General features: G+C 44.2%; 55 protein-coding genes (1 of these 55 running past the window's edge). 29 read left to right on the top strand and 26 right to left on the bottom strand.

What is annotated here, in order from left to right:
* Positions 1-281: 281 nt before the first annotated feature.
* Positions 282-1070, bottom strand: coding sequence for a dioxygenase family protein (locus tag PN466_RS06475; RefSeq protein ID WP_271937910.1), 789 nt, complete (start codon positions 1068-1070; stop codon positions 282-284).
* 73 nt (positions 1071-1143) lie between these two features.
* On the opposite strand from PN466_RS06475, the gene PN466_RS06480 reads away from it, so the two are divergent.
* From PN466_RS06480 to PN466_RS06490, 3 genes are all read left to right on the top strand, one after another.
* A complete protein-coding gene (locus tag PN466_RS06480) occupies positions 1144-1956 on the top strand; it encodes a Uma2 family endonuclease (protein WP_271937913.1) in 813 nt (270 codons plus the stop codon).
* A 167-nt stretch (positions 1957-2123) separates the two neighbouring features.
* The gene (locus tag PN466_RS06485) at positions 2124-2291 is read left to right on the top strand and encodes a hypothetical protein (RefSeq protein WP_271937915.1); all 168 of its coding nucleotides are present in this window, start codon (positions 2124-2126) and stop codon (positions 2289-2291) included.
* Positions 2292-2397: 106 nt separating this feature from the next.
* Positions 2398-2592 carry a hypothetical protein gene (locus PN466_RS06490; protein WP_271937916.1) on the top strand — a complete coding sequence of 65 codons (195 nt, stop codon included), beginning with the start codon at positions 2398-2400 and terminating at the stop codon, positions 2590-2592.
* Positions 2593-2741: 149 nt separating this feature from the next.
* Here PN466_RS06490 and argC read toward each other — a convergent pair whose 3' ends face one another.
* Positions 2742-3803: an N-acetyl-gamma-glutamyl-phosphate reductase gene (gene argC / locus PN466_RS06495; RefSeq protein ID WP_271937918.1), complete on the bottom strand. Its 1062-nt coding sequence runs from the start codon at positions 3801-3803 to the stop codon at positions 2742-2744.
* Between the two features lie 409 nt (positions 3804-4212).
* On the bottom strand, positions 4213-5583 hold the full coding sequence (gene rlmD, locus PN466_RS06500) for a 23S rRNA (uracil(1939)-C(5))-methyltransferase RlmD (RefSeq protein WP_271937921.1): 1371 nt from the start codon (positions 5581-5583) through the stop codon (positions 4213-4215).
* A 91-nt stretch (positions 5584-5674) separates the two neighbouring features.
* Between rlmD and apcD the strand changes: the two genes are divergently transcribed.
* The gene (apcD, locus tag PN466_RS06505) at positions 5675-6160 is read left to right on the top strand and encodes an allophycocyanin subunit alpha-B (RefSeq protein ID WP_271937923.1); all 486 of its coding nucleotides are present in this window, start codon (positions 5675-5677) and stop codon (positions 6158-6160) included.
* A 71-nt stretch (positions 6161-6231) separates the two neighbouring features.
* On the opposite strand, the gene PN466_RS06510 is transcribed toward apcD, so the two are convergent.
* The 3 genes from PN466_RS06510 to PN466_RS06520 form a co-directional block, all read right to left on the bottom strand.
* Entirely contained in the window at positions 6232-6618 is a 387-nt protein-coding gene (locus PN466_RS06510; protein WP_271937926.1) for a histidine kinase, read from the bottom strand.
* Positions 6619-6671: 53 nt separating this feature from the next.
* Positions 6672-7097 carry a thiol-disulfide oxidoreductase DCC family protein gene (locus tag PN466_RS06515; protein ID WP_271937928.1) on the bottom strand — a complete coding sequence of 142 codons (426 nt, stop codon included), beginning with the start codon at positions 7095-7097 and terminating at the stop codon, positions 6672-6674.
* Between the two features lie 384 nt (positions 7098-7481).
* Entirely contained in the window at positions 7482-8198 is a 717-nt protein-coding gene (locus PN466_RS06520) for a Crp/Fnr family transcriptional regulator (RefSeq protein ID WP_271937931.1), read from the bottom strand.
* 193 nt (positions 8199-8391) lie between these two features.
* Here PN466_RS06520 and PN466_RS06525 point away from each other — a divergent pair, with 193 nt between their 5' ends.
* From PN466_RS06525 to leuB, 3 genes are all read left to right on the top strand, one after another.
* A complete protein-coding gene (locus tag PN466_RS06525; RefSeq protein ID WP_278003008.1) occupies positions 8392-9108 on the top strand; it encodes an NnrU family protein in 717 nt (238 codons plus the stop codon).
* A gap of 175 nt (positions 9109-9283) precedes the next feature.
* Entirely contained in the window at positions 9284-9646 is a 363-nt protein-coding gene (locus tag PN466_RS06530) for a thioredoxin family protein (RefSeq protein ID WP_271937934.1), read from the top strand.
* 161 nt (positions 9647-9807) lie between these two features.
* The gene (gene leuB / locus PN466_RS06535) at positions 9808-10890 is read left to right on the top strand and encodes a 3-isopropylmalate dehydrogenase (protein ID WP_271937937.1); all 1083 of its coding nucleotides are present in this window, start codon (positions 9808-9810) and stop codon (positions 10888-10890) included.
* 216 nt (positions 10891-11106) lie between these two features.
* On the opposite strand, the gene PN466_RS06540 is transcribed toward leuB, so the two are convergent.
* Positions 11107-11379 (bottom strand): hypothetical protein, encoded by a 273-nt coding sequence (locus PN466_RS06540; RefSeq protein WP_271937940.1) that lies wholly within the window; start codon positions 11377-11379, stop codon positions 11107-11109.
* Between the two features lie 141 nt (positions 11380-11520).
* On the opposite strand from PN466_RS06540, the gene PN466_RS06545 reads away from it, so the two are divergent.
* The 6 genes from PN466_RS06545 (at position 11521) to PN466_RS06570 (ending at position 23041) form a co-directional block, all read left to right on the top strand.
* Complete coding sequence (locus PN466_RS06545) at positions 11521-12912, top strand: P-loop NTPase fold protein (RefSeq protein ID WP_271937943.1); 1392 nt, start codon at positions 11521-11523, stop codon at positions 12910-12912.
* Positions 12913-13006: 94 nt separating this feature from the next.
* Positions 13007-17695, top strand: a complete 4689-nt coding sequence (locus PN466_RS06550) for a WD40 domain-containing protein (RefSeq protein ID WP_271937946.1) — start codon at positions 13007-13009, stop codon at positions 17693-17695.
* Between the two features lie 158 nt (positions 17696-17853).
* On the top strand, positions 17854-18624 hold the full coding sequence (locus PN466_RS06555; RefSeq protein WP_271937949.1) for a Uma2 family endonuclease: 771 nt from the start codon (positions 17854-17856) through the stop codon (positions 18622-18624).
* 20 nt (positions 18625-18644) lie between these two features.
* Positions 18645-20417: an N-acetylmuramoyl-L-alanine amidase gene (locus PN466_RS06560; protein WP_271937952.1), complete on the top strand. Its 1773-nt coding sequence runs from the start codon at positions 18645-18647 to the stop codon at positions 20415-20417.
* Positions 20418-20538: 121 nt separating this feature from the next.
* A complete protein-coding gene (locus PN466_RS06565; protein WP_271937954.1) occupies positions 20539-21693 on the top strand; it encodes a UDP-sulfoquinovose synthase in 1155 nt (384 codons plus the stop codon).
* 217 nt (positions 21694-21910) lie between these two features.
* Positions 21911-23041: a glycosyltransferase gene (locus PN466_RS06570; protein ID WP_271937955.1), complete on the top strand. Its 1131-nt coding sequence runs from the start codon at positions 21911-21913 to the stop codon at positions 23039-23041.
* A 257-nt stretch (positions 23042-23298) separates the two neighbouring features.
* Here the strand turns inward: PN466_RS06570 and PN466_RS26220 are convergent, their stop codons facing one another.
* Positions 23299-23574: a tetratricopeptide repeat protein gene (locus PN466_RS26220; protein ID WP_390889976.1), complete on the bottom strand. Its 276-nt coding sequence runs from the start codon at positions 23572-23574 to the stop codon at positions 23299-23301.
* 733 nt (positions 23575-24307) lie between these two features.
* On the opposite strand from PN466_RS26220, the gene PN466_RS06580 reads away from it, so the two are divergent.
* Complete coding sequence (locus PN466_RS06580; RefSeq protein ID WP_271937956.1) at positions 24308-25396, top strand: helix-turn-helix domain-containing protein; 1089 nt, start codon at positions 24308-24310, stop codon at positions 25394-25396.
* Between the two features lie 113 nt (positions 25397-25509).
* Here the strand turns inward: PN466_RS06580 and murJ are convergent, their stop codons facing one another.
* From murJ to PN466_RS06610, 6 genes are all read right to left on the bottom strand, one after another.
* Entirely contained in the window at positions 25510-27123 is a 1614-nt protein-coding gene (gene murJ, locus PN466_RS06585) for a murein biosynthesis integral membrane protein MurJ (RefSeq protein ID WP_271937957.1), read from the bottom strand.
* A 106-nt stretch (positions 27124-27229) separates the two neighbouring features.
* Positions 27230-28201: a hypothetical protein gene (locus tag PN466_RS06590; RefSeq protein ID WP_271937958.1), complete on the bottom strand. Its 972-nt coding sequence runs from the start codon at positions 28199-28201 to the stop codon at positions 27230-27232.
* A gap of 86 nt (positions 28202-28287) precedes the next feature.
* Entirely contained in the window at positions 28288-28455 is a 168-nt protein-coding gene (locus tag PN466_RS06595; RefSeq protein ID WP_271937961.1) for a hypothetical protein, read from the bottom strand.
* The gene (locus PN466_RS06600) at positions 28452-32510 is read right to left on the bottom strand and encodes a pentapeptide repeat-containing protein (protein ID WP_271937963.1); all 4059 of its coding nucleotides are present in this window, start codon (positions 32508-32510) and stop codon (positions 28452-28454) included. The genes PN466_RS06595 and PN466_RS06600 overlap by 4 nt, the downstream gene beginning before the upstream one ends.
* 192 nt (positions 32511-32702) lie before the next feature.
* Positions 32703-33251: an FKBP-type peptidyl-prolyl cis-trans isomerase gene (locus tag PN466_RS06605; RefSeq protein WP_271937965.1), complete on the bottom strand. Its 549-nt coding sequence runs from the start codon at positions 33249-33251 to the stop codon at positions 32703-32705.
* A 40-nt stretch (positions 33252-33291) separates the two neighbouring features.
* Complete coding sequence (locus PN466_RS06610) at positions 33292-33615, bottom strand: phasin family protein (RefSeq protein ID WP_271937968.1); 324 nt, start codon at positions 33613-33615, stop codon at positions 33292-33294.
* 175 nt (positions 33616-33790) lie between these two features.
* On the opposite strand from PN466_RS06610, the gene PN466_RS06615 reads away from it, so the two are divergent.
* Complete coding sequence (locus tag PN466_RS06615; protein WP_271937970.1) at positions 33791-34297, top strand: GNAT family N-acetyltransferase; 507 nt, start codon at positions 33791-33793, stop codon at positions 34295-34297.
* Here the strand turns inward: PN466_RS06615 and PN466_RS06620 are convergent.
* Positions 34181-35743, bottom strand: coding sequence for a TM0106 family RecB-like putative nuclease (locus PN466_RS06620; protein WP_271937971.1), 1563 nt, complete (start codon positions 35741-35743; stop codon positions 34181-34183). The two genes, PN466_RS06615 and PN466_RS06620, sit on opposite strands and share 117 nt — an antisense overlap.
* Before the next feature lie 153 nt (positions 35744-35896).
* Here PN466_RS06620 and PN466_RS06625 point away from each other — a divergent pair, with 153 nt between their 5' ends.
* The 6 genes from PN466_RS06625 (at position 35897) to PN466_RS06650 (ending at position 45977) form a co-directional block, all read left to right on the top strand.
* Positions 35897-38746: an ATP-binding protein gene (locus PN466_RS06625; protein ID WP_271937972.1), complete on the top strand. Its 2850-nt coding sequence runs from the start codon at positions 35897-35899 to the stop codon at positions 38744-38746.
* Between the two features lie 16 nt (positions 38747-38762).
* The gene (locus tag PN466_RS06630) at positions 38763-40406 is read left to right on the top strand and encodes a class I SAM-dependent methyltransferase (protein WP_271937974.1); all 1644 of its coding nucleotides are present in this window, start codon (positions 38763-38765) and stop codon (positions 40404-40406) included.
* A 26-nt stretch (positions 40407-40432) separates the two neighbouring features.
* Positions 40433-41599: an aminotransferase class V-fold PLP-dependent enzyme gene (locus tag PN466_RS06635; RefSeq protein ID WP_271937977.1), complete on the top strand. Its 1167-nt coding sequence runs from the start codon at positions 40433-40435 to the stop codon at positions 41597-41599.
* Between the two features lie 8 nt (positions 41600-41607).
* A complete protein-coding gene (locus tag PN466_RS06640; RefSeq protein WP_271937980.1) occupies positions 41608-42774 on the top strand; it encodes a glycosyltransferase family 4 protein in 1167 nt (388 codons plus the stop codon).
* A gap of 16 nt (positions 42775-42790) precedes the next feature.
* Positions 42791-43708, top strand: a complete 918-nt coding sequence (locus tag PN466_RS06645) for a glycosyltransferase (RefSeq protein ID WP_271937982.1) — start codon at positions 42791-42793, stop codon at positions 43706-43708.
* 214 nt (positions 43709-43922) lie between these two features.
* Positions 43923-45977 carry a DUF2264 domain-containing protein gene (locus PN466_RS06650; RefSeq protein WP_271937983.1) on the top strand — a complete coding sequence of 685 codons (2055 nt, stop codon included), beginning with the start codon at positions 43923-43925 and terminating at the stop codon, positions 45975-45977.
* Here PN466_RS06650 and PN466_RS06655 read toward each other — a convergent pair.
* Both PN466_RS06655 and PN466_RS06660 read right to left on the bottom strand, forming a co-directional pair.
* Positions 45974-46882: a sulfotransferase family protein gene (locus PN466_RS06655; RefSeq protein WP_271937985.1), complete on the bottom strand. Its 909-nt coding sequence runs from the start codon at positions 46880-46882 to the stop codon at positions 45974-45976. The genes PN466_RS06650 and PN466_RS06655 overlap by 4 nt on opposite strands.
* A gap of 52 nt (positions 46883-46934) precedes the next feature.
* Positions 46935-47132 (bottom strand): hypothetical protein, encoded by a 198-nt coding sequence (locus PN466_RS06660; protein ID WP_271937986.1) that lies wholly within the window; start codon positions 47130-47132, stop codon positions 46935-46937.
* 319 nt (positions 47133-47451) lie between these two features.
* Between PN466_RS06660 and PN466_RS06665 the strand changes: the two genes are divergently transcribed.
* From PN466_RS06665 to PN466_RS06700, 8 genes are all read left to right on the top strand, one after another.
* Positions 47452-47661, top strand: a complete 210-nt coding sequence (locus PN466_RS06665) for a DUF3285 domain-containing protein (protein WP_271937988.1) — start codon at positions 47452-47454, stop codon at positions 47659-47661.
* 25 nt (positions 47662-47686) lie between these two features.
* The gene (ybeY, locus tag PN466_RS06670) at positions 47687-48187 is read left to right on the top strand and encodes an rRNA maturation RNase YbeY (RefSeq protein WP_271937990.1); all 501 of its coding nucleotides are present in this window, start codon (positions 47687-47689) and stop codon (positions 48185-48187) included.
* 124 nt (positions 48188-48311) lie between these two features.
* Positions 48312-48755: a diacylglycerol kinase family protein gene (locus tag PN466_RS06675; protein ID WP_271937992.1), complete on the top strand. Its 444-nt coding sequence runs from the start codon at positions 48312-48314 to the stop codon at positions 48753-48755.
* An 8-nt stretch (positions 48756-48763) separates the two neighbouring features.
* Entirely contained in the window at positions 48764-49357 is a 594-nt protein-coding gene (locus PN466_RS06680) for an anthranilate synthase component II (RefSeq protein ID WP_271937995.1), read from the top strand.
* A gap of 53 nt (positions 49358-49410) precedes the next feature.
* Positions 49411-50175 (top strand): MBL fold metallo-hydrolase, encoded by a 765-nt coding sequence (locus tag PN466_RS06685; RefSeq protein WP_271937998.1) that lies wholly within the window; start codon positions 49411-49413, stop codon positions 50173-50175.
* Between the two features lie 26 nt (positions 50176-50201).
* Positions 50202-50525, top strand: coding sequence for a hypothetical protein (locus PN466_RS06690; protein ID WP_271938000.1), 324 nt, complete (start codon positions 50202-50204; stop codon positions 50523-50525).
* Positions 50510-50743 carry a DUF2283 domain-containing protein gene (locus PN466_RS06695; protein ID WP_271938002.1) on the top strand — a complete coding sequence of 78 codons (234 nt, stop codon included), beginning with the start codon at positions 50510-50512 and terminating at the stop codon, positions 50741-50743. Before PN466_RS06690 ends, PN466_RS06695 begins: the two co-directional genes overlap by 16 nt.
* A gap of 184 nt (positions 50744-50927) precedes the next feature.
* The gene (locus PN466_RS06700; RefSeq protein WP_278003011.1) at positions 50928-52241 is read left to right on the top strand and encodes an aminopeptidase P N-terminal domain-containing protein; all 1314 of its coding nucleotides are present in this window, start codon (positions 50928-50930) and stop codon (positions 52239-52241) included.
* Between the two features lie 279 nt (positions 52242-52520).
* Here PN466_RS06700 and PN466_RS06705 read toward each other — a convergent pair whose 3' ends face one another.
* From PN466_RS06705 to ahcY, 9 genes are all read right to left on the bottom strand, one after another.
* On the bottom strand, positions 52521-53057 hold the full coding sequence (locus PN466_RS06705; protein WP_271938006.1) for a diheme cytochrome C: 537 nt from the start codon (positions 53055-53057) through the stop codon (positions 52521-52523).
* 60 nt (positions 53058-53117) lie between these two features.
* A complete protein-coding gene (locus PN466_RS06710; protein ID WP_271938009.1) occupies positions 53118-53465 on the bottom strand; it encodes a HepT-like ribonuclease domain-containing protein in 348 nt (115 codons plus the stop codon).
* On the bottom strand, positions 53462-53755 hold the full coding sequence (locus PN466_RS06715; RefSeq protein WP_271938012.1) for a nucleotidyltransferase family protein: 294 nt from the start codon (positions 53753-53755) through the stop codon (positions 53462-53464). Before PN466_RS06715 ends, PN466_RS06710 begins: the two co-directional genes overlap by 4 nt.
* A 13-nt stretch (positions 53756-53768) precedes the next feature.
* The gene (locus tag PN466_RS06720; protein WP_271938014.1) at positions 53769-53981 is read right to left on the bottom strand and encodes a HepT-like ribonuclease domain-containing protein; all 213 of its coding nucleotides are present in this window, start codon (positions 53979-53981) and stop codon (positions 53769-53771) included.
* On the bottom strand, positions 53978-54271 hold the full coding sequence (locus tag PN466_RS06725) for a nucleotidyltransferase family protein (protein ID WP_271938016.1): 294 nt from the start codon (positions 54269-54271) through the stop codon (positions 53978-53980). The genes PN466_RS06720 and PN466_RS06725 overlap by 4 nt, the downstream gene beginning before the upstream one ends.
* Positions 54272-54322: 51 nt before the next feature.
* On the bottom strand, positions 54323-56032 hold the full coding sequence (gene ureC, locus PN466_RS06730) for an urease subunit alpha (RefSeq protein ID WP_271938020.1): 1710 nt from the start codon (positions 56030-56032) through the stop codon (positions 54323-54325).
* A gap of 94 nt (positions 56033-56126) precedes the next feature.
* On the bottom strand, positions 56127-56771 hold the full coding sequence (locus PN466_RS06735) for a hypothetical protein (protein ID WP_271938021.1): 645 nt from the start codon (positions 56769-56771) through the stop codon (positions 56127-56129).
* A 117-nt stretch (positions 56772-56888) separates the two neighbouring features.
* Positions 56889-57497: an exopolysaccharide biosynthesis protein gene (locus tag PN466_RS06740; protein WP_271938058.1), complete on the bottom strand. Its 609-nt coding sequence runs from the start codon at positions 57495-57497 to the stop codon at positions 56889-56891.
* A gap of 168 nt (positions 57498-57665) precedes the next feature.
* Positions 57666-57671 carry the 3' portion of an adenosylhomocysteinase gene (gene ahcY / locus PN466_RS06745; RefSeq protein WP_271938023.1) on the bottom strand. Its footprint extends 1272 nt past the window's final position, so the window shows 6 of its 1278 coding nt (coding positions 1273-1278); its start codon lies beyond the right edge, outside the window — the gene reads right to left on this strand; the stop codon is at positions 57666-57668.

The following is a 57671-nucleotide window of genomic DNA, read 5'->3' on the forward strand; positions in this document are numbered from 1 at the left end:
CCTATGTTTTTTGAAAGTGGCTATTGTGAAATAGCTTAAAGTCCTATAAATTCGTTAAAGTTGCATTGGGAGCTTCCGAGTTGATGATGGGATAAAAACCTTATGCTCAAAGGTTTTAATGGTTTTAGGAGATGTCTATTAGTGATTTGCATTTTAGCCGAACGGACTGAATTTGCTCTAATACCGATCGGCAATCGCACTTTATCAAACAAAACTCTTAACTGAGACTTCAGAAGAAAACCTAAAACCAGGAAATAGACGCGCACTTGAAGCCAAAGCGATTAACTCTGAGCCTCAGAAAAACCACAGGCAGCCATACTCAAAATACCATAGGTAAAACTAGAGTGTAAGGATTTAGCTCTCAGGGGTTCACCGGCTGCTCCTAGGGCGACAAATAGGGGCAGTAAATGTTCGTCAGTGGGATGATTTTCAACGGCATAGGGAGCCAGTTGACGATAATGAATTAAGCGCTCTAAATCTCCTTCTTGAAGTGTCTTTTCCATCCACCGATCGAAGTCTTGTACCCATAGGGGAGGTTCAGCATCGAGAGGATATTGGCTAAAATAGCTTAAATTATGAGTCATGGAGCCACTAGCGATGATCAGAATGCCTTGAGATCTTAAAGAAGAGAGCGATCGCCCAATCGCCAGATGATAAGCTGGATCTCGGTGGGGTTGAATCGAGAGTTGGGTAACCGGAATCTGAGCCTCTGGAACTATGCAGGATAAGGGAACCCAAGCTCCATGATCTAATCCTCTATGCTCGCTAACCTGACAAGCGATACCGTCTTTATGCAAATTCTGTACAATCTGATGGGCTAGTTTAGGTGCGCCTGGAACAGGATAAACTATTTCGGATAAAGAGGGCGGAAATCCACGAAAATCGTATATCGTTTCCGGATGGGGTACAGCACTAACCACTGGTTCGGAGGTAGTCCAGTGGGCAGAAACCACTAAAATGGCTTTAGGAGTGGAAATCTGCGCAGAGAGAGAGCGCCAAAACTCTACAACTGGTAGCTGATGTAACAGTACATCGGGAGCGCCATGGGAAATAAATAAACTTTTTATCATGATTCAATCCTTATATCAAACTCCGCTAGAATTAGTATAATAAACGGATAGAAAAGCTTGAGGCTCTCATGAAATGGTACACAAAAAAGAAACCCCATTCATTGAAGAAGATTCCCTCTATCCAGAAAGTGACGGTCAGCCAGTCGGTGAAAATACAATACAATTTCGTTTAATTATGATGCTCCAAGGGGGTTTGGATGCTCTATTTAAAGACATCCCCGATGTGTTTGTAGCTGGAGATTTATTTTGGTATCCCGTGCAACTCTCATCAGAGGAAATAGAGAATCAGGAAGAACCCTCCAGACAAGCGCCAGATGTGATGGTGGTATTTGGAGTCGAAAAAAAAGACCGTCCATCTTATATGCAGTGGGAAGAGAACAACATTGCCCCTCAAGTAGTATTTGAGATCGTATCCCCGAGTAATAGCAAGGAAGCGATGACTAAAAAGTTTGAGTTTTATCAAACTCATGGAGTAGAAGAGTATTATGCTTACAACCCCAAAGGAAATAGACTAGAAGGGTGGTTAAGAAGAGGGGAAGTATTGGAGAAAATTACGCCAATGGAGGGCTGGAAAAGTCCAAGGTTAGGCGTGAGTTTTACCACCGTTTCGGGAGAGTTGCGGTTATTAACAGCTAATGGGGAGCGCTTAGGAACCTATCTGGATGTGGTGAAAGATCGGGATCTCCAACGTTTGGAAACAGAACGCCAACGGTTGGAAACAGAACGGGAGCGACTCGATAAGGAACTTGAACGCCAAAGAGCGAATGATGCTGAATTAGAGTGCGATCGCCAACAACAACGAGCGAATGACGCTGAAGAGGTAATTGAACACTTACGCGAGCGCTTACAGCAGTTAGGAATTGATCCCGATGAGTTGAGATCTTGAAAAATTGTTAGTTTTCCCTGATATCAGTCCTGCAATCTCGTAAACCTATTTTACAAGTTTGGTCATTGACAGCCCCAATCAGTCAGACTAAATAGATAGGCAGGTTTTCAACGAAGAAGTCTCATTCGTTCAAAATACCCCTATAACATAAGACTTCAGGATCAATCATGGCTCGCAGAATATCGAATCATACCCAACCGAAACTGAACCCCTCTTCTTCCCTATGGCAAAGAACCAGTCGCAGACAGGAAGGGGGGCGATCGCAGGAATTTATTTTAGACCGTAATTACATCATAGATTTGGTCAATTCCTTAGAAAGTATATCAGAAAGATAACGGATAGTGCTACCCCCAAGTCATGAGTGCGGGTGGAAATTTGTAAATTTTGGTAAACAACACGCTAAAATCCCAATAGCACCATACAGCCCATTCTTCTTGAACCATGTTTGATCAATTCACGCCGATTTTTCAGGAACTCACCCAACAACCGGCAGCCTTTTTTGGCGGATTCTGTTCGGGTCTGTTACAGCTCAACCTATCTGAAGATCCCATTAAAACCTGGCTCGATCAACAAATCAGTACTCCAGAAACTGAGACCAATACCACTTCTGGCCCTCAATCGATTGAAATTGATTAATATAGCAGCGAGGTTAAATTATTGTTTGAGGCACTCTAGCAATAGATCCTCTAGCCATTGTGGATCAGGCTCCCTCAAACCATTACCCGTTGCTCAACAAGGGGCCCCCAGCCCCTTGCCTGGTCTTACCTCTCAAGAAGAAATTGGCATTAGGGATAAAAGGTTAATTTTGGTAAACCCAAGGTTTCCTGCCAACCCTTGATCAGATTCAGACATTGAATGGCTTGTCCTGCTTGACCCTTAATCAGATTATCAATTGCTGACATGACAATCACCCGATTCGTCCGGGCATCGACTTCTAAGCCGAGATAACAAAGATTGGTATCACAAGCCCACTTCGTTTGTGGATAAGTTCCATTGGGCAGAACCCGCACCCAAGGGGAATTTTGATAGAACACACTGTAAATCGTACGTATATCTTCTCGGACTAAACCAGGGTCGCGGAGGGTAGCGTAAACTGTGGCTAAAATTCCTCGTACCATCGGAATCAGGTGGGGGGTAAATTGCAGCTTAACCTCATGGCCGGCTAAATCACTACACACTTGTTCGAGTTCTGGGGTATGTCGGTGACGGGTCACCCCATAAGCGGCTAGAGAACTATCTGCTTCTGCTAAAAGGAGATTAATTTTACCTTGTCTTCCCCCTCCGGATGTTCCCGACTTGGCATCAACAATGAGGGTATCGGGTTCAATTAATCCTTGTTTGAGTAGGGGAGCGATCGCCAGTAAACTACTGGTTGTATAGCATCCTGGACAAGCTATCAGATTCGTATGGGGGATGCGATCGCGGTAGATTTCCGGTAAACCATACACCGCCTTCGATAATACCTCATAATCAGCCCGGTCTTCACTCCCATACCAAGTCTTATAGACCTCCATATCCGTTAACCGATAATCGGCGGATAAATCGAGAACTAAACACCCTCTCTCCAGCAGTTGGGGCGCTATTTTGCACGCTAACCCATTGGGCAATCCTAAAAATACCACCTCACAGCGCGAGGCGATCGTATCAATATTAACGGGTTCCACCGTCAGATTAACTCGATGAGCCAAATGAGGGTAAATATCGCCATAGGATTTACCCGCACTACTATCGCCTCCTAAATAAACCAAATCCACGTTTGGATGTTCGCACAACATCCGCACCAATTGCACACCTCCATAACCGGAAGCACCAACTATACCAACCGTTGTTCGCCCATTATCTCCCATGATGTGACCCTTACTTGAATGTTGAGTTTACGTGATTGAGTGTAGATCCTAATTTATGGTTCTAGGTGAGGCAACCATAAATGTTTAAAGGTTGGCTGCATTGTAGTACCAAAGCGGAGATTCAATTAAAAATTAAAAATTAAAAATTAAAAATTAAGGTTTTATACACAGATATAGCGCTTTGCGCTAGGGAATAGGGAATAGGTAATAGGAACAGGTTCAGAAAGGTGATCGGTGCGCAGTGTAGATTTCGGTGAACTCGCCTCTATACTCAATAGCAGCACAAAGCACTATTATTGAGTATAGGTTAACTGTCTCGTGTATTAATCAATGATTTAACTTGCACTTCCTGTTTCCCAGAACAATAGGCTTGAATCTACCTTATAAAAGAGGAAACTGCTGTATTCAATTATTCATTATTCACTAAAAATGCTACCGCTTCCACATGAGCCGTTTGCGGGAAAAAATCAACCGGTTGTACTCGTGTCAGGCGATAGCTTCCAGACTCACAAAGAATTTGAAGATCTCGCGCTAAAGTTGCTGGTTTGCAACTCACATAAACCAGACGAGCCGGACGGAGGTTTAATAAGGTTTGCAACACTTCAGGTTTGCAGCCTTGACGGGGCGGATCGAGTAAGACAATATCGGGTTTATGGTCTAATTGGGGTAAAATATCCTCGACTTTGCCCACCTGAAACGCTACATTCTCAATCTGATTTAACTGAGCATTTTCCCTGGCTCGTTGAATCGCTTCGGGTTGGACTTCTAGACCTAAAACCTGTTGCACTTGACGAGCAATAGGTAAGGTTAGTGTGCCAATGCCACAATAGGCATCAACGACTTGTTCTGTACCTTGCAAATTCAAATGCTCGAGAATCATCTCTAGCAAGGCTTCAGCAGCTTCTGTATTGACCTGAAAAAAGGTATCTGCCCCCAAATGGAAGGTTAAACCAGCAAATTGCTCGCGCACATAGGGTTGTCCGGCAATAGAGAAGGTTTGGTCTCCAAAAATGCGATTGGTTTTATGAGGATTCACATTTAGACAAACCCCAACCACCCCAGGAAATTGAGTTAACCAGTTCTGGCTATGAATCGCTAAACCGGGTAACCGGCGTTTTGTGGCTACTAGAGTAATTAGAATTTCTCCCGTACGTTGACCGATGCGAAGACATAAATGGCGCAGGAGTCCTTGGTGATTCTCCTCATCATAGGCTGACCAGTGAGCTAGATCGAAGTTTTCTTTGAGCGTTGCCAATAGGGGATTCAAACGCTCATCCTGTACGGGACATTGATTAAGGTTAATGAGTTTATGGGTTCCTTGTTGGTAATATCCGGCTTTGAAGATGCCGATGTCCGAGAGTTCGAGAGGATAGGAGACTTTATTACGATAGCCAAAGGATTGAGGAGAGCCGATAATGGGGGTAACGGGAGGATCGGCAAATTTGCCAATCCGGGTTAAAGCTTCTCTGACTAGGGTTTGTTTGGCTTGTTGTTGAAAGTCGTAGCGAATATGTTGCCATTGACATCCTCCGCATTTATCCGCAACGATACAAGCGGGACGAAGGCCATGGGGTGAAGGTTCAAGGAGTTCTTCGATCGCTCCTTTGGCAAATTGAGGTTTAACATAGAGTAACCGAACATTCAGGCGATCGCCTGGAACCGTATTTGGCACAAACACCACCCGGTTGTCTACCCGTCCCACTCCATCGCCTGTATCGCTCAAGGAAGCAATCTCTATTTCTACGACTTGGCCTTGTTTCCAGTTAAATTCTGTTTTCATCTTGTTAGGGGTCTCTTCCCTTGTGTCCCACCCAATAGTTAAACTAACAGGATATTGATATTCCGTTTACGATAGGGACTCAAACATAATCATGAGCGTCGTTACTCAAATCATTCTCAATGCAGACGAAGAACTGCGCTATCCCAGCGCAGGCGAACTGCAAAATATTCAAGCCTTCTTAACTACCGGAGAAACACGCACTCGGATTGCGTCTACTCTCACGGAAAACGAAAAGAAGATCGTAGATAAAGCCACTCAAGAGTTATGGCGCAGACGACCCGATTTCATCGCTCCTGGTGGAAATGCTGCGGGTCAACGGGAACGAAGCCAGTGTATCCGTGATTATGGCTGGTATTTGCGTCTAGTGACCTATGGAGTTCTTGATGGTAGCACCGAGACCATTGACCAGATTGGTGTGTTAGGGGCGCGGGAAATGTATAATTCTCTCGGCGTACCGTTGGCAGGTATGGCAGAAGCCATGCGCTGTTTGAAGGAAGCGTCTTTAGCTCTGTTGAGTATAGATGAAGCTCAGGAAACCGCTCCTTATTTTGATTTTCTGATTCAAGCCATGTCTTAATCGGATTAGCTCAATCGCTCAACCCCTGTTTTCTCCCAGGAGAAGGCAGGGGTGAGTTTTAAAGAAAACCTTTAATGGGCCAACCCGGTTTCTTCTGTCAAAACTTGACAGCCTTCTAACCCTAAACCCGGTTGTTTGCGATAAGCGTCTAATGGTTCCAGGACGGTGACCTTAAAATTAGTCCCGACTTTATACAGATAATCCACATCTGGATCGTACTTTAAACCCACTCGCAAATTAGAAAAATCATCTTCACACAATTCAAAACCAAAGCGAACAATAATTTGGGCGACGAGGCATTCAGGAGTATGAACTGTTTCCCCCATGGTAGCGCGCTCTTGCCCAAAGGTATCTAAAAATCGTTGCAATTTGGGTAAAACTTTCTTCGGATTGCCGTTGCGACTAGCGTAGACAATTACCGGGTTACCTTCAACAATGAAGTGACAGGAGACAGCCATAGATTTACAGTGATCTAGTGTTTAAGTCCGATCCGATCATATGCTGGTCTGGGTCATTTTGCTTGACCCAATTCTGAACGGCTACTTGAACATCCTTGATTGCCACTACACAAATATAGGGTTTCTCGCTGACCAAACCACTGATAACGATGGTCGCGTATTTGTTCGTAAAGGAGATCTCCCATTACCTTAACCCCTGGTATCCCCCGATAAACTCCGATCAGCGCCTCACCTCCAGGAAGTAAACGGCTAATTTCTTCGGCAGCTTCGCTCCCTTGCCATCGACGCTCGGGATTTTCTGTATCAATTAAAATCATTCCTAATTCACAGTCTTGGGAACTAATACCCCATTTGACTAAGGCTTCTTCATCTTGCATCGGGCTATAGGTCAATCGTTGTCCTTGGTCAAACTGCGCCAGCACTTGAACTAGGGATGAGCATAAATTACAGTTGCCATCGTAAATAACTTGATATTGCATAATCGCTTTTTCGGTGACTATCCGGGTTATCTGACTTCAAGATGGGTGGCTCAAGCTTAAGCCAATAGATGATGAACCCAAACTAGAACCCTTACTCAACTTTACCGTAGAAGAAAGTGACGCGGAGATCGCTCTATTGGGTTGTGATTGTATTAAATTGATAAATTCCCTGTGCTAAATGAGAGGTCACTCTATTAGCATAAAAGTGTTTTTTGTGACTCAAAACCCCGATTAAACCCTGTAACCAGCTCCTGGATTAATCCTGCATCCTCAAAAGCCAACCTCAATCCAAACGATTTCCTAACCCGGAGGTGGCAAGTTGTAAAAGAGTAGAACAGGGGTTAGGAAATTCTAGATCGAGTTAGAGCGTCTGGCCCTAATCTTCTAACTATCGGGGTTAGAAGGCGGAAGACAAATCAAATTATCATCCAACGTAATAATCAGACCTTTCGAGCGCAACTTACCCATTAAGCGAGTAACGGTTACCCTTGTAGAACCAATGGCACTACCAATTTGGGCATGAGTGAGCGTCCAAGGCAAATAATATCCCTGTTCGCAAACTTCACCATACTCCTCAATTAATAAGGTCAAAAAGCCCAACAGCCGATCAATTGTGCGACGTTGACCCATGGTTCCCAGCCACAACAGTTTACGCTGATTTTGATCGCGGAACGCTTCCATCACTTCACGACGGAAATAGGGCCAATTATCCAAATCATGCCAATACATCCACAAAACCGTGGTTTTATCCACATGGGCATAACTGGAAATTGTAAAGGGAGATTGGGAGACAATTTCAAACGGTTGACCTGCTCCCACGAACCCTAAAAAGGATTCATCTGGACTGAGATTATCGGGATCGTTATTGGCACTCAACCGAGCGACTAAACTGGGTGTTTTAGTGGATGCACTAATCTGGGCACTGACCAGGCGAACAGAACCGCGCTGTACCAGATAGAGCAAACCGGGACGGACAGGAATTTTATCATCCTTGTTAAAGGTGCGGGTGCGATAGTGATCTTGCGCCCAATCAATAATTCGCTGCCAGATAAGAAATGGACGAGAGGTTGAAGATTCGGATTCTGGAGACACTGAAAACATAGGTTAGAAATTGTGAAAGAATAACAAAGACAACCAGTGAATTGTTGCTAGATTCCAGGATACCCTGTTTCTAGTAAAAATGGTCACGCTTTAGCCAGAGGCTATGGTTTCTGTTATTGGCTATCTAGTGTATCATAAAGGTAGCAAAAACTACTTTTTTATGATCAAAACCTTATCGATGTAAGAAAAATGTATGGTAATGATTGATAATTGGCCATCAAGCCACTGGGTAATGGTAGGATTACTGATCGGATTTGCGATCGCCCATAGCGGACTCGCCAGCCTTAGACCTTGGGGAGAACAGAAAATTGGTGCAAGGCTGTACCGGGTAGGCTTTGCCCTAGTGAGCATCCCCTTCGCAGTGGTGTTGATTATTTACTTTTTCAATCATCGCTATGATGGAATACAACTGTGGCAAGTGCAGGGCGTGCCAGGAGTGAGATCGCTCGTTTGGACGTTGTCAGCCATTTCTTTTCTATTTTTATATCCAGCCACATTTAATTTACTGGAAATTGCGGCGATCGCCAAACCGGAAGTTCATCTCTACGAAACCGGAATTATCCGCATCACCCGACATCCCCAAATGGTTGGTCAAGTAATTTGGTGTATTGCCCATACCCTCTGGTTAGGCACAAGCTTTACCCTCATCACCTCCCTAGGTTTAATTCTCCATCATCTCTTTGCTGTCTGGAATGGGGATCGCCGTCTGTACAACCGCTATGGGAAAGCCTTCCTAGAAGCCAAAGAGCGTACTTCTGTGATGCCATTTGTGGCGATTATCCAAGGTCGTCAAACCTTAGAACTCCAAGAATTTCTCCGTCCTTCCTACTTCGGCGTACTGCTCTTTATTGGCCTCCTCTGGTGGGCCCATCCTTGGCTCATGCAAGCCACCCTTAAGGTTCCCATTTGATCGGGGGATCGGGGGGATTTGCCTCTTGCCTATTCCCCATTCCCTATTCCCCATTCCCTATTCCCCATTCCCTATTCCCCATTCCCCAAACTGTCTTGCTCAATCCAACCCAAATCGGTGTAGCATGATCCCAAGAGCAAGTATAAGAAATCCAGATACTAAGAACGGCATAATTATGGTGGTACAAATCAGTGAACGCGCCTTTAGTCACGAAGTCCTCGATGCTCAAACCCCGGTATTAGTCAACTTTTGGGCCCCCTGGTGTGGAATTTGCCGACTGCTAAACCCAGTTTTAAATCGATTCCAAACCGAATGGGGACAAACCATTAAAGTGGTTTCCATTAATGCCGATCAAAGCCTTAAACTCGCCAATGCCTACCGACTGCGAACATTACCTACGGTAATTTTGTTCAATCAGGGTCGAGTGCAAAACCGTATTGAAGGCTTCCATAGTGCAGAAGACTTATACCGACAACTGGAAGTCAGCTTATCTGGAACCAGAGTGGCTGATGCCATTGATCTTGAAACCAGTCGCTAGCTCCTTTTCTGGAGTAGAGATCGAGTGGATTCGTTTTAAAATGAGATATTACTGTAGGGGCAAACAACTGTTTGCCCCTACATTCCGTGTTTTTACCCTTTTGTAAATAAACGAGCGCTATACTGGAAGGTTACAAGTATTAAGCAACGAAAAACCCATTTATGACTGAGTATTACCGGATTACGTTACTTCCAGGGGATGGCATTGGCAGCGAAATTATCGCTGTGATGGTGGATGTCTTAAAGACGATCGCCCCTAAGTTTGATTTAGAGTTTAACTTTCAAGAAGCACTCATCGGTGGTGCGGCGATTGATGCTACGGGTAGTCCCCTTCCAGAAGAAACGCTCAACACTTGTCGTCAAAGTGATGCCGTGTTGCTGGCAGCTATTGGAGGATATAAATGGGATAATTTGCCCCGTTCTCAACGACCGGAAACCGGGCTATTGGCTCTGCGATCGGGTTTAGGGTTGTTTGCGAATCTGCGGCCGGCAACTATTCTACCCCAACTGATTGATGCTTCCACCCTGAAACGAGAAGTTGTGGAAGGGGTCGATATTATGGTGGTGCGTGAATTAACCGGTGGAGTCTATTTTGGCGAACCCAAAGGCCTTTTTGAGACTGAAACGGGACAAAAACGGGGCGTAAATACCATGGCCTATACTGAAGGGGAAATCGATCGCATTGCGAAAGTGGCATTTGAAATTGCCCAAAAACGGAAGAGTCAACTCTGTTCTGTCGATAAAGCCAATGTCCTAGAAGTGTCCCAACTCTGGCGAGATCGCGTGACCGCTATGGCTTCTGACTATCCCGATGTCCAACTCTCTCACCTTTATGTAGATAACGCAGCGATGCAACTGGTGAGAGCGCCGAAACAATTTGATACTATCGTTACGGGTAATTTATTTGGGGATATTCTCTCCGATGCCGCTGCCATGTTAACCGGTAGTATTGGCATGTTACCCTCAGCCAGTTTAGGCGCATCGGGTCCTGGAGTATTTGAACCCGTTCATGGATCGGCTCCCGATATTGCTGGACAAGATAAGGCTAATCCCCTAGCTCAAGTGCTGAGTGGAGCGATGATGTTACGCTATGCGTTTAACCAACCCCAAGCAGCAGAGGCGATCGAAGACGCGGTACAAACCGTTCTCAATCAAGGCTATCGTACGGGCGACATCATGTCTGAAGGACAAAAATTAGTTGGATGTCGGGAAATGGGAGAAGCCTTGCTCAGAGCGCTATCCTGAGATGGGATGGGGGGAATGGAGGCATAAAAACCCAACAAGAAAACAATTCTGTTTCTCCCTATCTTCCCTATCCACACACTAGATTTCCCCCGACCTGTGTTACTCAATCCAATAAGTTTAGATAAGTAAAAACTCACTATTTCCTTGACACTCCTTTAGGTTTTAAGTGAGCCTTGCAAGTAAGACGAATATGCATAACTATCCATAATTTCTCTGTTAATAGTAAGTTATGTTTTTCTCAAGAACTTCCCCGCCTGCATGTTGAAAGAACAACTCGCAATCTTTTGGATATAACTCAAAAATATGAGTTGTTTCTGCATTACTTATCGTCACGATCTCCATGAAACCACTGCCGATCGCATTTTCCTCATTGACATAACTGCCATTGGTAGATAGGTTCGTGTGAATGGTGAAGTCATTCTCGCTCCCCTGGTAGACATTTTGCCCCGGTTTTGAATCAAGGCTATGGAGATGAGGGGTGAGTCCCATAGCGATCCTCAGCGTAAAGATATGTTAGCGTTGACAGGAGGCAAAGTTTTTGTCGATTCAGGATCTGAACTTAGGAGTTTTGCCAAAAACTCGATTTTTCTTCCAAAAATCCTGTGTTTTATTCAAAACTAAAAAGTTAGGATGAACATCGATTTACAAGAGTTTTTTGATGCTTGCGATCCCAGTAAAACGTTGATGATGGGCAGGATCAGCGATCGCCGCTACTATATCGATTTTAGTTCAGTGCGCGGAGGGAAAATTATTGAAGCTCTCAAACGAACCATTATTCGCCTGTCTCCCAATAAACCCACTTGTCAGCTTTTTACGGGTCATATTGGCTGTGGTAAATCAACAGAATTATCCCGCCTACAATCGGAACTTGAAGGCGACGGATTTTATGTCATTTACTTTGAATCCACCCAAGATTTAGACGAAAATGATGTCGATATTACCGATATTCTCTTGGCGATTGCTCGTCAGGTGAGTGAAACTTTAGAACAGCAAAAAATTGAACTGCAACCCAAAGGATTTAAGTCCTTTCTCAATGAAATCTGGGATTTTTTACAAACCCCTGTCATTGTTTCTGGAGAAGCAGAAGTTCTAGGTGCAGGAGTCAAAGCCAGTACAGAAGGGGAATTTGAGGTTTCGTTGCCGGTGGGGATTGGTAAAATTACCGCTAGAGCCATGGATAGTCCCAAGTTACGATCGCAACTGAGACAGTATCTAGAACCGCAAACTAACCGCATCTTACAATTCATCAATGATGAAGTCCTGAGTGTGGCGATCTCCCAACTCAAACACCGGGGATATAAAGGTCTGGTCGTCATTATTGACAATCTTGACCGGGTGGAAAACCGGGAAATTTCCACGTCCGGCCGACTGCTCCCTGAATACCTGTTTGTCGATCGCGGCGAACAACTGCGAAAACTCAACTGCCATTTAGTCTACACCCTCCCCCTTTCCCTCGTCTTCTCCAATGACTGTGAAACCCTAAAAAACCGCCTGGGGGGAGGACTCGATCCCAAAGTCTTACCCATGGTTCCCGTCTGTAACCGAGATGGAACTGTATGCACCAGTGGTATGGAATTACTGCGGCAAATGGTACTTGCTAGAGCTTTTCCCGATGTTTTCCCTCAACATCGCCTAGAACTCGTCACCCAAATCTTTGAAGAACCGGCAAGCCTTGATCGCCTCTGTTGGGTAAGTGGAGGTCATGCGAGGAACTTATTGGGGATTTTGTATCGCTGTATCCAAGAAGAAGACCCTCCGATTAGTAGTATAGTTCTCGAACGGGCCATTCGCGAAGCCCGCGATCGCCTACTTTTAGCCGTTGATGACCATGAATGGGAGTTACTCTTTCAAGTGGTTCAAGAACAAAATCTCAAAGGAGAACGGGAATATCAAACCCTCCTGCGCAGTTTATTTGTATTTGAATATCAAGATCATCGCGGTCGCTGGTTTGGACTCAATCCCCTCTTAGCAGAAACCCAACGCTTTAAGCAATGGCAAGCTCAAGAAGCCAGCAGAATTTAAGACAAAGACAACGGGTTAAGAGGTAAGGGGAAGATATCCGTCGTAGGACGATGAAAGAAAAATGGTATCAGACTTAGATTGAAAACAGCAGTTAATGCAGGATACACCAGAACTAGAAAATGAGCGATCGCTCAAAACCCTAGCTCGTACCTTAAAATTACGGCGCGGCAAATTTACTCTGATCCAAGCTTCCTGTAATTCCGTCAGCTTACGCACCCAACTCTTACATCGGCTCACCCAAGAATATCAGGTTAACACTCTTAGTATTACCCTCCCCCAACATGCCACCGGGTTTCATACCGCTGTTCTGAAAGCCATTGAAGGACAATCTCCCGATGCCTTAATGATTTTAGGTCTAGAATCAGTCAGCTCAATTTCTGAGCTGCTGATTTCGGCCAATCAAAAACGGGATCAAATTCGCCAAAGCTTTGTCTTTCCCATTGTCCTCTGGGTAACCGATGGTATTTTACGTCATCTAGGCAGATTAGCCTCAGATATCAACAGTTGGAATCCGCCACCCATTCGCTTCACAATTTCTGAAGCAGATATCCTCAAGTTTTTATCTGAAGAATCCCATACTTTATTTGAGTCATTACATTATCCAGCTTCCTATTGCTGTTCTTCCTTACATCAACTGGATTTAGACTTGCTCAGTAAAGATATTCAACGCATTTATCCTACACTAACTCTGGAATTGCAAGCAAAATTTGAGTTTATGCTTGCTCAACTTCAGTGCTCTAAATCTCAATTCGATCAGGCTATTGATAGCCTATGCCAAAGTCTCAAGTCTTGGCATCAATTATCGAATATTAGAGCAAAAGGGTTTGTCGTATTTCATTTGGGATTAGTGTATTTAGAAAAATCTAAAGTCAAAAGTCCGAAGGAGAAAGTGTGTGATTATAAATTATCCCAAGAATATTTTTGCCAAGCGTTGGACTGTTTCAAGACAGTGAATCAGCCAGACTTAATGGGAGTAGTTCTGAGCTACTTACAAACCATTTTACAGAGTTTAGAAAACTGGGAAAATCTCAAATCTATTACTGAACAAGCTCTGAGCATTCATCAATTGTATGGATCGAGCTTACAACTTGCTCAAGATTATGGCTATTTAGCACAAGTGGCCGTAGAGAATCACTGTTGGCAGGAAGCAAAACTTCTTGCGCAACAAGCGATTCAGACATTAGAATCCAATCCTAATCTAGGAGATACTCTCAAAAATGAGCTGTCTAGATTTTATTTTTTAAGGGCAAAAGCACAAATTCAGTTGGGAGAATTTCAAGGGGCGATCGCTCGTCTCGAAGTCGCGAAAAAAAAATGCATTCCCAAATTATCTACCCAGCTTTACAGTGAGATTTTGGAGGAATCTATAAAGCTCTATTGGCAGGACAAAAAATACTTAAAATCCTTTAGTTTTAAGCTAGAAAAACGCTCAATTGAAGCCCAATATGGTTTGCGATCTTTTATGGGAGTGGGTAGATTTCCTAAGCCGAAAAGAATTACCCATTTAGATATTACCTCACACAATACCAAAACAACACGCGAAATTGTAGCGGCTTCTGGAAGACAAGAAGATATTGATAACTTGTTGACCCGGATGGAACGACGAGACCGTAAACTCACGGTAATTTATGGCCCCTCTGGAGTTGGCAAAAGTTCCTTACTACAAGCGGGTTTGGTGACGGCCCTCAAACTCAGTTCTTTTGAAGGGAATAATTACTTCCCGATTTTTATTCAAGTTTATCATCATTGGCAAGAAGATTGTAGTCTTCAAATTAGAGCGATTAGCCCTACTTCTAGCGCTATTTTACAGCGAGTTGAGGAAATGACTCAACACCATCAAATTCCAGTTTTATTGTTCGATCAATTGGAGGAATTTTTTCTCCATTATTCCGACTGCAATGAAAGGCAAGAATTTTATGATTTCATCCAAGCTTGCCTGAAGATTGCCTATGTAAAAATTGTACTTTCTATTCGAGAAGATTATATCTATTATCTCTTGGAATTAACTCGATATACTGACTTGGGGGAATTAGATAAAAATTATGAAGATATTTTATATTACTTGGGTAATTTTTCACCTTTAGAAGCAAAGACGATTATTGAATATCTTACCCATCGCTCTTCCACTCCCTTAGAGCCATCCTTAATCGATCGCCTGGTTGAAGACTTAACCACAGAACAAGAAGAAATTCGCCCGATTGAACTGCAACTGATTGGCGCTCAACTGGAAAATCAAAGCATTACCACTTTGCGTGATTATCAAAGGCTCGGCAGTCATCCCAAAGAAGTATTAATCGATGTCTACTTAGATGAAGTGGTGCGCGATTGCGGCCCGGAACAAGAGGAAATCGCCGAATTAGTGTTATACCTGTTAACAGATGATGACAATACCCGTCCCCTAAAAACCAAAGCCAGCTTAGAAAAAGCCTTAGAGCAAAAAGGCGATCGCCTCAACTTAGTCTTAGAAATCTTTGTCAAATCTGGTTTAGTCCTCCATCTATCTGGAGAACTCGACGATCATTATCAATTAGTTCACGATTATTTAGTCCCCTTTATTCGCCATAAAAAAGGAGCGCAACTGCTGGCTGATCTAGAACGGGAGAGACAACAACGGCAAAAAAGCGATCGCCGCTTCCTCGTTGGAATGCGAGCCGCGACCATTATTTCCCTGATTCTCACCGGACTCGCCATACTCTTTGCTGGAACTGCCCATTATCAACAACAAGAAGCCTTCAAACAACGTCAGATTGCCGAAAATAACGCCATCTCTGCCCTAGAACAAAGTATCATCGCCCAATCCACCACTGCCAGAACCTTAATGCGATCGACTTCTGGACAACAACTCGAAGCCCTCATCACTGCCCTAGAAGCAGCCGCCCAACTGGGCCAACATCCCCGCTTAAAATCAGCCAACATTACTCATCACGTCATCAATAGTCTCGCCAACGCTATCTACAACCTCAAAGAATTCAATCGCTTAGAAACCCAAAGCATTATTTATCATGTCAACTTTAGTCCTAATGGCCAATTTATTGCCACTGCTCAAAATAATGGTGCAGTCAAAATTTGGCAGCAAGATGGGACTCTATTGACCACTCTAAAAGACCATCAAGATCGAGTTTATTGGGTCAGTTTTAGTCCCGATGGTCAATGGATGGCTTCTGCCAGCATTGATGGCACAATTAAACTTTGGGATCTGGCTAACTTTTCTGCAATTAAAACTTTCCACGGACACCAAGACCGCATATATAACGTAACCTTTAGTCTGAATAGTGAATTGATAGCCTCTAGTAGTCGAGATGGAACCGTTAAACTTTGGAATTTAGAGGGTAAAACTCTCCTCACCTATCGTCGTCATCAAGATTCTGTAGAATCGATTAGCTTTAGTCCAGATGGAGAATTACTCGCCTCTGCCAGCAACGATCATACAGTAAACATTTGGACAATAACGGGAAAACACCGCCTTACTTATCGAGGTCATCAAAGTGCCGTCACGTTCGTGCAGTTTAGTCCGGATGGCAAATTTCTCGCTTCTGCTGATGAAAAGGGATTGATTAAACTCTGGACTTTGCAGGGTCAAGAGATCGCCACTCTTAAAGGCCATCGGGATACAGTTTTAGGATTAAGTTTTAGTCCGGATGGTCAAATTTTGGCTTCTGGAAGTCGAGATAAAAGCATCATTATATGGAATATGAAAGGAGAAGTGATTTCTACTATTTCCGGTCATAATGATTGGGTCAATAGTGTCATATTTAGCCCTGACGGCCAAACCCTCGCCTCAGCGAGTGCCGATGGTATGGTGAAGTTATGGAAACTTCAGGGGAGTGACTTAAGAATTTTTAAGGGTCATCAAGATAAAGTCTATACCGCTCAATTTACTCCCGATCGCCAGTCCATCATCTCCAGTAGTGCTGATGGCAGTATCCGGTTATGGAGTGTCCAAGAAGGAAAGGAATTAGCCACCTTAGTGCAAGAGCAAGAAAGAATCTATGGACTCGATGTTAGTTCAGATGGGCAGAGGATCGTTTATGGCAGTCGAGATGGAACCATAACATGGCGATCGCTCCACGATGGTACGACTCGTGCCTTCAGAGGTCATCAGGATATAGTACTTGATGTCGATTCTAGTCCAGATGGTCAAACTATTGCCTCTGCCAGCTTAGATCGAACCGTAAAATTATGGGATCTAAATGGGAATAATCTTGCCATATTGTCGGGTCATAGTGATGGCGTTCAAGCGGTTCATTTTAGTCCAAATGGGCAATTGATTGCTTCTGCCGGAAATGAAAATCTGATTAAAATTTGGACATTAGATGGCTCGGATTTGGCAACATTTAGAGGTCATAAAAGTACAATTTTCAGTGTCAGATTTAGTCCCGATGGCAATCTACTAGCCTCCGGAAGTCGAGATAAAACGGTGAAACTCTGGAAATTAGATGGGACATTAGTCAATACATTTGAAAATCATACCGCGCCAGTGATTAGTGTTAGCTTCAGTCCAGATGGTCAAATGATTGCTTCTGCCAGTGATGATAAAACCGTCAAAATTTCCCGACTTAATGGAGAAGAAATCATGACATTAGAAGGCCATACGGATTGGCTCAATGAAGTTAGCTTTAGCCCTGATGGTCAATGGATTGCCTCTGCAAGTCATGATGGTACAGTTAGACTTTGGCGGTTTAATTATGATTTAGACTATTGGTTCGATCGCGGCTGTGCCTGGCTAAAAGATTATTTGCACCATCAGCCTTCCCGTTCTGCTGCTTTGTGTGCAAATCCCTGAGCCATGTAGTGAATAGGCGATCGCGATATTGTCCCCCATAAATTCTGATAGCCCGAACTGTCCTAGAATTACCTCATTCTCCGCGTTCCTGCGTCTCCCTATTCCCCATCTCAACCTGATAAAATAATCAACATTGACCCTTCCCAGTACCTGAAACCATGTTAGCCACTTCCTCAGCCTACAAAATTACTTGGGAAAAACTACCGGACGACTTCCAACTCCCTGACGATCCTGTGGATAATATTCATCAACCCGCCCTAGCTGCTGCACTAACTGAGAGTTTAGACCAAGCTGGGAAATTACCCGAAAGTGCCCTAACGCCAACCAACTATGGCATCTGTGCCACTGTCAATGGCAAAATGGTGGTTAAAGCTCCTGATTGGGCTTATATTCCCCAAATCCGAGTGGAGCGTCCAGAGGTAATCCGCAGTTATACCCCAAACTTACAAGGCGATCGACCGGTCATTGTCCTAGAATTTTTATCGGATACGGATGGAGGGGAATATTCGATAAAAGCGACCTATCCTCCAGGCAAATATTTCTATTATGAGCAAATCCTACAAGTGCCCAATTACGGGATTTTTGACCCAAAAACGGGAGAATTAGAACTCTATCGTTTAGGTAACCACCAACGCTACAATCTGAAGTCTCCGAATCCAGAAGGGCGATTTTGGATACCCGAAATGGGTTTATATTTAGGAGTGTGGCAAGGTTGTCGAGAAAACCTAGAGAGCTATTGGCTACGCTGGTGGGATGAACAGGACAATCTATTGCTGTGGGGGACAGAAAAAGTGGAGCAAGAACGGCAACGGGCTGATGCTGAACGACAACGAGCCGAATCAGAGCGTCAACGGGCTGATGCTGAACGATCGCGAGCCGATCGCCTAGCCGCCCAATTACGAGCTGCTGGTATTGAAATTAACGAATAATTAATCGTATTAATAATCCCGTGAAATTTGCTTTATCTTCTATCCTCGTTCTGAGTACCATAACGATCGCCGCTCCTCCGGTCGCTGATGCAGGTATCTTTATTGCCTATCCTCGCGATCGCCACGAGACCACGGCCGATCGCATCTTCCTCATTGGTACAGCTCCCGTTGGAGGAGAGGTTAAGGTGAATGGTCAAGTCATTTCTCGTTCTCCTCAAGGGCATTTTGCCCCTAGTTTTTCCTTGGAAATGGGAGAGAATACCTTTACCCTGCGCCATGGGAATCAGGAAAAGCAGATCTCTGTGTTCCGCAAATCTGCCCTTCCTCCTGCTCCCGTGGGTTTGAATTTTGCCCAGGGATCGCTAACACCGGGAGTCAATATCGCTAAACCTCCTGGAGAACAAGTTTGTTTTTCCGCTGTTGCTCCCACCCCAGCTACCGTTACGGTTACCCTCGGCCAACAAACCCGACCCTTAACCCCCCTCTCTACCCTGCCCCAACTGCCGCCGAATTCAGCAGTTCTCACTGGAGAAAACCAACCGACAACCGTTGCAAGTACCACCTATAAAGGCTGTGCGACGCTTCCCCTCACCTCAGAAGCGCAAATTTTAGGTCAACCCCAATTTACCCTCACGCTCAACGGCCAAACCTTAACCCAAGCAGCTCCGGGAACCGTATCTATTCTTTCTCCTAAGCAATTTGAAATTGCCGAAGTGACTGCTGAAAATGGAGTCGCTCGTACGGGTCCAAGTACCAACTATTCCCGGTTAACGCCCCTTCCGCAAGGAACCCGCGCCAAAATTACCGCCCAAGAAGGGGAATGGCTCAGATTAGACTACGGTGCATGGATCAAACGAGAAGAAACACGAGTCTTTTCTAGTGCAGCTCCTCCTGTTTCCCTCATTCGCAGTATTCAGGGTCGTCAAACCTCTGGATGGACGGAAATTGTATTTCCCCTGCAAGTCCCAGTTCCCGTTAGTATTCAGCAGCGCCAAAATAGTTTAACCCTGAGTTTGCACAATACTACCGCTCAAACCGATACTATTTATCTCAATGATGGCCCTTTAATTGAGCGCCTCGATTGGGAGCAGGTTTCACCGACACGCATTGACTATACATTTGCCCTCAAAACCGAGCAACAATGGGGCTACAAGCTGCGCTATGAAGGTACGACCCTAATTTTATCCTTGCGTCATCCTCCCCAGCCTTCTCGCTCATCCTCTCAACCCTTAAAGGGCATGAGGATTTTACTCGATCCCGGCCATGGGAGCGAGAATGACTTGGGTGCAAGGGGGCCAAACGGGTATCCAGAAAAAGATGTGAATTTGGTGGTCTCTAAGCTACTGCGGGACGCTCTGCAAAAACGAGGGGCAACGGTGTTGATGACCCGCGAAGGGGATGATGACCTCTGGCCCCACGACCGGGTGGAGATCATTGAAGCGCAGGAGCCAGATCTGGCCTTGAGCATCCATTACAATGCCCTTCCCGATGCCGGAGATGCAGAGAATACGGCTGGAATCGGCACATTTTGGTATCATCCCCAGAGCCATGGTTTAGCGGTGTTTTTACATCAATATTTGGTGGATGAACTCCAGCGGCCGTCCTATGGGGTGTTTTGGAACAATTTGGCTCTGACTCGTCCGGCGATCGCCCCTTCCGTTCTGTTAGAGTTGGGCTTTATGATTAACCCCCGAGAATTTGAGTGGATCGTCGATCCTCAGTCCCAACAAGAATTAGCAGACACTCTCGCTGATGGTATTGCACTTTGGGTTACTCAAACCGACAAGCCCTAGGGAGATCGGCAGACAGAGGGAAAATTCCGATAGCAATATTTCTTTAAGAAATGTGTCACAGGGGACACAAACCTGATACATTGACCGAGTATCGGTAAATGATTTTGAATTGAGTGACGTTATGAAAGTCCTGGTTATTGGTGGTGACGGCTATTGTGGGTGGGCTACCGCACTTTATCTGTCTGACCATGGTTATGAAGTAGGGATTCTGGATAATCTCGTGCGTCGTCATTGGGATCAACAGCTTTGTGTTGAGACCCTGACACCGATCGCACCGATTCAGCAACGGTTACGCAAATGGCATGAATTAACCGGCAAAACCATCGATCTGTTTATTGGCGATATCAACAATTATGATTTCCTGATTCGCTCTTTGCGTCAATTTCAACCCGAGGCGATTGTCCATTTTGGGGAACAGCGGTCGGCTCCATTTTCGATGATTGACCGCGAACATGCGGTCATGACTCAGACGAATAATGTAGTTGGAAACTTGAATCTTTTATTTGCAATGAAAGAGGAGTTTCCTGACACCCACTTGGTGAAATTGGGAACGATGGGTGAATATGGAACGCCCAATATCGATATTGAAGAAGGTTATATCGAGATTAACCATAATGGACGAAAAGATACTCTTCCCTATCCGAAGCAACCGGGAAGTTTCTATCATCTCTCGAAAGTTCATGATAGCCACAATATCCATTTTGCCTGCAAGATTTGGGGTTTGCGAGCCACAGACTTGAACCAAGGGGTGGTTTATGGGGTGCATACGGAGCAAACCAAACGGGACGAGTTGCTGATCAACCGTCTCGATTATGATGGTGTATTCGGAACCGCGCTCAACCGCTTCTGTATTCAAGCGGCGATCGGTCATCCCCTTACGGTTTATGGTAAAGGTGGACAAACGAGAGGCTTTTTAGATATCCGCGATACGGTTCGCTGTATTGAAATTGCGATAAATAATCCTGCCAATGCTGGTGAATTTAGAGTCTTTAACCAGTTCACTGAAATGTTTAGCATTAGTGATTTAGCAGTCATGGTTGCTAAAGCAGGTAAACACCTCGGATTATCGGTGGAAATTAACCACCTGGATAATCCCCGTGTAGAATTGGAAGAGCATTATTTTAATGCGAAAAACACCAAGCTTAAAGATCTAGGTTTAGAACCGCATAACTTAGAAGAGTCCCTGCTTGATTCTTTGATTAATGTGGCTCAAACATACAAAGGTCGAGTGGATGAGAGTCAAATTCTTCCTAAAGTCTCTTGGCGGCGGAATTAATTTGTTCAGCCCCCCGTTATTAGTCATATCATATCCGTCTAGTCAGTTAGGATAAGTCATTGCGAAGGTCGCGAAGAGGAATGAAGCAATCTTCCCAATTTTGGTAATCTTGGCGATTGCTTCCCTCCGATCGCAATGGCAATGGTTTAAGAGGGCATGATATCACCCATTACCCGATTGATGGTTTTTCGATATTGTTCTAGAACTGTGCTTTTTTATGAGAATTGCTCTATTTACAGAAACGTTTTTACCCAAAATTGATGGTATTGTTACTCGTCTAACCCAAACGGTCGATCATCTGCAACGGTTGGGCGATCGCGTATTGATCGTTTGTCCGGAGGGAGGACTGACGGAATATAAGGGTGCTAAAATCTATGGGGTATCAGGGATGCCGTTGCCTTGGTATCCAGAGTTGAAGATGGCATTTCCACGACCGGCAATTGGGGAGGCGATCGCCGATTTCGATCCCGACTTAATTCATGTGGCTAATCCTGCGATCCTGGGTTTAGCAGGACTCTATTATGGCAAGAAGTTTGATATTCCCCTGGTGGCTTCTTACCATACCCATCTGCCCCAATACTTGCAACACTATGGGTTAGGCATGTTAGAACCTCTGTTATGGGAGTTGCTTAAAGGGGCCCATAATCAAGCCGATCTCAACCTCTGTACTTCTAGTGTGATGGTACAGGAACTGATTAACCATGAGATTGAACGGGTGGATTTATGGCAGCGAGGTGTCGATACGGAACTGTTCCATCCCAGTTTAGCTTCTAGAGAAATGCGCGATCGCCTTTCCCAAGGGCATCCGGATAGTCCCCTCCTCCTCTACGTCGGACGATTAGGTGCAGAAAAAGAAATCGATCGCATTAAACCGGTCCTTGAAAGCATCCCTGGTGCAAGGTTAGCACTCGTTGGTGATGGCCCCAACCGAGCTATTTTAGAAGAACATTTTGCCGGTACGCCCACCCATTTTGTCGGTTATCTGCGCGGCCAAACTCTTGCTTCTGCCTTCGCTTCGGCTGATGCCTTTATCTTTCCCTCCAGCACCGAAACCCTCGGCTTGGTTCTCCTCGAAGCCATGGCTGCGGGTTGTCCCGTTGTCGCTGCCGGAACTGGCGGCATCACGGATATTGTGACCGATGGCGTAAACGGCTACCTCTTCGATCCCACCGATCCCCAAGGTGCGATTTCCGCTACCCAGAAATTACTCGATAATCAAGCCGAGCGCGATACTCTGCGCCAAAATGCTCGTCAGGAAGCCGAGCGCTGGGGTTGGAGTTCTGCCACTCGCCAACTACACCGCTATTATCAAGCTGTAGTTAATTCCCGGCAACCGCTGGCAGCTTAGAGTTGACTCAAAAAGGTGGGTAGGAGAGGGTTTTATATAGCGCTGTGCGCTGGGGAATAGGGAATAGGGAATAGGGAATAGGAAATGGTAGCTAGGTTTCAGTCTTGAACCCTGTCCTCACTGACTCTTTCTCTGCTATAGAACCGATTTGGGATCTATCTTTCTTCTGTCATGTTGGGAGATCGCCCAACATGGCAAGAGTTCTAGAATTCAGTCAAGACAAGGGTTTTCCCAGGGTGACAAAAGAGAGATAAGGTTTACTTTTTTATGGATTCCCGTACCCGTGCCATTTGTTTCGGCGCGTTGATTTGTTCCCAAAGTTTAATAGCTCGGTTAAAGTCATCTTGGCTCTGGGCAAGTTCTCCGGTTTCTTGATAGGTTAATCCCAGTTGATAATACGCTTCAGCGAGGTCACATTTTGCCCCAAGTTTCTCTAAGATTGCGATCGCTTGAGTGTGATAGGAGAAGGCGGTTTCATAGTCGTTTTGGAGCTGAGAGAGTTCGCCAAGTCCAGTCAGTACTTTTCCTTTGATACCATTTCCCTATGAAGCTGCGCTTCATGAGAAAGGGTATAATAATGGGTAGGAAAAGAGCAAAGGAATAAGGAATATAGAGGTATTTATGGCAGGTCGGTTAAAAGTGAGTATCTCAGAAAGTGTGAGGGAACTTCAAAATCGCTTAAGCAAGTCAAAAACAGGGAGTGAAACCCGAGGGAAGTGTACAGTGGAAAAGGGACAACTTTTATCTGTATGGTGCGGTAGATATCACCAGTGGAGAAAGCTATTTTTATGAGTTTTCTCATCTAGAGGGTCAGTGTTTTCAATTATTGGTAAATCAGTACTCAACCCCATTGAGCGATTATGGGAAGAATTAAAAGCCAAGCTAAGATGGCAGAACTGTAAAGACCTGAAAAGGCTACAGCAAAGGCTTTCACAAGTCCTTGATTCCTTCGATAAGGTAACGATCTCCTCGATTACTGGATGGGGCTACTTGGTCGATGCCTTATTAAGCGCAACTTCATAGAGAAATGGTATTACACTATATCTGTCTCTTATTTGGAATCACTATAATCCCTGTATTCCTTGCTCTGTAATGTTTTGAGAGCTTCTTGCTGGGCAAGATGAACAACCTGTACCCAATGTTTTTTCAGGAATGCAGCTACTTTACAGAAAGAGTAACATTTAATTTGTCACTCTAAAAAAAATATTGACGAATAATCTGGAATTGTATAGACTGAAGATCAAATCCACTTAGGAAGAGGAAAGTATGGAAGAACATATGAGTAGAGAGGATATATACTCTCTGATCTATGGCCAAATGTCCCAGGAGGAAAAGCTGCGGCTAGAGGTAGTTCAGTCTTTGTCTGAGCCTTGCGATCGCAAGACATACAAGCAAAAGCTGGAGGAAGCTGCTCAGAAGCTCGGTAAATCCAAGCGAACTGTGCAGCGATTGATGAAGGACTGGAAAGAAAATGGAGTTTCAGCCCTCTTTCCCACCACTAGAGCTGATAAAACTAAGCATCGAATTTCTCAAGAGTGGCAAGAATTTATTCAGGATACTTACATGGAGGAACTGATCAAAGGCAGACGAATAAGTATAAAAGAGATTGCCTTAAAAGTACAAGAAAGGGCTACAAAGCTAGGAGAAGCCGATCATCCTAGCGAGAGAACTATTCGACGGGTACTTAAAAATATGTACGACGAACCAGAAGATATTTACGGTGAGGAAGGAAAAAGAGGGATTCACGAGGTTAATATACCGATTAAAGCAAATGCTAAAGTGTATATCTCTGCAGATTCTGCTGAAGAAAGTATAGCTCAAGCAATTAAGACTTGGGATTATCACAATATCCACAATTGTCAGATAGATGGATCTATTTTATCAAGAAAAATAGATCCGAACATTGATGATTTAGATACTTCAAGAGAACCTCCAGTAAGAAAATTAATCCCTAAACAAAGCTTGGTAAGACAAATGGAAAAATGCCATCAAGTTAGAGAGGAGAACGTGGAAGATTATCTCAGATACGAAGAGGCCTTAGTTTGGCTTAAAGATATTAATGCGTTTCCCTGGGTACGTTGCTTTGGCCCCGATCGAATACCAGGGCGAACAGGATTATCTCGTGAAATCTCTTGTGTTAATAGTGACGATGTGATTATTGTAGGCTATTCAGATCTAAAAGTTGGCGCTCCTTTGTGGGACTGGGAAGGGGAAGAATATTACTACAGGCGAGTCTTTCTTATTAATAAAGACGACTACAAAAATTATTCTCCTGGTCGTTATCCTACAGAAGCTAAACTCACTAAAAGCTTAAAGCCAGGATTTGCAGGAATTCATCCGAAACTTTACATATAGCGCTTTGCTTTGGTCTAGTTACACAACGATGAATTGAATTAATCCCTGAAAATAAGGGCATATAGGGGCGAATGGCCGTTCGCCCCTACAGATACTGTCACTCTACCAAAACATTACCGTCCTAACTTTTGTCGGATGCGAGCGATAAATGCTTCGGTTTCCGGTAATTTTAACGGGAGGCAGAGGAGGGCGAAAATTCCTAAACCGATGGAGCCGGAAATGGAGAGTTGCAGGAGATGGAAGAGGAAGCTGGGGGTTGTCCAGAGTTGTTCTAAGGTGTCGTTGATGAACCATGCTAGGGAGGAGGCGATCGCACTCACCACCGTCAAGCTCAGTATCGGAAACATCCACCCTTGCCAGCGTAAACCCTGAAGCTTGCGATCGAGCAAAATAATCATTGCCACCATGGAAAACAGGTTAACGCCAACTGTAGCTAACACCAGGCCCGGTGCGCCAAAGGACTGAATTAATACATAATCTAAAACCCCATTCAAGACGATACTGATCGTGCTAATCCGAAATGGAGTTTGACCATCTCCGAGGGCATAAAAGACACGCACCAAGACATCTCGGCCTAAGTAAACAAACATGCCGATGCCATAGGCTACGAGTAAACTTGAGACAAACTGGGAGGCTTGCGGGTTAAAGGCTCCGCGCTCGTACACCACCCGCACGATCGCATCACTCAGGGCAATCATCAACCCCCCTAACGGTAACATCGCCAGCGCCGTGAGAATCATCCCTTGGCGGATGCGCTGCTTCAGTTCCGGCCAATTTTCCGGTTCCGTAAGCCGAGAAAAAACGGGTAGCAGGGGAACCAGGAGCATATTCGAGAGAATACCCAAAGGTGTTTGCACCAATAATCCCGCATATCCTAACGCTGAGGCGGTTTGGGGGATGAACGAGGCAAAAAACAGGTCAGTGTAAACGTTAATTTGCATCATCCCCGAAGATAAGGTTGCCGGGCCGAGAACCCGCAACACTTGACCCACTCCCGGTTGACGAAACTGAAACCTGAGCCGCAGGGTTCCCAACCCCGATCGCCATTGCACCACCAGTTGCGCTAACCATTGGATCGCCGCACCTCCCAGGGTTCCCCAGGCTAGGAATTGACCGCCGATGCGAGCATATTCGGGGTTGATGATATCGGAGCCTAATTGCAGGAAGAGAGCGCCTAAACTGGCTAAAATGGTCAAACTGGAAAACAAGGGACTAATGGAGGGGAGGAAATACTGATCGCCCGCGTTCAATGTGCCAAATCCAATACCAATCCAACCCGCAAGGAGCGCCAGGGGAGCCATGATCCGCAGTTGTTCCACGGCGATCGCATGAATCTCCATTCCTTCCGGCGTTTGCAAGAGTCCTGGAGCTACCAAATTGATGAGTGGATCGGCTGCCACCATCAGAAATAGGGTCACGGGCAGTAAAATCAGACTAATTAATGTAGTAATCGTTTCCACCAAAGGCGCAGCCTCTTCCGGTTTGCGCTTGGCTAAAGCACTGACAATGGCACTGTGAAATGGGCCATTAATCCCCCCTAGGAGGATGAGCAGAAAACCGGGAACTACATAGGCATAAGTATAAGCATCTACCGCCGGCCCCACGCCAAAAGCCGCCGCGATCGCCTGTTGGCGAACTAAACCGGCTACTTTACTGACTAAGGTGGCGATCGCCACTAACCCCGCAATTCCCGCTAAAGAGCGAGATGATTTAGAAGATTCTGACACAATCTAATAATTAAACAATTAATAATTTTCATGTCGGCGACAGCCGAAACAATTGGGGTAATAGTGTATCACCGCGTCTCCACGTCTTCCCCATCCCCCCATTCCTCTATTCCCCGTCACCCTGCTCACTAAACCGGGCTAACAGCTCTTCGCGGGAATTTTGCATACTCACCGAAACCGCCTCTTCTGGAGACAATTCCAGCAAGCGATCTACAATTGCTGTTAACTCCTCATCTAAAGAACCAAACCGGTTCCTGAGCAACGTTTCCATCATTAAACGTTGGGTTTGCCGCAACTGCTCCAGTCCCTGTTGAATTCCTTGTTGAATTCCTTGCTCAATTCCTTGCTCAATTCCTCGTTCAAGTCCGAGTTGAATCGTATCTTCGCGCCATTTTATGTAAGCTGGTGATAATTCCATAATTAACTCCCGATCTTCTGGATTTAAGTCTATTCTAGTTTCTACATTAATCTGCCAAATCCCAATCAGTTCCAAAATATTGTGCTGTTGAGGATGATCTGGGGGCAATTCAACCACCTCTTGAATGGCTCTTTTCTGAGTTCCCCCTTTTCCCAACAGTCTCAACCATAGCGTTTCTGGGGTTTCTGGCAGTTGGTTAATGGCAATTATTCCCGTTTTGGTTAGCTCAGGAAGTAAATAAACTCCAGAACACCACTGTTCTAAGTTAGAGCGAGCGCCGCAGAATTCGATCGCTCGTTCAGAAAGGGTTGGCGTTAGTATCCAGAGTTGCGGTAATTCGCTTTCCTGAAGAGTTTGTTTTTGGCGTTTGGCTTGCCGTTGTAGTTCTCCATGGACATAGAACAGTTTGAGAATGCAATTGCGAATTTCTGGGTTAGTCGGACAATTGCGGAAGGGTTCCCACAAAGATGGGGTAGCAGCTAATTGCCTCAGCAAACCCAAAGCAGGTGGGTTGCTTGGCGGTTCGGGAGCAGGTTGAAAAAACAGGTCAATTTGTAAGGTTTCGCCGGGAATTTCTCGACTAATTTCTACGGTTCCCAGGGGTTCTAGGAGTTCTTTAAGGTATTGTTTGGCGAATTGATCGTGGGGTTGGCGCGTCATATCCAGTCTGATTAACGATTGTAGTTGCCAACTCTCGTAGGGTTAGCAGGAGGAGTGGGTTATTGATTCATCTCCGATAATAACCTTTAATTGGAATTCATTCGATTCCAGAGTGCCATAAATCGATCGTCAGTTTGAGTCTTTTTATCAATTTTGGTTCGAGTTAAATTAATATCATTTCCACAAACCCCTAATTTAGCACCCCGCAAGTCCGCATCCGTCAGATTTGGAGAACCTAAACTTCCAGAATTCATCTTAAAAATGCTCCGGTTAAATCCGCATCCGTCAAGTCTGACTGACTGAGATTAGTTTCACTTAAATTGGCTTGAATCAATTTTGCTCCCCGCAAGTCAAAACCGGATAAATTGATATTGTTTAATTGCAGTCTGCTCAAATCTTGTCCGGCTAAATCAGTTTTTGGATTGAAACCTGCTAATTTCAACTGTTCTAATAAACCGGGCGATCGCGCTTCTCGGACGGTTTGAATGATTTGTTCGATGGAAGCAGAAGTGCGATCGCCAAAATTGGCATCTCGCGTTTTTGCCGAACTCAAATTTGCCCCTTCCAACTGCGCCCTCAATAACTGCGCTCCCGTCAAATTCGCCTGGGTTAAATTGGTATTTCGTAAATCCGCACCATTCAAGTTGGCTTGTGTCAAATTTGCTTGTATCAAATGCGCCTGATTCAAGTTCGCATTCTCTAAATTAGCGCCTTCCAAATTGGCATGGTGTAACATCGCTCCCGCCAAATTAGTCGATTGTAAATTAACACCATGCCAATCCACCCCCACCAAATATGCACCTTCCAAATCTTGTCCCTGTAAGTCAACCCGACGGTTTTGATTGACAATTTCCCAAATCACCTGCCATTTTTCGTCCCACTGAGTCAAATCATCAATCTGACACTCTTTAAAATCGGCTCCCTGTAAATTAGCCCCTCGTAAATCAACGCCACTGAGATTGACACCTTGCAAAATCATTCGGTATAAATTTAATTCCTGGAAGTTGGCATTCTGCAAATTGGCATCCCGCAATTCTACTTTGACACACTGTGCCACTTGAGACCAATCTGCACCTTGTAAGTTCGCCCTTTGAAACTGTACGTTTTCTAAATTTGCCCCCGTCCAATTGATATTTTGGAGATTGGCATTACTCAGATAAGAACCCAATAAATTTGCCCCTTCCAAATCGGCATTTTCTAAATCTGCGTGTTCTAAATTTGTTCCATCATCACTCCAATCAAATGTAACGTAACAGAGTGTCGCATCCCGCAGACAGGCTTGATGTAAATATGCACCGTGAAATGTAGCATGACTGAGGTTTGCACCCGCTAAATTGGCTTCGGAAAAGCTGGCATCGTCAAATTCTGCATGACTCAGATCTGCACCGATAAAACTTGCATGGCTAAAGTTAGCATAATTACCTTCAAGCTGTGTTAAATTGGCACCGTTTAGATTGGCATTTTCTAGATTGGCTTCTTCTAAGTTTGCGCCGTTTAGGTTCGCATTCTCTAAGTTTGCGTTTTCCAGATTTGCGGCTGTCAGGTTGGCATGACTGAAATTGCATTCCCGCAAATCCATCCCGGCAAAATTGGCATTTTCTAAGTTGGCATTTTGGTAATCTTTTCGATCCGAAGAGGGGTTGGCAAGCTCCCACAGTTCTCGGACGCGATCGCTCACATTTAATGCTCTGGAAATCACCGTTCCAATTAAGTTAGCTTCGTTCAAATTCACGCCATCCAAATTCGCGCCGTCTAAATTGGCATGGTTTAAATTGGCTTGTTCTAAATTCGTATGCGTAAAATTGACACCCATTAAATTTTTCCCGACAAATTCACTTCTAGCTAAGTAGGCTTCGCTCAGATCGACATCCGTCAACTCTGCGGCAAAATCTTCTTGATTGAGAAGTTGCCAAACCAACCGCCATTTCGGATCGAGTTGGGTATTTTGATTAATTTCCGTTCTGGTTAAATTGGCTTGATTAAGATTGGCATCTCGCAGATCGGAGTCATTCAAATTTGCTCCTGCTAAGTTGGCATCTGTGAGGTTTGCGTGCCTGAGATTTGCACCAGATAAATTCAACAAATTGAGATGTTGGAGATTGGCATGGCTGAGGTTTGCTTGCCGAAATGACAGCATATGATCGCTCCTCATTTCCTCTAAATTGGCATGGCTGAGATTGGCGCGATCGAAGTTGGTTTTAGATAGAGCTGTCCCTTTTAAGTTTGCCCCAACTAAACTCGCTCCGGCAAAATTACAGTTGCTCAAATTGGCATTTTCTAAGTTAACCCCATCCCAGTTAACTCCTTGGAAATCCCGATCTCTCAAATCCAGTCCTCGGAGATCTTGTCCCGCATAACTTCGGTTTTGCAATTCCCACAAAATCCGTCCCGTGCGATCAAATTGAGTTGAACGATCGATCGCCACATTTTTGAGATTGGTTCCGCACAGGTTCGCACCCCGAAGATCGGCACTGCACAGGCTCGAATGGCTGAAATCCGAGTGTTCTAAATCGGCATTTTGGAAATTAACACCGTTACACATTGCCGCTTGAAAATTTCCCTTCGGCAGTTTGGCGCGATCGCAGTTTGCACCCGATAGGTTGGCTTGGCTGAAGTTCGCATCTGGCAAATTGACATCTTGGAAATTAGCATCCTGCAAGCTGATTTGACTGAAATTAACTTGAGTACAGGAGATGAGCGAAAAATTGGCGCGATCGCACGTTGTCCCTTCCCAAACCGCTCCCGAAATGGCTGCCATTTCCAAATTGGCATCCCGTACATTAGCCCCTGTGAGATCGCTGCGATTCAGGTTAGCTTGGCTTAAATTAGCCCCCGATAAATCCGCATTGCTCAAATTTGCTTCTCGAAAATCGGCTTGGCTGAGATTCTGATTTTGTAAATTTTGGCAACTGAGATTGCCTTTACAAAGAGAGACTTTAATCAATGTTGCTCCCTGCAAGTTCATGTCATGCAAATCTGCATCAAACATCTTGGCATCCGTCAAGTTTGCCCCCGAAAAATTAATCGCATCAAATTTTGTCCCGGTGAAATCTACTGATTCTAGATCGGCTTGACTAAAATCAATCCGAGTTAAATTTGAGCTGTTAAAACTGCCATTTTTAAGATTAGCCCCCCTGAAGTTAATATCGGTTAATTCGAGGGCAATTAATTTCAATCCCGGCAAATCTTGTCCCTGGAGTTCCAAGTTTTGAGTGTCTTGATTAGCCAACTGCCAAAATAATTTCCATTGCGGATCGAGTTGGGTATTTTCATCAATAATACTGAGTCGTAGATCGGCTCCTGTCAGGTTCGCGCCGAGAAAATTAGCGCCCCGCAAATCTGCACGGTTCAAGCTGACATTGGCTAAGTTTGCACCGCTAAAATCGCAATTTCTGAGATCGGTTTTTCCGAGAACAGCATTGCTGAAATTGTAGCCTCGAAAGTCGCGATCGCGCAGCTCTCCCTTTTGGAACCACAAACCCTGTAAATTGCCGTCCGCATGGGTGAGGTTGAAGAGTTTCCACAGTGCCATATTTCGCGCATCTAAACGGGTGCGATCGTCGATCGCAACCCCTTCCAAACAAGAATTTTCCAAACGAGTATGGCTCAAATTTGCGCCCCGAAAGTCTGCGCCTTTCAAATTGGAGTTTTGCAAGAATGCGTCAGATAAATCGGCATCTTGAAAGTTCGCCCCCGAAAAGTCACAGCGATCGCAGTTAAGCCGATGTAATTTGGCTTCGTTAAAGTTAGCCGATTTAAAATTGGCTTGTCGGCCAAAAACTTGAGTCAAATTGGTATCCTGAAAGTTGGCTTCACTCAAATTTGAATCACTGAGGCGACATTGGGATAAATTTGCACCGGAAAAATTAATGCTTTGTAAATCGGATTCGTCTAAAATTGCGAATGACAAATCAGCACCGGAACAGTCCCGATTTTCATGTCTCAAATTTACCAATTCCCAAACTAATTTCCACTTCGGATCGAGGCGGGTATTTTCGTTAATTTGACTGTCGTGAAGGTGTGCCCACTTGAGATCTGCACCCGTCAAATCGGCATCTTCCAGGTTTGCCCCTCGCAAAACGGCATGAGTGAAAGAAACATTTTGTAAATTTTTTCCTGTTAGGTTGCGATCGCTCAAAATCGCGCTCGATAAATTTGCCCCCGGTTTGAGTTGTTCTTCGGTGACAGGTGGGCGACTGCGGCTAAACCGGCGATTCCGCTTCGGTTGAGTGTTCTGATTCTGTGGTTCCTGACTACTCCGGCGACGGCGGCGACGGGGTAGGTTTTCGGTATCTTTCCGTTCCGACATGGCAGCTTTCTTCCCTTGGAATCTCCTCTTTTGATTTTAATCGCTTTAGATTAGCAGCCAGTTGAGTGAGTAAGTCCAAGGGAGGTGGCGGAATGGGGGGAGCATCGCTGAAACAAATGGCATGTAGGGGCGAACAGCCGTTCGCCCCTACAGATTTTCTAAACACTTGCCCTAATACAGCCTACTAGGGAGCTATTTAACGTCCAAGAGTTCCACATCAAAAACCAAGGTCGCATTGGGGGGGATGACACCGCCTGCCCCTCTTTCGCCATAACCTAAATTTGGGGGAATGGTCAGTTTTCTGCGTCCGCCGACTTTCATAGACATTACGCCCTCATCCCAGCCTTCGATCACTTGGCCAACGCCAATGGTGAAGGTAAAGGGGCGATTACGATCGCGGGAACTATCGAATTTTTTCCCATTTTCTTCTAAGGTTCCCGTATAGTGAACCGTCACTTTATTGCCTTTTTCTGGGCTTTTTCCTTCTCCCACTACCACATCAACATACTTGAGACCCGATGGGGTCATTGTTGCTTCTGCTGGGGCTAAATTTTCACTGCTATTTTCGGCACTAGCCATCAGTTGAGTTGCTCCTCGATCGGTAATTTCAGTGATTTCCGCAGGGGAAACCTCTGATACCTTAGCAGCATTAGCCTCACTGGGCGAACCCAATAATTGTGCGGCCACCAAAATCACGGCACAGGTCACCATAACCCCAAAGGTAATCCAAATTTCTTTCACGTAACTTTTCCTCAATGCGATCGTCGATTCAAGAGCGTCATTAACGCCACAGTTTATTTTCCAAGTCTCGCACTTGTCGCTCCAATCGGTCTAGCCTTCCGCGCAACTCATCCATCTCAGACTGACGGGGAACCCCCCAGTCCATCAACAAATTCCGCAGTTGGCGTTGCAAGTGTTCATCGAAGCTGCCTTGCTCGGTTTTAAGCTGGTCTACCAAGTCATCCATCATATCTTTGGCCTGATCTGGGTTGATCGTGCCGTTTTTCACCCATTCTTCACTGGCTTCTTTGAGCTTTTCAGCGACAATTGAGGTTGTTCCGACTCCAAGCATGAGTAATTGATTAATCAAATTATTGTTATCCATAGGGTTGGGTTGTTGGGTTGAACGGTTTTACAGGGGGATCAGTTCCCGGATATTCCTTGAATCTGACCCATCGGATCTAATTCTGTATTGATCTTAACCTTGAACTTCTCTCCATCGGTTATACTGCTCTCTGACATTTTTCTGGCGTTTGAGTCCCGCTAAATTTTTACTTGGCATGACCATCAGATATTCCTGTGAAGCCGATTTACCGAAAATAGTTGAAATTTACAACGCCTCTGTTCCTTGTCGTTTGGCCACAGCCGATCTGTTTCCAATTTCCGTTGAAAGTCGCCTGCCCTGGTATCAAGACCATTCTCCTGGCTCTCGACCCCTTTGGGTTAAGGAAATGGATGGCCAGATTGTGGGGTGGCTGAGTTTGAATAATTTTTTAAACGGCCGTCCAGCTTATCAAGCTACGGCGGAAGTGAGTATTTACATCGATCCGGGATTTCACCGTAAAGGGATTGGGCGAGAATTGTTGAGTCAGGCGATCGCCTCTGGGCCGGGTTTGGGAATCACCAGCTTAGTGGCCTTAATTTTCTCCCACAATCAACCGAGTATCTCCCTATTCGAGAAGTTGGGATTTGACTGTTGGGGTCATTTGCCCGAAATCGCCAATATGGACGGACTGAAGCGGGATTTGTTGATTTGGGGGCGGCATTTGTCGGAGGAAGGACACTAACCATTCTTTGACATGGTGGGTTGCTCGACAGTCATCTTCGTTATAGCAGATAATCCGGTCTAAGAAGGTGCGATCGCCACTTTTGAGCCATTGGTCATACCAATAGACGGTTTGCGCTCCACTAGCATTCTCATCTCGCCATTCAAACCCCATCCATCGGGCAATGGTTTTGAGGGCATAACTTTCAATGGGTAGGGTGACAAAGCGGGTGACTCGTTCGTGGATATCGACAAACCGACGGATCAGGGGTTTTAATTCCGATGCGGGTGTACCAAACCGTTGCCCTAAGGTATTGACGGCTTTGACTTCATATTCGCAAAAATGGAAAATGGGCATTGGGTGATAGCGGTTGACCAGTTCCAGAAAAGCTTGCCACATCCGTTCTTGGTCATCTGGCGATCGCGCTAAAAAGGGATAAAAGCGGGAGCGTTGCGCCGTGCGATCGATCGCCAAAACCCCCAACAGATATTCTAGATTTAAGTCGGGTTCTGTTTCAATATCAAAATAGAGTTCAACGGGAGTAACGGGAAAATCTTCTGGAGTCCAGGGGTGGAGTGCGATCGCTCGTTGTTCTAAACTCGATTGAGCTTGGCGAATAATTTGTACACTCACCTGCTGTCCAAATTCTGGCGCTAAATCGGGCAACTGTTCAGCAGTTAAGGATTCTAGGGACGTTAACCCCAATTCCTGGAGGCGTTCATAACGTTTAGGCGTAATTCCCGGAATCAAAGAGAGATGGTTTTGTTGTTGAGCCACTTGATGACAACCGGTTAACCATTGACAGAGGCTACATTTTTGCCGACTGATGAACACTTCCGGTTCGTTCGACTCTAGGAGCATGGTCAGCATTTCAGTCAACAGATTTTGGAAGTCTGGCCAAAGACGGGCTAAATCTACTGTATAGGGCGATCGCTCCCTTAACACCAATTCTCCTTTATCTGGCCATTCTCCTTGGATCTGACTTAAAATCCAAGCATGGAATACCGAGACCATTTGATATTCCCGCTTGGGACGTTTGCCCCATTTTATATCCACCGGAGTATATTTCCAGGGGCCAAATTTTGATTCTCCAGGAGTTTTTACCCATAAAGTTGGATGACTCAGATAAGAGAATTTTGCCCAATGCTGAGGCAGAAAATGGGGCAGATCCAGAAACTCTAAATCCATTTCCCCAAGCCAAAGAACCCCATGATAGATCGTCTCTACCCCTTCTTGCATGAGGGCTAGAGTTGCTAAAGTCCCTTCTTGCCAATTGCCGTGGGTATACTCTGGTTTATCATAGGAATGATGGGCAAGGATCGTTTTTTGGTAGGCGGAACTATCCTGTCTTAATTTCAACAGATAGTCACTCGGAGGGTCTCGTTGGCGATCGTTTCCGTACATATCCAGAAACGCTCGACGATGACAGCGTTGGTAATCTAGTAATAATTGGGCAGTCAGCAGCATAATGATTAGACTAACAAAAACCTGTCATATTGTGGGAAGGGGTGAAAAGAGGACTCAGTTGGATCAAGTTCTCCCATGGTAGAGTTCCCTTCTATTGTCCCTCGATCTTGAAAGATTGCCCTAGGTTAACTCTGAAATCTCTTGAATCCCAACATGGATGATTCTTCACGCTCGAAAATTTCTCGCCCTTCGATTCGGCGTTTAGCCATTCTCTCCTTAGCGTCTTTGGGGATTGTGGCTCTATTGTCGATGTCAAGTCAAATTTTGATTCAGCGAACCCTAAAGCAACAGATTCGCTCTAGCCGGTTTTTGGAGTTAATGGAGAATTATCGCCACTTAACTACAACGGTTGTCGAAGAAGCAGTTGCTGTTACTCAGGAGTCTAGAGTTTCAGATCGAGTCCCTGAAGTGGAGGATTTAGTTCGGGTTCGTCAAGAATGGAAAAGTCTTTACGAGAAGCTCAGACAAAAACAGTTACAGCTTGGGTTATCGATTGAGAGTTTACAGACAACCTGGGAAGGGATAGAGGACTGTGATGGGAAGATGTGGAGCCTGACAGAACGTCTGGTGAGTGTAGGAAACCCCTCTGGTGTGTCCGAGGAACAGTTATGGCAGCAAGGGAAAAGTTGCGATCGCCAGATTGAAGAGATATTTACCCAAGAGTACGATCTCAGTCCCGTCTATTTAAATACGGCTAGCCAAGTTCAACTCGCCCTATTTGGATTAACCCTAATTGTTCTCTTCCTAGAAGGAGCCTTGATTTTTTATCCCGGACTTCACCAAATCCGAGATTACATCAAAGCACTCAAATTAGTCGAACAGGAAAAAACCAAGATTACCCATGAACTCAAGGCCAAAAATAAGGCCCTCGATATAGCATTGCAAGAAGCCCAATCCGCCACCCGGCTTAAATCTGACTTTTTAGCCGTCATGAGTCATGAAATCCGTACTCCGATGAATGGTGTATTAGGCATGAGTGGCTTATTATTTGATACGGAACTCGATGAAGAACAATTAGAATATGTGGAAACTATCCGCAGTAGCGGTCAATCTTTATTGACGATTATTAATGATATTTTAGATTTCTCGAAAATTGAAGCGGGTAAACTCGAGTTAGAAACTCAACCCTTTGACCTCTATGAATGTGTGGAAGAGTCTTTAGATTTACTAAGCGCCCATGCCTCTGAAAAAGGTCTGAATTTAGCCTATGAAATTGATTCCCAAACTCCCCATGGCTTAATTGGGGATATTACCCGGTTGCGGCAAATCCTAGTGAATTTAATTGGTAATGGGATTAAATTCACCAAAGAAGGGGAAGTTTCGGTAACGGTCAAATCAACACGTCTGGGAGGTTCTCCGAGTCCCCTTCCTCATCCGGAACAGGCCGTCTCTTATGAAGTCCAATTTACGGTTCAAGATACGGGGATTGGGATTCCCAAGCATTTACAAAATAAGCTCTTTCAGTCTTTTTCCCAGGTGGATACCTCCACCACTCGTCGCTATGGAGGAACGGGTTTAGGATTATCGATTTGCAAGCGCTTAAGTGAATTAATGGGCGGTAAAATGTGGGTGGAGAGTGAAGAGGGACAGGGGGCAGCGTTTCATTTTACCATTGTCGCTGAAGGGGCGCGATCGCCGATTCCGATTCATTTACGCAATAGCCAACCCCAGTTACGAGAAAAAAGGATTTTCATTGTCGATCAATCAGCTACGAATCGCAAAATTCTCAAAGATCACGCCCAAAGATGGGGGATGAATAGTTTAGAGTTGAGTACACCAGAAGAGGTTAGCAACTGGATGAAACGCTCTATCCCCTTTGATGTGGGAATTATTGGAGCGCTACCTGGGGATGAATCCTTAGAGGATTTAGTCGATCGGATTCGCCAATACTGCGATCGCGACTCTCTACCTTTAATTTTACTCGCCTTTAGCGGTACAGTAAACAAATCCTGCCAAGAAAAATTTGATTCCACCCTCTCTAAACCCATTAAACTCTCCCAACTCTACCGAATTTTAATGGGTCTTTGTGCTGGACGGACAGTGGAAACCCATTCACCAACAACAGAATGGATGCCCAATCTTCCTGATACTCATCAGGCAGAAGATTCAGACTCTACTCATCAACCCCGATTTTCACCCTCTCCTGTGAGTGAATCTGAATGTTTAAGTATAGGTTCCCCACCTGTAAATCAGGAAAATCATAGTGAAGATTCCTCAGTTTACTCTCTGCGTATTCTTCTAGCTGAAGATAATAGTGTCAATCAAAAAGTTGCGATTAAAATGTTAGACCGTTTAGGCTATCGAGTTGATATCGTCAGCAATGGCTTAGAAGTGATTGAAGCACTGCAAAGGCAAGTTTATCATATCATTTTAATGGATGTGCAAATGCCAGAAATGGATGGCTTAGAAGCGACTCGATATATCTGTCAAAATTGGCAAAGTTCTCAGCGCCCACATATTATCGCGATGACGGCCGGAGCCGCCGATGGCAATCAGTGGCAATGTCTAGAAGCAGGGATGGATGATTATGTGAGTAAACCGGTGAAAGTAGAATCACTGCAAGCTGCTCTAGAAAGGGCAAAAACTAAATTACAAGAACTGCACACTGTATCAGCTCCAGTGAAGTTGAATTTATCAATTAATCCTGGAAGAGAAGAAAGTTTAGATTGGCAAATTTTTAATCGCCTACGGGATGAGCTAGAAAGTGATGACGATCCAGAATTTTTCACCGATTTAATCGATCAGTTCTTGGGAGATGTGCCAAAAATCCTAGAAGTCATGAAGCAGTCTGCCCAAACCGAAGATACGGAAACTTTAACCATTAAAGCTCATACGCTCAAGGGTAGCTCTCGAACGTTTGGTGCCAATGCTTTGGCGAATTTATGTCGAGATTTAGAAGCAGAAGCTCAAACGGCTAGTTTGGTACAAATCGGTCAGAGAATTGCCCAAATTGAATTAGAATTTAATCAAGTTAAATCTGTGTTAGAACAACAGAAACAATAAGTCGAGTGTTGGATCAATGAACGATCAAACGATTGATGCATTTACCTATACTTTGGTTCGGGACTATTTGGCCGATGGATTATCGGGACTTTCGTCTCTGAATACCCAGATTCATCCCCAAGACGAGATGCTACTTTTTTTACTGGATTCACAGAGTTATCAAGGAAAAAAAGAGCAGGCAGTTTTAGCCTATTTTAAATCGGCACAGGAGATTGTGGATCGGGTAGATCAGGCGATCGCATGGCATCAGAGGAGTTGGAGGAATATAGACCGTTTTTTAGAGTTTGCCTGTGGGTATGGACGATTAACTCGATTCTGGGTGCAAAAACTTGCTCCTGATCAAGTTTGGGCTTCGGATATTTATCCTAAAGCAGTCGATTTTGTGACCAAAGAATTAGGCGTTCACGGGATTGATTCTGTGGTCGATCCGAAGAGTTATCACTGTGACGAAAAATTTAATTGTATTTTGGTTTATTCTTTGTTTAGCCATTTGCCAGAAGATCGGTTTGGACAATGGTTAAGTCGCTTATATGATTTACTCCTACCCGGTGGGTTATTGCTCTTTAGTGTTCACGATCGAGCGGTCCAACCTCCAGGTTATACCATGCCAGAATCTGGGATTTTATTTGTGGAGCAAAGCGAGAGTCAATCTTTAGATCGGGCAGAATATGGTTCCAGTTGGGTAACGGAGGATTTTGTCAAAAGAGCGATCGCCGCTTCTATGGGGGATAAAGTCTCTTATACTCGCTTTCCGAGAGCCTTTACACTCCAAGATTTATACATGGTGGTTAAAACCCCCAATTGCGATTTTTCTGATTTAAAAATCGATTTTACTCCCAAAGGCGCTCTAGAAGACTATTTTATGGATGATAGGGGGCGATTCTTTCTGCGGGGATGGAGTGCGATCGTACAACCGGATCATGGAGTGGTAGAAATTCAAGTGTGGTGTAAAGGGAAACAGGGTAACCGATTGCTACAAAGATGTATTCCTTCCACTCCTTCCCAGAAAGCAGCACAAGTTTTGGGAATTGATCCTCAATGGACGGAAAAATCCGGCTGGTCGTGTGTGTTTAGTTTACCGGAAGAGGTGGATTTAGAAACAGCAGTGATTATGATTAAGGCGGTGAGCGATCGCCAGAAAGAACGAATTATTGTCTTAAACTGGATGAAAACTTTGTTGCCAGAGGGAATCCCTACCCAAGGTGTGGCTGAAACTTCTTGGAAACAGGTGATTCAATCTCAATCCAATTGGTGGCGCGCTAAAATCTTAGATAATATTTGGTCTAATAATATTCAAGCCAATCTCGACCGTGCCACCCTTAAACCCGCTCCGGATTCCGAAGGTGTGATTTTAGAATTGGAAGGATGGGTGGTTGTCTTACATTCTGATATCACCATTGAAGATATCCAAATTTCCCTCAATGGCACACTCAAACAGCGATGTTTACCCACTTGTGTGCGTCCCGATGTCGCCCAATATTGGGGCAGAGCAAACTATGTTTATAGTGGATGGATTGCCCAATTTTATCAACATGAAGCGATCCAAGCCGATCGCGATCGCGTCAGCGATGCGGAGCATTATCGACTGCAAATTAAAATCATCGATTCTGAAGGAGAAATCCATACCGTTTGCGATCAGTTCCTGGCTACCGTACTATAAAATAGGTGCAAAATATTCATCCCCTTATGAACCTTGACGAACACCGGCAACAACTTACAGCTCTCCAGAATAAAGGGTATTTTAATTACGGCGCTCAAGGGCCCTTGCCGGAATCAGCACTACAAGCCATTTTGAAGTCCTATCGCCACATTCAAAATTTAGGGCCATATTCCCATAGCTTTCGGGATGAAGTCGCTCAAGAATTGCAGCAGACGCGGGAAGTGATTGCGGCACAATTGGCAGTCCCTGCCAGCAGCATCACCCTGACCGAAAATGTCTCTGTCGGGTGCAATATTGCCCTATGGGGAATTCCCTGGAAAGCTGGAGATGGACTCTTATTAACCGACTGCGAACATCCCGGTATTATTGCCGCAGCACAAGAAATTAGTCGTCGGTTTGGCGTTCAGCTTGCGACTTGTCCAGTTTTAGAAACTTTGAACGAAGGAAACCCGGTAGAAGCGATCGCCAGTCGAGTCCAACCCAACACTAAATTGGTGATTATCAGCCATATTCTCTGGAATACGGGTCAAGTTCTACGGCAAAAAGAAATTGTGGAGCAAGTGCGATCGCAAAACCCCAACACTCAAATCCTAGTCGATGCTGCCCAATCTGTCGGCTCTTTACCCCTCACCTTAACCGATGATGGCATTGATTTTTATGCCTTTACCGGTCATAAATGGTGGTGTGGTCCGGAAGGATTAGGTGGCTTATATGTGCGTCCCGAAGCCTTAGAAACCCTGCATCCCACCTATATTGGTTGGCGTGGCATTCTGACGACCATGACTGGACAACCCAAAGGATGGAAACCCGATGGCCGGCGCTATGAAGTCGCCACCTCTGCCTATCCTTTACTGGCAGGACTGCGAGAAGCTATTTCCTTTCATCAATCTTGGGGAACGATTGAACAGCGATCCGATCGTATCTGTAAACTCAGTGCTATACTTTGGGACAAGTTGGGAGACATCCCCCAAGTTCATCGACTGCAAGCAACTAAACCACAATCGGGTTTAGTTTCATTCCAACTTGAAAGCGGTAAACACGAGCAACTGGTCAATGCTTTAGAAGCGCAAAACCTTATGGTGAGGAGCATCCGCCATCCCAACTGTATTCGTGCTTGTGTTCACTATTTTACCGAAGTTGGGGAAATCGAGCGACTGGTGGAGGCGATCGTGACTATTACATCGAAGGTTTAAGAAACATAATGCGGATCGCTTACGTTACCACCTATGATGTTTTTGATTCTTCTCAATGGAATCAGGAACATACAGGATTGTTTACGGCAGGGCGTTATTTGGCCAAGTCGTTAGAGTCAGCATCCTTATCCTTAGACTATATTGGCCCGCTACAGAAAAAGCGATCGCCCATAACCAGAGCCAAGTGGCTTTATTATCGTAACCTCTATCATCAAGATTACTACAGTTGGACTGAACCCTTTATCCTCAAACACTATGCTCGACAAATTGAGAAAAAGCTATCTACCCTCAATGTTGATATAATCGTCACCCCTGAAAATGTTCTTCCCATTGCCTATCTGAAAGCCAAACAGTCCATTGTCCTTTATACTGATGCTGCTATTGGAAATCTAGTTGATTTTTATCCTTATCTGAGTAACCTGTGTCAAGAAACCCTTGATAAGCTCTATGATTTAGAAAAGAGAGCCATTGACAACTGTGAGTTAGCCATTTACACTTCCGACTGGGCAGCTCAACAAGCAATTAAGTTATACAATATCAATCCAGCCAAAGTTAAGGTTGTTCCTTGGGGTGCCACTATCGAGTGCGATCGCACTAAGAATGATATTCAAAAAATTATAGAATCTAGACCTCCTTCTCCTTGTAAATTACTATTCTTGGGATTTGATTGGCATAGAAAAGGAGGTGATATTGCCTTAGAAGTCACCAAGCAGCTTAATAAAAATGGCTTCAAAACAGAATTGATTGTTGTAGGCGCGAAACCTCCTCATCAAGAGCAACTCCCAGATTTTGTTAAAATTATTGGAAAAATAGACAAATCTCACCCAGAAGGAAAACATAAGCTCGATCAAATCTTAGCAAACTCTCATTTTCTGATTTTACCTACCAAAGCTGAAACTTATGGTCTTGTTTTTTGTGAAGCCAATTCTTTTGGTGTTCCTTGTATAGCATCAGATATTGGTGGAATTCCTACTATCATACAAGATGATCTAAATGGAAAAACGTTTTCTTTAACAGCAAAAATATCGGAGTACTGTGAATATGTTTCTGGGTTAATAAGCGATTATGATAAGTATCAACAAATAGCTTATTCATCATTCCTGGAATATGAAAATCGACTAAACTGGACGATAAATGCTGAAAATTTAAAAGCCACTTTACAATCAATACTTTAGGAATCAATTAAATCTTATGAGTATAAGTAAAGATCAAATATATCCTTTTGTTTCTGTCATTATACCTGTGTATAATAATTCTCAAGCACTAAAAAAATGCTTGGCATCTTTAGAAAATCAAACCTATCCTAAAGATTGCTATGAAATCATTGTAGTTGATAATCAATCAGAAGAAAATGTTGAAATCATAACGAATCATTTTCCTCAAGTTATTTTATCGTATGAAGAAAAACCTGGATCTTACGCAGCCCGAAATAGAGGTATTTCCTTAGCTCAAGGTAAAATTATTGCTTTTACAGATTCTGATTGTATTGCTTATGAAACTTGGATTGAAAAGGGGGTAAATGAATTATTAAAAGTCACTAAAGTTGGTTTAGTAGGAGGAAAAATAGAATTATTTTTTAAAGATGATGATTCACCAACAGCGATCGAATTTTATGATGAAATCAATAATTACTTAAATCAAAAGCAACATATTGAAAAAAAAAGATTTGGTGCAACCGCAAATGTTTTTACACTTAAAAGTATATTTGATGATGTTGGTGTATTTAGAGATGATTTAAAATCTGGAGGAGATGTTGAATGGGGTCAAAGAGTTTCATCTAAAGGGTATAAGTTAATTTATTCTGAAGAAGCATCTGTCAAGCATCCAGCTCGATCATCTATAAAAGAATTATATAAAAGAACAATTCGTGTAGTAGGAGGCTTGTATGATCTAGGCACTTATGATCAAGATAAAGGAAGCCATCTTTTACTTAAGGAGATTTTAAAAAGGATTAAGCCTCCTGTAAAATATTTGCGTTGGAGATTATCTGACCAACGATTAAAAAAGCAAGAGAAATTTCTATTCATTTTGGTAACTATTTTTGTTGACTATGCAGTTGCGTTGGAATTATTCCGATTGAAAATCGGAAAAAAATCAGAAAGGAAGTAATTAGAACTTTGGTGGTATATTTGACTATCATTAATTACTGGATGGTCTCAGTACAGGACAAAAAACTTGAAAAGAAGAAGCAAATGTATTTTCATAAGAATTAGCGTCTTGATCAGCAAACCCATGAACCACTATAGCCAATTAAAGAAAGCTCTCCAACCCGATTTGGGATTGCTTGGAGCTAGATTATCCTTACGTTATTTAGGTAAAAATAATGAAGGTATTTGAATGGACAACCCCGTTTGATTATCCAACCGCTTCCGTAACTGGATTAACGAGACAACACTGGGAAGAAGTTGTTTGGGTTTTTCTTGAAGGAATTCTTGCCTATGCATCTCCGGGAAAAGCAAGGATTAAAATTCCAGGAGTAGAGAGTACCAATGGTTTAGTGGCTGATGAATTGGAAGGATTTTCCCGATCTTTAATTATGGCTGCACCATGGCTCAAAAGTCATAATGCGCCTCAATTTTCTGTCACAAATAAGACAGTGGATGTTGCTGGTTTTTATCGGGAAGGAATTTTGGCAGGAACGAATCCTCAACATCCTGAATATTGGGGACAGATAGATGACTTTTCTCAGAATATTGTGGAATGCGGATCTCTAGCATGGTCTCTGTATCTTTCACAAGCTCAGATATGGGATAAGTATTCGGACAGAGAAAAAACACAGGTGGCTGATTATTTGCTGCAATGCAATCGGGTGAAGGCCCATGCTAATAATTGGTTTTTATTTAAGGTGATTATTAATACAGTTTTAGAAAGGTTGGGGATGCCTTTCTCTAAAAAAGAGATCTTTAAAAATCTAGAGATTTGTAAAAAGATGTACCTTGGAGAGGGTTGGTATCGAGATGGAAAGACGAACCAAATTGATTATTACAATGCCTGGGGATTCCATTACTATTTTTTGATGTGGGTTATTTTAGATGGCGATCGCCATCCGGAAATGGCCCAACTGCATCTCCAAAGGATGCGAGAGTATATGCACACTTTCCGCTACTTCTTCTCTGGGGAAGGGAATGTACCGTGTTTCGGGCGATCGGTTACCTATCGGTTTGCCTATCTTGCTCCCATTGCGTTGGGGTTATATTTAGATGGTCTAGAGCAAGATTTGGGGGAACTCAAAAGTATTTGCAATCGTTCCCTGCAATTTTTTCTCCGTGGAGCAATCTTTACAGAAGATAATCTTCTCACTCCTGGATATCTCCGTCATTCCCCCAGACTGCTAGAATTTTACTCCTGTGCCGCATCTCCGTACTGGGCCGCAAAAGCCTTTAATCTACTCTTATTACCGGCCTCTCACCCTTTTTGGCAAGCAGAGGAAAAGCCTCTAGCTATTGATAGAGATAGCTTTTCTATTTCCATTGAGTCAGCCGGTTATTTGGTTGTAGGCGATCGCGCATCGGGTCATGTTCAGCTCCTGAACCATAAATCTCATCATAGTTATCCCGAGCTGAGTAGCAAATATACCAATTTTGCCTATTCTTCTCTCTTCGGTTATGATATCGGCCCCATGAGAAAAAAATACGATAGTGACAGTTCTCTGTGTGACAATGCTCTGACGTTTTCTGATGGCGGTAGATATGTGCAGCGATCGCAGATTCAACCCCTCTATTGCAAACCCAACTTTATTGCGTCTAAATATCCATTGCGAATTCTCAAACGCCAGGCCACTAACTGGTTACCTCGAATCTATACTAACCTCGGTTGGGGATGGACTTACACTCTAGTTAAAGATGACTTTATGATTAATGTCCATTACATTAACACTCGGAAATTTTTGAAATTCAAAGAAGGGGGATATCCATTAGGGTTTGACGAAGGTGTACCAGAGATTATCTCAACAGAAGGTGCAGAAGTCGCCTATAAAGATGGTAAAATCAGTTTTATTCGCAACTTGTATGGCTACGATCGCCAATTTCCAGCCCACGCTTTAATCTCTAAGGAGATTGAGAATAATATTAGATATAAATCAAGTGTGGTTCCCGCTTTAGGCTTTGAAAATCAAAACCAAAAGTCTTTTTATTTGGCCAATATGGTTTATGGAAAAATCGGCCATGAGAGCATCGATCAATTGATGCAACTCGTCCATAATTTTCAAATTGCTGATGACTTGATCAACTTCCACTTTTATGATGGCGAACAAGTCGTGATGCAATTCGGTAAAATCAAGCGCCTTAATCTTACCCTTAATGGAAAGACGATCGAGGGTAAAATCATTATGGCTAGAGTTTCGGGGGATGGAAAAACTTGTCAAATCGTTCAACACTAGACTAGCCAATGGGACAGATCGCGCCCAATTAAATCTTGTAGCTTTAAGATATCTGCTTGAAAGATGGGAATTAATTCTTGTCGCAGTTCTGGAGACAGTGGCTTCAGCCTCGCCAGATTTTTCCGGTAGGCTTTTGCCGCCATCGGCTGACGAATTTTTGCCGGAATCAAAGGTCGGATGAGGCTCTTGACAATATTCTGATTGCTAATAAAACTATGTAAAATCCTATTTTTGGGGACTTCTGATTTATTGTAGCGAACCGAAAAATTAGGTGTAAAAGTATCATCCACTTCTAGAAACTGAAAAATATCTTTAATCATGTTTTGGGCATCTTTTTGCAGATCTTCATAAAGATAAACTTTGATTTGCTTGGGATCGAATCGCTCGAAATATCGTTGCAGTTGCAAACCATAGAAACCAAAATCTTGATAACGCCACACAGGAGACCAATGTTTTTTTCTACGCTGTTCTTCTTCCTTAAAAGCTTGATGAAAATCTTTAAGTGGCTCTCGTCCATCTCGACGTAAGTGGGAATAAAAAGAATACGCTCGATCCACAGGATGGCGTAAAATAGCGATTAACTTTACCTCTGGAATATAGTGTCTAATCCGGGCTGCTGCTTCGGGAATATAAAGATAAAAAGTCGAGGCTTCTCCAATTGATTTTTCATCTTTGATATTCTTAAAAAGAGCTTGATACTCTTTTAAGTAGGGGACTGTTTTGACATTGGTTGTAGCTTCGGCATCTCCAGGGCCGCAGAAATCCGGTTGCCATCCTTCATAAGCAAAAAAATTGGGTTCTTTATTTTTGCTCATATAAATTTCAGGGTGTTCATAGAGATATCTGTAAACAGAGCTAGTCCCTGATTTAGCCGCACCGATAAGTAGAAAATTGGGCATAGTCATTGCTATTTCTCCATGACTTGATTAGGACGGTCGTTCGGATTTTAGCAGATTATCAATTTTGTAGGTTAATGAGGTTTTTTTGAGAGGCGATCGCGCACGGTTGTAAAACAGGTAAACAAATTTTCTGAGCAGACTTACGTCGTCCGGGTGTTATACCAGTGTTCTTTACTACGGGTCGAACGGTACAACCAGTGAGCAATAATCGCAAACAGAACAGGATTAGAGCCAGGATAAATTGTTGGGACTTCATGGTACTTGCTTCCTCTAGACGATAGACTCTGCTATCCTCTCCAGGTTATCCTATTGGATATAAAGAATCAGTAAGGATTACTGCAATTTACAACAAGATTTTGTAAAGCTTTGCTCAAAGCCCGATAAGGTCAGTCTGTAGATTTACAGAGAACTGAAATGACAACCCAAAAGATTGAAAAAAAAGTGTAACATTTCTGTTACACTTGCAAAAAGCAATTATAGCGATTCTCTTTTCTGAAGGAGTGCAGCTTGAAGGCTTAGATCCTAAGTAATTCAAGCTATTGTCTATTGCTAGAGTGCCTTTTGCCTAATGAATTATGACTGAATCTGAAACCTCTCCTATCCCCTCTGAACAACCTGAAACTCCTGAAACGCCCCAAACGGCTTCACAAGAACCGCAAGCGAGTTACGTGAAACTAGCAATGAGGAACATGGTGCGTAAAGGGAGAAAATCCTTAATCCACTTTACCCTTACCGTTATCGGTCTTTTGGGGGTACTGGTGGGACTTTCCTACCTTACTCGATAACCTCACTCGATAGGAGATATTCACAATGGATGTTGAAGTCAATATTGAGATTAGCCCGTCTATTGCTCAACCTCCGGTAACATCAGAACTATTACATCAATGGTTTTGTACTTGGTTAAAGAGTATCGATCTGCCTCCAGCGTCTGCGTATGAATTGAGCTTACGCTTAACAGATAACCAAGAGATTCAGAGCTTCAATGCCCAATATCGCCAACAAGACAGACCGACAGATGTTTTAGCCTTTGCTGCTCTAGAGACGGAAACCCCTCTTCTGCCAGGGACTGAAGACCCCTTATATTTAGGAGATCTAATGATTTCAGTGGAGATTGCTAGGGATCAAGCTAAAGAACAAGGTCATTCAGAAATTGTGGAATTGGCTTGGCTCAGTGCCCATGGTTTACTGCATTTGTTGGGTTGGGATCATCCCGATGAAGAGAGCTTACAGGCGATGTGGATCAAACAAGAATCTCTACTGGTGCAAGTGGGTTTAGAGTTGGGGACCTCGGGGGGATGTCAGATCCTATGATATGAGTTACCCTCATGGTGAATTCAATTTCTGCTTATGGTCTGGGTTGCTCTACAGACAATGGAAGACGACGAACGCTCATATCAATAGATCCCCACCTTTGCTCTCAATTATGGTGAACCTTATGTCTAGTAAACTTTCGATTTCAACCGTTGAATCAACCCATTCCTCAAGGGTTACTCATCGTAACTGCTCTTGGCAGGTAGCAGAGAATTTGCCCACCAGTTTTAAGTATGCTTGGGCTGGAGTAACTTATGCGTTTAGAACGCAACGGAATTTTCGCATCCATGTGATTGCGGGAAGTTTGGTGATGGTCGTTGGATCTCTGTTGCAGGTTAATGCGGTGGAAGCGGCGATTTTGGCGGTGATGATTTCTTTGGTTTTGGTGCTAGAGTTGCTGAATACGGCTTTAGAAGCTGTGGTGGATTTAACGGTAGAACAGAACTATCATGAATTGGCCAAAATTGCTAAAGATTGCGCGGCTGGAGCGGTGTTGATCTCGGCGATCGCCTCTATTATAGTAGGAATCATTCTGCTGTTGCCTAAGCTGGTTATCCTGTTCTCCTAACGGCTCCCATGATCATTGTTATTGATAACTACGATAGTTTTACTTACAATTTAGTTCAGTATTTGGCAGAATTAGGACAAGAGTTCCCCCAAGCCAAAGACATTCAGGTGTATCGAAACGATCGCATCTCCTGGGAAGAAATTCAAGAGCTTAAACCGGATGGAATCGTGATCTCTCCTGGACCGGGACGACCGGAAGATTCCGGAGTCTCCCTAGAGGCGATCGCGAAGTTAGGCCCAAACTTACCCATTCTGGGGGTTTGTCTGGGCCACCAAGGTATTGGTCAAGTGTTTGGTGGTAAAATTGTCTCTGCCTCTGTCCTCATGCATGGTAAAACTTCACCCATTCACCATAGCGGTGTGGGCATTTTTGCCGGTCTGGATAATCCTTTAAATGCGACTCGCTATCATAGTTTGGCCATTGACCGCAGCAGTTGTCCAGAAGAGTTGGAAATTACAGCTTGGGTTGAAGATGGGACAATTATGGGGGTTCGCCATCGCCAATATCCCCACATCCAAGGCGTTCAATTCCATCCCGAAAGTATTCTCACCAGCAAAGGCAAAGACCTATTGCGGAACTTTCTGCGATCGCTCCCTTCTTGAGAAGCGGACCCCAACCCTGGATAATAAAAACTGAATCACCCAATAATTGAGCAATGAAACGGCGCAACTTTATCAGCACTACAGGGGCAATGGCGATCGCCACTATCGTCACATCTGCCTATTCTGCAACAGCCCAAACCCCCAGTGGATTAACCATACAGAGCCTTGGTCATACCTGCTTCCTATTTACTGGGGGCGGCCATCAGATTTTAGTCAACCCCTTTCGTCCCCTAGGTTGCACCGCCCAATACCCCGCCCCCAATGTGGAAGCCGATCTAGTATTAATCAGTTCTCAACTGTTGGATGAAGGCTATGTAGAAGACCTTCCTGGCCAACCCAGACTTCTATTTGAACCTGGAGATTATCAACTCAATGGTGGCTTGCAGGTGCGGGGAATGGTAGCCGAGCGGCTAGAGAAACGGCCAGGAAGCCGCTTTCCGAGTAATGTGTCTTGGGTTTGGAAACAAGCCGGAATAAAACTTTTGCATTTAGGGGGGATGGCTTCTCCCATTACCGTAGAGCAGAAAATCCTCATCGGTAGACCGGATGTCGTCTTCATTCCCGTTGGAGGTGGCCCTAAGGCCTATAGCCCCGAAGAGGCACAAGCTGCCCTAGAAATACTGAACGCTAAAATTGTCATTCCTACCCATTACCAGACCCAACAGGCCGATCCTCAAGTCTGTGATTTGGCGAGGGTGGATGAATTTCTGGCCCTGATGAATGGTACTGCTGTGCAAAGAATAGCTGGCGATCGCCTGACCCTTCAAGCCAATGGCCTGCCCAATGAAGGTTCACAAATTAAAGTGCTCTCACTCTAAACTTTTAACCTACAGTTGGGGATGTTATGAGAATTTTTGAGTGTCCCTATTTTAAGGAGTTTGTGGAACTATCGGAGGAAAGAGAGGAGCATATTATCGAACGTCATCCGGGAACTTTGCCAGAATATGAAGAACAATTAGCACAAACGCTCCTAGAGCCAGATTGGATTAGAGCAAGTGTAAGAGATCCTTCAACTTTTTTATTTTCTCGGTGGTTTGAGGAGATTCGGACAGGGCGTTTTTTGATTGTGGCGATCGTGCGTGATGAGAGTCCTCAACGACTTTGGATTGTCACGATGTACACAGCTAGAAAGATTTCTGGAGGTAACACCTTATGGACAAAAGGCTAACGTTTCGGTATGACAAGGTTGGAGATATTTTATATATTGATGTTTGCCCTGTCTATGCAGCTCAAGAATCAGAAGAGATTGGGGATGAAATTATTGCCCGGTTGAATCCTGAATCTGGAGAAATTGAGAATTTAGAAATTTTGTTTTTCTCAAAGCGTTGGGGAGAACAATTCCCGCTTGAGTTACCCATTGATGCAGCCTTAAGGTTGGTGGGTTAATTGAGAGTAGACGAAGAAATGTCGGTTTATAGCAACATTGAAGATCGCATTTTGTCAGAAGTTGAGTATATCTCACTCAATCAAGGTATATTTTGGTTACCAAAGACGATAAATATTTGACTTAATTATTAAAGGAGGTTCAATTAGCGTGGTTTCATCCCTCTCCAAGGCCGTTTCGGGGCAACTGAAAGACGAATATCGCCAACGTCGGGAAAGATTAATGGCGAACATGGCAAAAAGTACGGCGATTTTTCGTAGCGCTTCCTTAGCAGTTATGCACCGTGATGTGGAGCATCCCTTTCGCCAGGATAGCGATTTTTTCTATCTGACAGGGTTTAATGAACCGGAAGCGGTGGCAGTGTTAGCACCTCACCATGAAGAACACCGGTTTATTTTGTTTGTGCAACCGAAGGAGTGGGAGAAGGAAGTTTGGAGTGGTTATCGGGTAGGGGTGGAAGATGCTAAGGCTATCTATGGTGCGGATGAAGCCTATCCTATTGCCGAGTTAGAAGAAAAATTACCTCAGTATTTGTCGAAGGCCGATCGCCTATATTATCACTTTGGTATTGATGAACTGTTTAATCAGACGATTTTGAAGCAGTGGCAGTCTCTGCTCAGACAATACGCAAAAAAAGGCTTTGGCCCTACGGCTCTGGAAGACCCGATGACTCTGTTACATCCGCTACGCTTGGTGAAGAGTGAGACGGAATTAGAGCTGATGCGTAAGGCGATCGCTATTTCTGTCGAAGCCCATCATTTAGCTTGGGATATGGCGAAACCCGGAATTTATGAGTACGAAATTCAAGCAGAAATGGAGTACCTTTTCCGTCGTCGGGGAGGGGTTGGCCCAGCTTATCCTTCGATTGTTGCTTCTGGTGCGAATGCCTGTGTTCTTCACTACATTGAGAACTCCCGCGCCTTAGAAGCGGGAGATTTATTACTCATTGATGCGGGGTGTTCCTATGGCTATTACAACGGTGATATTACCCGTACTTATCCGGTTGGTGGAAAGTATGGAATGGAACAACGGGTGATTTATGAGATTGTCCTCGAAGCCCAACGGCAGGCGATCGCCCAAATCAAACCCGGTAATCCCTTTAGCGCCGTTCATGATACTGCTGTTCAAGTCCTCGTCGAAGGCATGATTGAATTAGGGTTTTTAGTCGGAGAACCAGAAGAACTCATCAAAGAAGAAAAATATAAACCCTATTATATGCATCGCACCAGTCATTGGCTCGGTCTGGATGTTCATGATGTGGGAGCCTATAAACAAAATGAGGAAGAGTCGCAAGTACTACAACCAGGTCAAGTATTAACCGTAGAACCGGGCATGTACATTGCTCCTTTGGTCAAACCCGCAGAAGAGCAACCTGAAGTCCCTCCCCAATGGCGAGGGATTGGCGTGCGGATTGAAGATGATGTTTTAGTTACCGAAAATGGCTATGAAGTACTGACGGCTGGCATTCCTAAAATGCCCGAAGAATTAGAAAGCAAATAGAGAGATATAGCGCTTTGCGCTAGGGAATAGGGAATGGGGTTGTGGTATATGGCTTTAAGGATTCAATACTGTCCCTCATAGCAGCGCAAAGCGCTGTAGGATAACGGGTTGTGATTATTGATAAACACCGTCAATCAATTTCAATCCTTTTATCCTTTCGGATACAGCATTTTCCGCTTTTATTATGTACAGTGCATTTCCAGTCCTACATTGTTCCGGTAGACCATTGCCTGTTGCCCAACATGAAGCATCATCATAGCCAATTAACCGGACTTGATATTATTCCCACTCTGGGGTTAATTCTCGAAAGTTAAACGCTTGGGCGCTAGGATGACAAGAAACACATTGACTCAACTCAATTCTCTCTTGAAACTCAACTTGTGGATGAAGGGCCTTAAAATAGCGGGAATTCCGTAGGCGATAGGGAGTTGATTCATCCTTAAGTAAGGGACGAGAAAAGACTTGAATATATTTCCAAACCAATAACCGACCGGGGTTGAGGATAGGGTCAATTAATATGCCATAATGCTGTTCATCTTGAATCAGTTGTCGCCAGGTTTCAGTCGGCATCACCGCAGGAGGAAGGGCGAGGTGACAACTGCCACAATTTTCTTGATAAAGTTCTTCTCCCAGTTGATGTTGTTCGGGGACAAGATCGACTGATTTAAGGGAAGATTGGGAAAAGGCGGGTTGATTGAGGGTAGATAATCCCCATCCTAATGTTACCGACCAGAGGAAAATGAGGGTAACGAGGATTAGGGGCGATCGCCGCTTTAGACTAGGGAATAGGGAATAGCGATACTTACGTTTCAACATAGCTCTGGCTCACAAATCATCGTAGGGTGTGTCAGGGGAAATTTAATCAAAGCTCAAAAATCATTCTGTATGCTCTGAAAAATAGAGAAGGATCGATTCAATATCCCGTTTCAAAAGCGATAATTCTTGTTCAACAATGCGCCAAACGATATTCAAGTCAACCTGAAAATATTCATGTACTGCCAAGTTACGAAAAGCAATAATTTTGTGCCACTCAATATTGGGATATCGATCTTTCAGATCTTGAGACATTGCTCTAGCTGCCTCACCCAAAATTTGTAAGTGGTACAACATCCATGTTTGTATCAACTCATCTTCAAAGAAAGCATCCTTACCCCTGGCAGCATATCGCTCAATATTGGCAATACTTTCGTGCATATCCTTTATCCGTTCTAAGTCACTTCTCATAGCTGAATACAGTCTTGTAACACATTGTCTCGAACCCTAGGTTTTAAGCCACTTTCTGTGACTACATCTATCTTACACCCCAACAAATCCTGTAAATCATGAATTAAACCTACAGGAAACCAAGATGAAATCCGCTCTAGGTCATAATCAATTAAGAAATCAATATCACTTTCCTCTGTCTCTTCTCCTCGTGCTACTGAGCCAAAAACGCGCACATTAAACGCGCCGTGCTTTTCTGCCAGTTCTAAAATCTGTTCCCGTTTTTCTTGTAATAAATCCTTTAGATACATATCAATTCAAGAGTCAATCTTCTTCTTCAAAATCTTTTAACATTAGTTCCACTTGCCCCTTTAAAGCAGGCAAATTATTTTCAATAGCATCCCAAACCCGTTGTAAATTAATCCCACCCAAATAATCATGAACTAAAACATTCTGTCCTTGAGCGGTGTATGTCTCGACTGCTTCGATATATTCCAAAATATGAGTCAAATAAATTAAATCCCTATCACCACTCATAAAGGTTGTGCCTCTGCCAAAATCCGATTCTTAATCAAAGCACTAACGCCATCTCCAGTAAGTACATCAACTCGCCGCCCTAACAAATCCTGTAAATCCATCAATAATCCTCCTGGAAACCAAGCTGTAGTCCTGGTTGGGTCATAATCAATCAAAAAATCTATATCACTCTCCTCTGTCTCTTCTCCTCGTGCTACTGAGCCAAACACCCGGACATTAAAAGCGCCATGCTTGGCAGCAATTTCTAGAATTTGTTCCCGTTTTTCCACTAATAAACCCTGTAAAGACATTCTTCTATCCCTTTAAACTACAGATCGAGTGAATGGGTAAGTCCTGTCTAGTTAAAAGAGAAAATACCGTTGGGCCATGGGTAAAACGGTGGCAGGTTCGCAGGTGAGCAGTTCACCGTCTGCGCGGACTTCGTAGGTTTGAGGGTCAACTTCAATTTCAGGTAGAGCATCATTGAGTTTGAGATCCTGTTTGGTCAGTTGACGGGTATTAGCAACGGCTATGGTGGGTTTTTGCAAACCAAGTTGGGTAGCAATATTGCGCTCTAAGGCTGCTTGCGAGACAAAGGTTAATGAGGTTGCTGAGAGCGCAGACCCAAAGCTGGCAAACATGGGACGCATATGTACGGGTTGAGGGGTGGGGATACTGGCGTTCGCATCTCCCATTTGAGCATAGGCGATCGCGCCCCCCTTAATGACAATTTCCGGTTTCACGCCGAAAAATGCCGCCTTCCACAGACATAAATCAGCTAATTTCCCTTCTTCCACTGACCCTACTTGCTCGGCAATACCATGGGTGATGGCGGGATTAATGGTATATTTAGCAACGTAGCGCTTGGCACGGGTATTATCATTGCGGCTGCTATCTTCCGGTAAAGGGCCGCGCTGTACCTTCATTTTATGACCGGTTTGCCAGGTGCGAATAATCACTTCACCAACTCGGCCCATCGCTTGGGAGTCGGAGGCGATCATGCTAAATGCGCCCAGATCGTGCAAAATATCCTCGGCGGCGATCGTTTCCCGACGGATACGGGACTCGGCAAAGGCCACATCTTCGGGAATAGAACGGTCAAGGTGATGGCAAACCATCAGCATATCGAGATGCTCTTCTAGGGTATTGAGGGTATAGGGTCTGGTGGGGTTGGTGGAGGAAGGGAGAACATTAGCTAGACCACAAACTCGAATAATATCCGGTGCATGTCCTCCTCCTGCGCCTTCGGTGTGATAGGTATGAATGGCACGATTTTTAAACGCTTCAATGGTGGTTTCGACAAATCCTGCTTCATTCAGGGTATCGGTGTGAATGGCGACTTGCACATCATATTCATCGGCAACGGATAAACAGGTATCAATGGTCGCTGGAGTAGTGCCCCAATCTTCATGGAGTTTTAAACCCATAGCTCCTGCAACCACTTGTTCCCGCAGTGCTTCGGGTTGGGAGCTATTGCCTTTACCTAAAAAGCCCAAGTTCATGGGAAATGCTTCAGCCGCTTGTAACATGCGGTACATATTCCAGGGGCCGGGGGTGCAGGTGGTGGCATTGGTTCCGGTTGCGGGGCCCGTTCCTCCGCCGATCATTGTGGTGATGCCGGAGGCGATCGCCGTTTCGATTTGCTGGGGACAGATAAAATGAATGTGAGAATCAATGCCTCCAGCCGTGAGAATCATGCCTTCTCCAGCCACTGCTTCCGTACCGGGGCCGATAATAATATCCACATTATTCTGAATATTGGGATTCCCGGCTTTGCCAATCTTGGCGATCTTGCCGTCTTTGATACCAATATCGGCTTTTACAATTCCCCACCAGTCTAAAATGAGTGCATTGGTAATCACCATATCTACCGCGCCATCAGCATTAGAAATGGGAGACTGGCCCATACCATCTCGGATTACCTTGCCACCACCAAATTTTACCTCATCACCGTAAGTGGTGTAATCCTGTTCCACTTCAATAATTAACTCTGTATCTGCCAAGCGCAGGCGATCGCCTACTGTCGGCCCATAGGTTTGTGCATACGCGAGGCGATCCATCCGATAACCCATAATCTTTTCCAGACTAGCTTACCCATACAGAGCCTATGATACTGTAGATATTGAGTTTTTCTGTAACTATAAGTCTCTATGGTAACCCGTAGCATTAAATGTCTGGAACCTCGCAAGCCATATTCTGTTGCAATCGCTGGCGTTGTTCTGGAGTAAGGACTTGCATCACTTTTGCCTCGAATTCTTCCTCTGCACTCTCAATTTCGGCTTCTTGTTTTGCACTAATTTCAGGAATTAAAGCTTCTATATTATCCTCAAATTGGTGCTCAATTTCTTCAATTTTTTGCCGCTGTTGAGAAGTTAATATGTTTTCAAAACGCCGTTCATATTCTATCTCAACTCCTTCTAACTCTGCTTCTTGTTCTACCGTGAGATTGGGTTCAATATCAATTTCTTCAAAAAGTTGAGGTGCAATTTTTTTCATTTGTTCCTCCCCCCAGCGATCGAGTTGCTCAATCTTTTGTTTTTGTTCTGATGAAAACAATCCTTCAACTTGACGCTCGAAATCTTCTTCCAATTCCTCGATTTGGGCTTCTTGTTCATCTGAAATAGGGACAATAGTCTCAATTTTATTATCTAATTGTTCCTCTAGTTGCCATATTTTTGATTGTTGTTGATTGGTAAGCTCAATCCCCGAAAAATCATCTGGACAATCTAGCTCTTCTTCTGCTTTGACTGGTAAAATCAAAGAGATCGTTGTTAGAGCAATAACACTAAGTAAAATGTAAATAGGTTTCATTTGCATTCTCCAGAATCTTACTTTAGCTTATACTCAACCCTAATTAAATCTCTAGGCTGTGAACTGAAATTTCACAGCTATACACAAGTGGAATCCAGACAGAAAGTCTGGGTTCCGCTAGAATATTAGATCTTTGAGCCAACTTAAAATACTCACGCCAAAGAAAATAATCCCCACAGAAACTGTTGCTCCGACTAGAGACAGTCCCAGTCCGGCTAAACTGATAAATCCGTCATCTTCAGATAAGCCAAAACCGATGACGAAAATGGCGATCGCCGGTAAGGTATTCGTTCCAGGAATGGGAATCATCATCGACATCGACATCAGGGCGATCGCCACCCCTAACACCACTCGCCCCGGTAAACTTGTACAGACTGCACTCAGACGAGGTTTGGTCAACCCTTCAATCTTCTGAAGCCACGGAATCCCTGCGTCTAGAACGCCCTGAACCTTCTGTAGCGGCATTTTTCCATTCAAAACTCGTTTTGGAAACCAAGGCTGCTTCGCGCCCCAAATAAGCTGCATGGCAAGTAAAAACATTACAATGCCAAACGGAATCGAATACCCCGGTGCAGGGATGGGTATAGCGGAAGGCAACGACAACAACACAAATAAAAAACCAAAAACCCGCTCTCCTGCTAGTTCCAGCATTTCTGCTAAAGTCACCTCAGAAGAGCGGTTTTCTTGCCAAAAATAACGTTTGAATTCTACCGAAAGTTGAGCCATAAAGGGGGAAAAGGTTAGGGGGATGGGGGGATGGGGGGATGGGGGTTTCAATATAAGATTAAAAGCCTCTATCTTCCTGTCCCCGCGTCTATCCATTTTGGAGCCAAGAATCAAACATCTCAGCTCTTTCTCAGGGATGATTGAGAACGCTACCCTAACCTAACAATCTTAGGT

The sequence above is a fragment of the Roseofilum reptotaenium CS-1145 genome (assembly GCF_028330985.1).
In the GTDB taxonomy this organism is placed as follows: Bacteria; Cyanobacteriota; Cyanobacteriia; order Cyanobacteriales; family Desertifilaceae; genus Roseofilum; species Roseofilum reptotaenium.

Coding starts and splice junctions, on each gene's coding strand:
- PN466_RS06475 (WP_271937910.1), bottom strand. CDS start 1,070: ATGATAAAAAGTTTATTTATTTCCCATGGCGCTCCCGATGTACTGTTA.
- PN466_RS06480 (WP_271937913.1), top strand. CDS start 1,144: ATGGTACACAAAAAAGAAACCCCATTCATTGAAGAAGATTCCCTCTAT.
- PN466_RS06485 (WP_271937915.1), top strand. CDS start 2,124: ATGGCTCGCAGAATATCGAATCATACCCAACCGAAACTGAACCCCTCT.
- PN466_RS06490 (WP_271937916.1), top strand. CDS start 2,398: ATGTTTGATCAATTCACGCCGATTTTTCAGGAACTCACCCAACAACCG.
- argC (WP_271937918.1), bottom strand. CDS start 3,803: ATGGGAGATAATGGGCGAACAACGGTTGGTATAGTTGGTGCTTCCGGT.
- rlmD (WP_271937921.1), bottom strand. CDS start 5,583: ATGAAAACAGAATTTAACTGGAAACAAGGCCAAGTCGTAGAAATAGAG.
- apcD (WP_271937923.1), top strand. CDS start 5,675: ATGAGCGTCGTTACTCAAATCATTCTCAATGCAGACGAAGAACTGCGC.
- PN466_RS06510 (WP_271937926.1), bottom strand. CDS start 6,618: ATGGCTGTCTCCTGTCACTTCATTGTTGAAGGTAACCCGGTAATTGTC.
- PN466_RS06515 (WP_271937928.1), bottom strand. CDS start 7,097: ATGCAATATCAAGTTATTTACGATGGCAACTGTAATTTATGCTCATCC.
- PN466_RS06520 (WP_271937931.1), bottom strand. CDS start 8,198: ATGTTTTCAGTGTCTCCAGAATCCGAATCTTCAACCTCTCGTCCATTT.
- PN466_RS06525 (WP_278003008.1), top strand. CDS start 8,392: ATGGTAATGATTGATAATTGGCCATCAAGCCACTGGGTAATGGTAGGA.
- PN466_RS06530 (WP_271937934.1), top strand. CDS start 9,284: ATGGTGGTACAAATCAGTGAACGCGCCTTTAGTCACGAAGTCCTCGAT.
- leuB (WP_271937937.1), top strand. CDS start 9,808: ATGACTGAGTATTACCGGATTACGTTACTTCCAGGGGATGGCATTGGC.
- PN466_RS06540 (WP_271937940.1), bottom strand. CDS start 11,379: ATGGGACTCACCCCTCATCTCCATAGCCTTGATTCAAAACCGGGGCAA.
- PN466_RS06545 (WP_271937943.1), top strand. CDS start 11,521: ATGAACATCGATTTACAAGAGTTTTTTGATGCTTGCGATCCCAGTAAA.
- PN466_RS06550 (WP_271937946.1), top strand. CDS start 13,007: ATGCAGGATACACCAGAACTAGAAAATGAGCGATCGCTCAAAACCCTA.
- PN466_RS06555 (WP_271937949.1), top strand. CDS start 17,854: ATGTTAGCCACTTCCTCAGCCTACAAAATTACTTGGGAAAAACTACCG.
- PN466_RS06565 (WP_271937954.1), top strand. CDS start 20,539: ATGAAAGTCCTGGTTATTGGTGGTGACGGCTATTGTGGGTGGGCTACC.
- PN466_RS06570 (WP_271937955.1), top strand. CDS start 21,911: ATGAGAATTGCTCTATTTACAGAAACGTTTTTACCCAAAATTGATGGT.
- PN466_RS06580 (WP_271937956.1), top strand. CDS start 24,308: ATGGAAGAACATATGAGTAGAGAGGATATATACTCTCTGATCTATGGC.
- PN466_RS06590 (WP_271937958.1), bottom strand. CDS start 28,201: ATGACGCGCCAACCCCACGATCAATTCGCCAAACAATACCTTAAAGAA.
- PN466_RS06595 (WP_271937961.1), bottom strand. CDS start 28,455: ATGAATTCTGGAAGTTTAGGTTCTCCAAATCTGACGGATGCGGACTTG.
- PN466_RS06600 (WP_271937963.1), bottom strand. CDS start 32,510: ATGTCGGAACGGAAAGATACCGAAAACCTACCCCGTCGCCGCCGTCGC.
- PN466_RS06610 (WP_271937968.1), bottom strand. CDS start 33,615: ATGGATAACAATAATTTGATTAATCAATTACTCATGCTTGGAGTCGGA.
- PN466_RS06615 (WP_271937970.1), top strand. CDS start 33,791: ATGACCATCAGATATTCCTGTGAAGCCGATTTACCGAAAATAGTTGAA.
- PN466_RS06620 (WP_271937971.1), bottom strand. CDS start 35,743: ATGCTGCTGACTGCCCAATTATTACTAGATTACCAACGCTGTCATCGT.
- PN466_RS06625 (WP_271937972.1), top strand. CDS start 35,897: ATGGATGATTCTTCACGCTCGAAAATTTCTCGCCCTTCGATTCGGCGT.
- PN466_RS06630 (WP_271937974.1), top strand. CDS start 38,763: ATGAACGATCAAACGATTGATGCATTTACCTATACTTTGGTTCGGGAC.
- PN466_RS06635 (WP_271937977.1), top strand. CDS start 40,433: ATGAACCTTGACGAACACCGGCAACAACTTACAGCTCTCCAGAATAAA.
- PN466_RS06640 (WP_271937980.1), top strand. CDS start 41,608: ATGCGGATCGCTTACGTTACCACCTATGATGTTTTTGATTCTTCTCAA.
- PN466_RS06645 (WP_271937982.1), top strand. CDS start 42,791: ATGAGTATAAGTAAAGATCAAATATATCCTTTTGTTTCTGTCATTATA.
- PN466_RS06650 (WP_271937983.1), top strand. CDS start 43,923: ATGAAGGTATTTGAATGGACAACCCCGTTTGATTATCCAACCGCTTCC.
- PN466_RS06655 (WP_271937985.1), bottom strand. CDS start 46,882: ATGACTATGCCCAATTTTCTACTTATCGGTGCGGCTAAATCAGGGACT.
- PN466_RS06660 (WP_271937986.1), bottom strand. CDS start 47,132: ATGAAGTCCCAACAATTTATCCTGGCTCTAATCCTGTTCTGTTTGCGA.
- PN466_RS06665 (WP_271937988.1), top strand. CDS start 47,452: ATGACTGAATCTGAAACCTCTCCTATCCCCTCTGAACAACCTGAAACT.
- ybeY (WP_271937990.1), top strand. CDS start 47,687: ATGGATGTTGAAGTCAATATTGAGATTAGCCCGTCTATTGCTCAACCT.
- PN466_RS06675 (WP_271937992.1), top strand. CDS start 48,312: ATGTCTAGTAAACTTTCGATTTCAACCGTTGAATCAACCCATTCCTCA.
- PN466_RS06680 (WP_271937995.1), top strand. CDS start 48,764: ATGATCATTGTTATTGATAACTACGATAGTTTTACTTACAATTTAGTT.
- PN466_RS06685 (WP_271937998.1), top strand. CDS start 49,411: ATGAAACGGCGCAACTTTATCAGCACTACAGGGGCAATGGCGATCGCC.
- PN466_RS06690 (WP_271938000.1), top strand. CDS start 50,202: ATGAGAATTTTTGAGTGTCCCTATTTTAAGGAGTTTGTGGAACTATCG.
- PN466_RS06695 (WP_271938002.1), top strand. CDS start 50,510: ATGGACAAAAGGCTAACGTTTCGGTATGACAAGGTTGGAGATATTTTA.
- PN466_RS06705 (WP_271938006.1), bottom strand. CDS start 53,057: ATGTTGAAACGTAAGTATCGCTATTCCCTATTCCCTAGTCTAAAGCGG.
- PN466_RS06710 (WP_271938009.1), bottom strand. CDS start 53,465: ATGAGAAGTGACTTAGAACGGATAAAGGATATGCACGAAAGTATTGCC.
- PN466_RS06715 (WP_271938012.1), bottom strand. CDS start 53,755: ATGTATCTAAAGGATTTATTACAAGAAAAACGGGAACAGATTTTAGAA.
- PN466_RS06720 (WP_271938014.1), bottom strand. CDS start 53,981: ATGAGTGGTGATAGGGATTTAATTTATTTGACTCATATTTTGGAATAT.
- PN466_RS06725 (WP_271938016.1), bottom strand. CDS start 54,271: ATGTCTTTACAGGGTTTATTAGTGGAAAAACGGGAACAAATTCTAGAA.
- ureC (WP_271938020.1), bottom strand. CDS start 56,032: ATGGGTTATCGGATGGATCGCCTCGCGTATGCACAAACCTATGGGCCG.
- PN466_RS06735 (WP_271938021.1), bottom strand. CDS start 56,771: ATGAAACCTATTTACATTTTACTTAGTGTTATTGCTCTAACAACGATC.
- PN466_RS06740 (WP_271938058.1), bottom strand. CDS start 57,497: ATGGCTCAACTTTCGGTAGAATTCAAACGTTATTTTTGGCAAGAAAAC.